This window comes from Vibrio sp. Vb1574 (assembly GCF_033338675.1).
On record NZ_JAWOTC010000034.1, the window covers coordinates 1 to 50,718 of the forward strand.

Here is a 50,718-nt window from a genome sequence, read left to right on the forward strand (position 1 = left end):
CTTGATATGGTTTACTACCTACCAATCTCTGGTCCGGCTAACTACTCAGTGATTTCTGGTGGTAAAGAGTTTGCGTTTAAGTTTGAACAGCCAGATCTACCAATTGGTGATCTCAATGCGGGCACGGGTGGTGGTACCACTGAACCAGGTACGTGTGATACGACAGGTTTAGTGACATACCCAGCTCTGCCACAAACGGATTGGGCAGGTAATCCAAGCCACGCTAACCAAGGCGATAAGATCATCCACAACGGTGTGGTTTACCAAGCGAACTGGTGGACAGCGGTTGAACCGGGTACAGATGGTAGCTGGTCAACGGTATGTAACATCTAATTATTATGGATTATTTGTTATAGCCTAATGTTTACAGGCATTTAAACAAAAGCGCACGATGATTATCGTGCGCTTTTTTGTTGTGATAGTTTGTCGTTTAATCGAATTGGTAACTTTCAGGTATGACGACAATACCTTTGTCTGAGATTTTAAATCGCTTCGCATCTTCAAGTTTGTTGATGCCAATTTGAGTATGTGGCGGAATACGAACATGTTTATCAACTATGCAGTTGACCAACTGACTTCCTTCACCGACTTCTACGTCATCAAAAATGATGGAATCGACTACCGTTGCACTATCTTGAATGCGTACATTAGAGGAAATAATGGAGTGCTGTACCGAGCCTCCGGAATTGATGACACCGGTAGCAATGATGGAGTTAATAAAAATGCCTTCATTACCCGTGGCCGACGATACAGTACGAGCTGGTGGAAACTGCGGCTCGTAAGTACGAATCGCCCAATTAGACTGATAAAGGTTCATTGGCGGCACAGGTTCTAGTAGATCCATATTCGCTTCATAGAAGGAATCAATGGTACCCACGTCGCGCCAATAGCAATCTTTATCGACGCGCCCTTTACTGCCACAGAATTGATAAGCGTAAACGGATTCGGTATCAATTAGCTTAGGTATGATGTCTTTTCCGAAGTCATGGCTTGATGAATCGAGTTTTGAGTCGTCTTCGAGTGCTTCTTTTAAAACATCCATATCAAAGATATATATTCCCATAGAAACAAGGCTTCTGGTCGCGCTTCCAGGAAGAGTAGGTGGGGTTTCAGGTTTCTCTATAAACGAAGTAACGAGCCCGTTTTCTGCGGTGCCCATTACACCGAATGCTGAAGCATCCTCTACGGGAACATCCATACAGGCAACGGTGAGCTTAGCACCTTTCTCTTTATGCTCTTCAAGCATTGCGGCGTAGTCCATTCGATAGATATGATCGCCGGATAACACAACCACATACTTTGCATCATTTCGCGATAGCAACCACATGTTGTGATAAATCGCATCGGCGGTTCCTTCATACCATGCACCACCTTTGCGCATTTGTGGTGGAACAGCAGTAATGTAATCGCCTAGCTCTGGATTGAATATCGACCAGCCGTCTCGTAAGTGTTTTTGAAGTGAATGAGATTTATATTGGGTTAAAACAAGGATCTTGCGTAAACCCGAATGTAAACAATTGGTTAGTGTGAAATCTATAATTCTATATTTTCCGCCAAAAGGTACGGCTGGCTTGGTTCTGTCATCGGTGAGTGGGCTGAGTCTAGACCCCATCCCTCCTGCTAAAATTACGGCGAGTGCGTCTTCCATAGTATTCCCTTTCCCTTTTCTGACATGCATCAAAACGGTGCTAACCTGAAGGAGGTGGTATGCAACGCAGAGGTTTTGAAAAGCATGTGCTAATGTGCTTATTAGTGAAAAGTCTACTACAAGAATCGAGCCATAGAATATCTCCTTAAAAATCAAGGAGGTTAAAATTTCACTGTAAGACAACTGCACCATATTAGTGAAGCGCTAAATAGCCCGTGCATCAAATTGGCGCAAAATTGTAGAAAGGAGAGGTCAACAAGTATGGATTTACAATGTAAAGTGGCTACAAAACAAGAAGATAAATAGGGTTTTCTAGCTTAATAACTATGGCTAAACAAGGCTTAGGGTTAGCGTCTTAACTCTAAAGGTCTAAAACAGGCGCGTTGATGTAAGGCAAGAGAGCTTTGTATCAACAATTCAAGAGTAGAAGGCCTGAGACAACTCTTTTCACAGTTGTTGAGAGTGAGTGGATAGGTAAGTAGACCACTCACTCAATGAATATGTTCACTATCACTGATAGTGATACGTTATCACTGCACTAAGAGAGACCGACGATATTTCCTTCATCATCAAGATCTAAATTCATAAATGCGGGTTTATCAGGTAAGCCTGGCATCGTCATCACGGATCCAGATAATGCATAAATGAATCCTGCGCCCGCACACAAGCGCAGCTCGCGGATTGGGACGGTAAAACCAGTTGGTGCGCCTTTGACTGCGGAGTCTGTGGTTATCGATAGTGGTGTCTTCGCGATGCAAACCGCTAAGTTGTTAAAGCCTAATTGCTCAAAATGTTTGAGCTGTTCAGTCGCGATAGGAGTCATTTCTATATTGGTTGCTCCATAGCCCGCTTCACATACTGTCATGAGCTTTTCGAGTAATGATTGCTCTTTGTTGTATAACGGACAAAACTCTACAGGCGTGGTACACGCATCAATAACATGTTGAGCTAGTTCCGTTGCGCCTTGTCCGCCTTGCGAAAAAGCGGTGCTGATGGCTACTTTAACTTCGGGATTGAATTGGTGAATCAGCTCTTCAAGAGCTTTAAGCTCTTTCACACAATCTTGTGGAAACTGGTTAATGGCAACGACAGCAGGTAAACCGTATTTATGAACGTTATTTATGTGCCATTTTAAATTTTCAAACCCAGCCTCCAATGCTGCTTGGTCCGGATTAAAAATGGAATCTGGAATAGCCATACCTGGCCGTAAATCGTAGTGTCCAGAATTCGCTTTGAGGCCGCGTAATGTTGCTACGATCACTACACAGTCAGGAGCTTTGTTGGCGGCAGCAGCTTTAATGTTACACGCTTTCTCAAATCCCATATCCGAACCAAAACCGGCTTCAGTTACCGTGTAACCTGACAGTTTTAGCGCAATATCGTCCGCGATAATGGATGAATTTCCATGGGCGATGTTTGCAAATGGACCTGCATGGATCAACGTAGGAACACCTTCTAGAGTTTGCATCAGTGTTGGTGCAATCGCCTCTTTTAGTGTTACTGCCATTGCTCCTGCAACTTGTAGATCTTCCGTAGTGACGGGGGTTCCGTTCAAATCGTACGCTACGACAATTTTCCCGATACGTTGACGTAAATCTTTTAAATCTTTGGCTAGTGCAATTATAGCCATTAACTCGGAAGCGGCTGAAATATCGAACCCTTCGTCACGCTCGAAACCATTGATGGTTTTTCCTGCATCATTGAGGCCAATTTTGACTTTACGTAGTGCACGATCATTATGGTCCATCACTCGTTTCCAAGTAATACTTGCCGTGTCGATTTTAAGTGCTCTTAACCCGGTGCGTGATTCAAAGGCATCATAACCCTCGCGTTGCTCATGGAACAAGCGAGCGTCAAGAGCGGCTGAAGCAAGGTTGTGCGCCGCTGTCACTGCGTGAATGTCACCAGTAAGGTGTAAGTTTAACTCTTCCATTGGAGCTACTTGAGAATAACCGCCGCCCGCTGCGCCACCTTTAATACCGAAGACGGGTCCCATCGAAGGTTGCCTTATACATGCAATAACAGATTGATTAAGCTTTGCTAAACCTTGCGCCAGGCCTATCGTCGTAACGGTTTTTCCTTCGCCAAGAGGAGTCGGCGTGATCGCAGTGACGAGTACAAGTTTACCGTCATCATTTGCTTTGAGTCGTTCCAAACATTTTGGGTGGACTTTGGCTTTGTGCTTCCCGTGAGTGTCATACTCTTCGGGCAATAGTCCTACTTTTTCCGCGATAACATCAATAGAAAAAAGTGGTGTGTTTCGGCAAATTTCGATATCTGACTGCATGGAGAATCCCCAAAGTGGCACACGGGTAGCGTTGAAAAACTACCTGAGTTATAACGAGTATTATTGTGAGGCAAAGGTCTGCTTGGTGATGGTACTGTTTCGGTTAGGCTTGTAAAGAGTTTACTGCTTCGTATTGTGCGACATACTAACGAAATCTACTCGTTATAGTGCTAGATAAAAACAAAAAGGCCACCAAATGGTGACCTTGATATATTTTTAGCTTTAAAGTTGTCGTTTTAACGATCCCAATAAGTCTCTTCTAAGCTATCTTCTCGTTCAGGAAGCGCTCGCGATAGGCGAGGAGAGTGCTGCGTCAACACTTCATAGCTTACTCGGTTTGCGTATTTACAAATCTGAGAAAGTGAGGAGTAGGTTAAGCATCGTACTTCGTGCTTTTCTGAGTTAGGCACTTCTTTTTGGTGAAAAGAGTTTGCTGCCATGTCATGCAGTAAGGCTGAAAGGGCTGCATCACCTGCACCGTTAGTGTTCTTAATCTCTAGTGGTCCACCAAGGTAAGGGCCGATGTGAGAGTAGACCTTCATTGGGTTTTGACAGTCTTCTTTACGCATCGCACGACTAAACTCGTACTGGTTAAAGGCTTCGAGGGAGCTTTCAAGGATGTCGTGTGTGGTTTCTCGTTTTACTTTCTCGTCGGTGTAACCAGCCATGTACAGACCATTTGGTCCTGCTGTACAAAGTACGAGATCAACCCACTCAAGTGCTTTATCAGCAGCAGCTAGCGGCTCTGTTTCACCTGTTAGCGCCGCACCTTCTTCTTCATTCATAGCGACAACAGAAATGTTTTCGCGAATGTATTCTTGCCACCACTGTGCGTTACCTTCGATAACGTACTTTGTCCCTAGCGTAAGTACAACAGGGACATCGTGCTTCTTAGCAAAGTCGATCGCTCTTTGTACCGCTTTAGGCATTGGATCTTCTTCTTTACCACGCATTAGGTAAGAAGAAACAACCAGGGCTGATGCTTTCTCAAAGATCTCTTCAGGAATGCTTTCCGGAAGTAGTTGATTCATATGACCTTCGTTGATAGCAAATGTACGCTCACCGTCTTGAGAAATTAGGGTGTAGCAGCGACCAATAGGGCCATCTACCGTTTGTAAATGGTTAAGGTTCATGCGTGAAGACGTACGGCAAAGGTAGCGGTAAGCAAAAGAACCGACTTGAATGTTCTTAGACATCACACCGAGCAAAACGGATTTGCTATCGGCTAAAACCGAGTAGTTGTGAAGAGTATTGCCAATCGTGTCACCTGGGTATTGGTGTGTGATCAGGCCTTGCTCAACCAGTTCTTCGTAAAGTGCATCTGCTTTGCTTTCTTCAAGAACGAGCGAATGTCCTTTACTCAGGTTGTATTTCTCTAAAAACGCGTCATCTACACGTGCTTCGATATCTACAATGGTTTGACCGACACCAACAATAGTTGGGCGATATAGCTTAGGTGCCTGTCGGATTTGGTTTACTAATGGATCTCGAGCGTGAGTTGGGAAGTAGTGTTTAGATTTACGCTGACCAGGAAACTTCATGCTTGTTCTTGAGTGAGAAAAAAAAGAGGCGGGATTGTATCACAAAAAAATGAAAATCGTGGCGATTTATTACAAAGAAGTCTGCTCGCTGAAAAAATCAGCGAGCTGAGTAAATAGCAACCAAAGCAGCTGCAATTTATGACGCTTGTCGTATTGCAATGGGTTGTTTTTTAAACTTGTTGCTCAGCAGCGCCCGGAAAGAGCCTGCTCCGCGCTAACTAAATTTACCCGCGTTACTTTTTCACTTCAGTTGGCTCAACGTAAGCCTTGGTACCCCAAAGTGGGACTGTCGAAAGGCTATGCTTAAAACTACCATCGGTCTCTTTTGTTGTATAAGACAAGTAGAGTAAGGTTTGGTTATCGGCATCATAAATACGGCGAACCTTCATTGTTTTGAAGAAAATGCTTTTTGACTTCTTAAATACAATTTCACCGGACTTACTCTTATCTATTTTTGCAATCATTTCCGGTGTGATTTCGCCAGTCTGACGACATGATATTGAGCTATCACTTGGATCTGCTAAGCTGAAATCCGCTTCGATAGAGGCGATGTGACATGTGACACCTGTTACCACCTCGTCTTTCAACTCACCGACTTTGATGTCTTTCAAAGTAAACCAACCGAGCCCCACGTCAGCAACATCGTTATCTGAACAACCAACTAGAGTAGTAGCAAGCAATGCACTTAACAGCATCTTTTTCATTATTTTTGTCCTTAACTAGGAAAGATATTGATGAAATCTATCAGAGGTTTGCACCTAAAACAAAATTTAGCCACGGAAAGGTCTATGTGCGCTAGGTTTGTTGCGGGCTTCATGCTAATGTACTGCTCTAAACGAAGGTATCAAGATGAATGAACAACAGTTAGCCAGTATCGAGCGTAAAAATACATGGCTGTATGATCTGGTCGAAGTTGAATTTCCGACACCAGAGAGTTTGAAAGGGCGCGATGTCTATTTCAAAACGCTAGAAAAAGCAACGTATCAAGTAGTCGACAAAGACACACTACTGGAAAGTGACTCTGAATTTAACCCCGACGATATTTTTCTGGTCGATTTTCATCGACTGACCATTATGTTCTCTATCTTGCAATCTCAGCGCTGGGAACAGCAGTATGATAAAGATATGATCATTGAATATCTGACACAGATTATCCTCACGCCAGATTTTGAATTATATGTTGGTTTTAAATCTGGAGTCCCAATTGGTGCTGCTATTGTTAGCCATCTCGAAGGAAATACACTCATCTCTGATGTTGCTGTTTCTGAATCAAAATACAAAAGCTCGTTTGTGGCTGATCTGGCTAAAAGACTAAGCACCGAGCAAAAACTGTTAGACTCAGTGGTTATCGAAAACTAACTTACACATCAATGTGCATAAAAAGTAAAGCAAGATGACGTTGGGTGATCTTGCTTAGAAAAACTGTAATTGCTCCCTTCTATTTCCATGAAATGCCAAGCTCGTCGTTTCAACAATCCCAAACTCAAATAAGATTAATCCAAACATTCTTAAAATCAGCTTGGGCTTGAGCCTTTAAGACGTCTGGAGATGGCTATGGCAATTACCAATATTAAGTGCGTGATATTTGACTGTGATGGTACGTTGGTCGACAGCGAAAGACTGTGTTGCCAAGCGCTCGTCAATGTATTTAACCAGCATGGGGCTGAGTTAACGATGGAAGAGTGCGTTTCTCACTTTAAAGGAGGAAAGCTCGCTGACATCCTTTTAGATACTAAAGAATTGAAAGATATCAAAGTCCCAATTGATGTTTTAGAGCCGCAATACCGAGAAGAAGTCCAGTCTCTTTTTGTGCGTCACTTACAGCCGATGGATGGCGCAAAACGATTAATTCAGTTTTTGGATTCGCATAATATCGAATATTGTGTGGCGTCTAATGGACCTAAAGATAAAATTGAATACGCTTTGGAGTTAACCGGTTTACTCGATGCTTTCCGAGGGAAAGTGTTCTCGGCATTCGATGCGAATAGTTGGAAGCCTGAGCCCGATTTAATCATGTACAGTGCTATGAGCATGGGCTTTTTACCAAGTGACTGTCTTTATATTGATGACACGCCTAAAGGAGTTGAGGCGGGACTAAACGCCGGTATAAAAACGATACAGTTATTTAATGGTGAAGCTATCAATCTTGTTGATGACGAGCGTGTAATTCGCATCCATCATTTAGATGAATTAAAAGAGCAGCTGTGTGGCTGCTCTGTTTGACCTACTAATGGCAAACCGGACTCAAGCTGTGGATGTGCTTAAGTTTAGACTGTAGGTAAGGCGTTTGATGTAGACATTGGATAGATGAGAAGTTTTTTGTATGAAATCCGCAAGCAGCGCATGTGAATTTCTCGCCATCCGATGAAATGAGATATTCATCTCCTTGGCAGAGTGGGCAATTCAGGTTCTCTATGTCTTTTGTGTCTTTGTAATTATTCATATTGTTTTCCAGCAGCAAATTGGAATTGGCAAGATCAAGCATAGCGGAACGCTTTGTTTAAGAACATTATTTCATCCGGTACAGCGAGAACTTGAGATTCACTTCAAATATCCACTTGGATGTCGTAGAAAATATCGAAGGTAATAGTTGAACACGGTTTAAAGAAAAGGGTTCCTTAAGGAGCCCTTGTTGATCATAAGTTCCACAATGTTATGCGGTGCGGTAGCGTTGTAATATCTCACCAAGAGAAACGGAGGCTTGCGTGAGATTAGCGACGCCAGCGGTAGATTGCTCCGCCACTTCTCTGATTGTGCTTGATTGACTACGAATTTCTGAAAGTTCCGATGCAATATCGTTAGCCACTGCGCTTTGTTCTTCAGCAGATGTGGAAATCTGAATGCTCATGTCCATTAATGAGCGTGCTGACTCGGCAATAGAGGTAACATCATGGCCGATTTCATCAATAAGCTGGCTGCTGGTTTGAGCTTGCTGAACGGTTCGGTTGGTGATTGAAGCAATGTTCTGGCTCTCAATTTGAAGCTTCTCAATCATGGCTTGGATCTCTACTGTTGCCTGTTGAGTTCTGCTTGCTAATGTACGTACTTCATCGGCAACCACTGCAAATCCACGACCTTGTTCACCAGCACGGGCTGCTTCGATTGCTGCGTTTAGTGCCAACAGATTAGTTTGTTCTGAAATGGCGTTAATCGTTGTGATCACGTCATTAATCTGCGTCGTATTCTCGTTTAAATTGGTTACTGACGTAGAGGCTTGTTCAATATAGCTAGATAACGTCTCTATCTCGCCAATCACGTTTTGTACACGGCTTCTGCTTAGTTCGATCTTCTGGGCATCTTGGTCTGACTGCGTCGTTGCTTGTTGAGAAATACTTGATACCTCCTTTGCAGAGGCTGTCATTTCTTCCATTGCCGTCGCGACTGAATCAAGCGTTTGATATTGATGAGATATCTGGGTTTCACTCAACTGCATATCTTTTTCGAATGCAGAAGATGTCTCGCTCAACATCGTTGCATTATTTTTAACACTATTAACCAGTTCACTTAAGGTATCCATAGACTTGTCTAGCGCACAGCCGATGGTACCGAATTCATCTCGACCTGGATGGAAACCAAGACGAGAGGTTAAGTCACCGTCACCAATTTTTTCGGTTGTTGTATATAAAACCCACAGAGCTCCTCCGATAAACGTTGCCACCCAGTAAGAGAATAGGGCAAAAGGAATAACCCATAAGAAGCTGAGTAATAGTGACGATAGAGCTGATGATTTTAACGATTCGTATTGTGTGGACACATTTTGAGTCAGCTTAATCACTTCTCCAGAATGCAACTTGGCATAAGCGGTCACAGACCCATCGACAAAAGAACTCTCGCTTACGCGGTTCGATTTCGATACGCCGTCAATTTCTGTAGCGCGGTTTGATTGAGCATCAACGATACCAGAAAGCTTCGCTTCGCTCGCCGAGATGGCTTGCTGCTCAAATTGTTGTATTTCATTGAAGTAGCGGCTTCCAGCCACTGAAGTGAGGGCTACTAAAAATAGTAGGAATATAACCCACATTTTGTCGTTGATAGACATCTTGATAAACAGCCTGTCTATCGTTCTAAACTCAACTTCTCTCATTTAAAGCTCCATTAGAGATAAAAGATATTGACCAAATCTATTGCTATATCGAAACAAAATATGCGAAGTTAATCAGCAAAATATGTAACGAATACTAAATTTAGTTTAAGAAATGAGATCTAAGGACGCCTATAACAGTATGTTATATCTTTAAATTGACATGAATGTTGATAAAAGAGTCATTTCTCTAAAGTGTTAAGCGGATATGAAATCTAATTGCAATCGTTTACTTTTGATTATGCTCATAGGTTTTTAAATCTTTACTTCTCGCTGTCATGAATGTGTCATATAAAGACTATAAAAAGGAGTTGCTGATGTGGATATGGCAAGAGCCAGGCCGTCAGCAAGTAAAAGCAAGAGAGCTTAAAATAAAGGAGGTCACAATGAGCGACCAATACCAAAACGATGAGAGCCTAGAGCTGCTAGATGCGCTTGAAATTGGCATTATCTTGTCGGAATACGTTGGCTCAGACAACGAAGCCGAATAGTGGAACACTCTCATCTCGTCGTAATTGACGTTATACTAGGTTCATGTCACACCAAGCCCTAGAGGCCAAAACTGGCGTCGAATGAACTTTCTAGCCCACCTGCATATCGCAGATCACAGTAACAGCCATTTATTGGGAAACTTGCTTGGAGACTTCGTAAAAGGAGATCCAAGCAAGCTGTATGATCGCGATATCTCAAATGGCATCAGATTACATAGATTTGTTGACCGTATTACTGACCATCATCCAATCGTCAACGAATGTAAGCCTCATTTCACTGGTATTGCGAGACGTTTTGCACCTATCGCTTTGGATATGTTTTGGGATCATTGCCTCGCAAAACACTGGAACGACTTTCATTCCGTGCCTCTCGAACACTTTGTCCAAACGGCATACGAGCGAGTAAACCGAGAGGTTCATGAACATTTGCCGCCACGTTTTTTGGTGCTCCACAGCAGAATGTGGCATGGCCGATGGCTTCAATCCTATCAAGATCTAGACAATATAGAATTTGCACTACATCGGATGTCGCAAAGAAGCCCTAGAATGGCAGACTTAACCACAACATTTAAAGTGATTGAAAGTGATTACACCGAATTAGAAGAGAAGTTCTCGTCACTTTATCGAGATGTTTTGCGCCAGTCGTATGATTTTCAGCAACAGCTTAATGACTCAACTCAATGAGATAGAAAAGTAGTATGGCTTTAGGGGCTCTGGTAAACTCTGCGCTCCAAAAATAATGAGGTTACACATGTCTGTTAATTTTGCTGATTTAGGCATCGAACAAAAGCTAATCGAGACGCTAGGCAATCTAAATATCGTGACGCCAACACCAGTGCAAGAAAAGTCAATTCCACACGTCCTTGCAGGAAAAAACTTACTTGCTGCTGCACAAACTGGTACGGGAAAAACGGCTGCGTTTGGTTTACCTATCATACAAACCGTTCAGCAAAAGAAACTTAACGGCACACCTCAAGCATTGATTTTGGTTCCAACACGCGAGCTTGCACAGCAGGTATTTGATAATTTGAATCAGTACTCGGCAGAAACAGAACTTCGCATTGTGTGTGTTTATGGTGGTACAAGCATTGGCGTACAAAAGAGAAAGTTAGAAGAGGGCGCTGATATTTTGATTGCCACGCCAGGCCGCCTTTTGGATCACCTGTTTAATGGTAACGTAAACATCTCTAAAACCGGTATGCTCGTGTTAGACGAAGCCGACCGTATGTTAGATATGGGATTTTGGCCTGACTTGCAGCGCATCTTCCGACGTTTGCCTGCTGAGAAACAGATCCTATTGTTCTCTGCGACATTTGAGAAGCGAATCAAAACTATTGCGTATAAACTCATGGAATCGCCAGTTGAAGTCGAAGTTTCACCAGCAAATACGACTGCTGAAACGGTAACACAAATGGTTTATCCAGTGGATAAAAAACGGAAACGTGAATTGCTAGCGTACTTAATTGGCTCGCGGAATTGGCAGCAAGTGCTTGTATTTACAAAAACGAAGCAAGGCAGTGATGAGTTAGCGAAAGAGCTCAAGTTAGATGGCATCAAAGCGGTTTCTATCAACGGTGATAAATCACAGGGTGCCCGCCAAAGAGCTTTGGATGAATTTAAACAAGGTAAGGTACGTGCTTTGATTGCAACCGATGTGGCAGCACGAGGGTTAGATATTCAAGAGCTAGAACAAGTCGTGAACTTTGATATGCCATTCAAAGCAGAAGATTATGTCCATCGAATTGGCCGCACTGGAAGAGCTGGAAAGTCAGGTTTGGCGGTTTCTCTGATGAGTAGAGATGAGGAGTACTTGTTGCAAGCTATCGAGAATCTGCTTGATCAACGCTTACCCCAAGAATGGCTGGCAGGTTTCGAACCAAGTCTTGTAGAAGAAGTTGAGCCTGAACAAAATGGGCGTCGTCGTAGTCGTTCATCTGAGAAGCGTAAGCTAAAAGCAAAATTGGCGATTCATAAGAATCGTGGTAAATCACGTAGCTCTCGCTAAACCGCGCAAACTTTTGTTCTTACATAGTCAGGCTGTTTTTGCCTCTTCATAGACGTCTAACGTTTGGGGGATAGCAAGTAGGTACCCTTGATACATATCGAAACCGAGCTTTTTCATTAAGCGAAGTTGATGCTCGGTTTCAATTCCTTCGATAACGGTTTTAGAGCATAACGCTTTTGCGAGTGATAATGCATCGTTAAGCGCTTTAAAATCACCGTTTTCATACCTTAGCAATAAAGAGCGATCCATCTTGATTATATCTGGGCAAACGCTTCTCACTCGCTCAGTTGTCGATGCATTGACGCCATAATCGTCAATCGCTAATTTAAATCCTTCAAGACTTAACTCCCGAGCAGCTTGAGACAAAGAGAGTTCATCCTCCACCTTCAATTCAAGTAACTCCATGACGATTTGTTCATTCATCAAATGCGATTCATAAATGGTTTGTTTTAGCAGTCGGTTATAAGTGATGTCTTTGACTAGTATCTCTGCCGCTACCGGTAATACATTGAGAAACAATTGTTTTGTGTGAAAGCGAGACTGAGAGAAATTTTTGATATGGATTAGGCGACTTAAGCGTTCAACATTGAGCAAATCTTGAGTGGGAGTCGCTTTGGATTGGAAAAACTGATCTGGCCTAACCATGGTGCCATTGGCATTGCTAATTCTTACCAGTGCTTCAAGGCCAACGATGGAAATATCGTTCTTATATATGGGTTGAAAGACACTGCGGAGAGTGAAGTTCGCGTATTTCGCAATATACTGCCCGTCGGCTTCTTTCCGGATGCAACTAAGTAGTTGCGAGATGCTCATCATTGTTACCACAACCTAAATCAATGTCTCAACATCAGCGTTATCGCGCTAATTTTTCTATTTCATTGGCAATGAATCTAAGTGTGCTCATTAACTCAAGCAAGAACGATGGTAATGGATGGGTAGTTTTGTCGAGTGATATCAAACAAATTGATGAAATAATTGATAATCTCAGCACTTCAATTTGATGCTACCATTGCAGTACGGCATACAACTGCAAATATTTTCTGACTAACTGCTGTTTGTTCGAACGCCGTAAAGGATGCCCAAACTTAATGTAACAAGGGCTAATACCGAATCGAGTGTCCAACGATTGCGTGAGTTGCGACTCGCTGGTGTACAGTGTGATTCCTTGTTCTGTGTATTCGTTGATCTGATCGGGTAGTTCCCCCATCCACCAATGAAGCAATTCTCGGCTCGTTTTGCTGCGACTTATCCAATGATCACAAACTAAAAAGAGTAGGTCATTAGGCTGTAAGGCATAGCCATATTCACTCTGCCATTCCGTAATTGATGAGAGTAAGTTTTCCCGGCAAGATTTTCCGGCACTGACCATATGGTGACTCAGAACCCAGACAGTGCCGATGTCGGATGAAATTCGATAGTGATGGGGAAGGTCTGGAGAATCCAACACTTCGATTGGCTTTATCACGCAGTTGTATCCAAAGTGACGAAAAGTATGTTCCATCCTTCTTGAAAACGCGAGACCAAGATGATGCTCACTCATGCCTTGGTTATGCACCGCAGGGTAATGCTTTTCACACAGCTTAAGACAGTCGTCTTGAAAATCATTAACACTTTGAATAACTAGGTCGAGTAGCAAAGAATATCCCTTAATAATTACAAAACGAACTGCAAAAGGTTAGCATAGTCTTTTGAGAATAGACTAATTTACTTCGGCAACTTCTTGATCTAAACACCAAATTTCTCACAAATGACCGTGTCTAATCTTTAATAGAGCAACACGAAAGAAGCAGAAGTTGAACAAAAATTTGAAAGGGAAAAAATGATAAAGCTAGAACGCGCACAAAAAGAGGCGCTGGCCACCGCCATTCAAGATTACATGCAAGACGAGCTAGATGTTGAAATTGGCCAGTTCGATAGTGAGTTTCTAATTGATTTTATTACAGAAAAACTAGGGCCAATTTACTATAACAAGGGTGTTGAAGATGCTAAGTTACTGGTTGAACGCAGAATGTTAGAAGTTTCCGAAGAGCTGTATGAGATAGAACAAGAAGTTAAGCTGTAAGTTTCAGTTTTGCAAACGATTTAAAGTTCCTTCAAAAAATTCGAACAACTTGATAGATACGGTACCATTGGCTGGATGTAAATGATGGTAAATAATCTGTTTCATATGACGTAAATAGGTTAATGTAGTGTTTCTTGCTCAGCATTAACTTAGGAATATATCTAGGAACTTGAGATGGATACACTGGTAAAGAATTACAACCTTACTGCACGCGTGATGCATTGGTTATCAGCGCTGTGCATTATTGGTCTATTTGCAGTGGGTTTGTGGATGGTCGACCTTAGCTATTACAGCGAATGGTATCGAACTGCGCCGCATTACCATCGCTCTGTCGGTATTTTACTCGCTATTTTAACTTTGGCACGCATCGTATGGAAACATGTGACGGCGTCACCAAAGGTAGAAGGCAAACGTTACGAAGTGCTTGCTGCTAAAGCGGCGCATGGTGTCATGTATCTACTATTGGTCACCATCTTTGTTTCAGGATACCTCATTTCAACGTCTGATGGACGCGGCATCGAAGTGTTTAATTGGTTCACCGTGCCAGGAGCGGGAGAGTTATTCCCAGGCCAATCAGATATTGCAGGTGAGATTCACTTCTATGCAGCTTGGGCAGTCATCCTGATTGCAGGTTTACATGCTATTGCTGCACTAAAACACCACTTTATCGATAAAGACAACACATTAAGAAAAATGTTAGGAGCTTCAAAATGAAAAAGTCACTTTTCGCTACAGGATTAGCTATCGCTATGGCACTGCCATTTGGTGCGCAAGCTGCAGATTATGTCATCGATACCAAAGGTGCTCACGCTTCAATCAACTTTAAAGTTAGCCACTTGGGTTACAGTTTCATCAAAGGTCGTTTCAATACATTTTCTGGTGACTTTTCTTTTGATGAAAACAACATTGCTGACTCAAAAGTAAATGTTGTTGTTGATACAACCAGCCTAGATTCAAACCATGCTGAACGTGACAAACACATTCGTAGTGGTGACTTCATCGATGCTGGTAAATACAGTGAAGCAACCTTTACGAGCACAAAAGTGGTTGATAAAGGCAATGGCAAACTAGATGTAACTGGTGATCTAACGCTACACGGTGTTACTAAGCCTATTACTATTGAGGCTGAATTCGTTGGTGCTGGCAGTGACCCATGGGGCGGCGAGCGCGCTGGCTTTGTTGGCAACACTCGCCTAGAGCTTGCTGACTTTGACATCCCAGTAATGGGTGCTTCAAGCTACGTCGATATGGAACTTCATATCGAAGGTATTAAGAAGTAATTAGTTCCTTTTAGATACACTAAAAGCGCTCTTCACTTGAAGAGCGCTTTTTTATTATCTTAATCACATCACTAACATCGATAAACCAGTCAGTGATAGCGATTGAAAGCCAATAGACGTTGTAAATGTTTAGCGAATTACGCTGTTTCTAACTCGCTTTTTTCCACTAGGTTTAAACGCTCACCAAAAATCGGGCGTAGTGCTTTTAATACTTCAGTACGAGCAACCACCCCGACCATCTGCCCATTTTCAAGCACAGGAAGCACTTGTGGCTTACTTACTTTGATACTTTTAGCGCGTTCTTCGAGAGACAAAGACGTCAAGCGAGTGGCAATACCCATACTGCTCGCTGGGTACAACTGCTCTTTATCGATACATAGGAATTCCACAACATCAACGAGGCGATCACCAGCGTCAATTGCGACCACATCTCGGCTCATGATGTCGACGACTTTTTGGTCTTTCACCGGAATGTAGTCCTCACACCATAGTTCTACCATCACATCGTGAGCAGAGAAGAAGCCAACTAATCGATTTTGTACGTCTACAACAGGTGCGCTAGTTACGTTGTTATCAAGTAACACATCCAGAGCGGCTGCAATTGGAGTTTCTGCACGAACGGTGACTGGTTTTGGGTTCATAATGTCTTTAACAAAAGAGGCATTTTTCATGGTGAAATCCTTAACTGACGACAGTGTTGTAGTTGTAGTTGTAGTGATAGAAGAAATATTCGCTGCTTTTAGTTCTGGTCGGCGAAAAATACACCAGTTTGAAAGGCCAACTAATACCGCTCCGCCGACGATGTTGCCAAGCGTGACAGGAATCAAGTTAGCGGTGATAAAGTGGCTAATGTTTAGGTCTGTGTATTGTGACGCGGGCACACCGACAGATGCCCAAAAAGATTCAGGTGCAAAATTCGCGATAACAATACCAAGTGGAACCATAAACATGTTCGCAACACAGTGCTCAAAACCGCTGCTGACAAACATTGCCACAGGCAAAATTGTCATTGCTGCTTTTGTCATTGCATTTGCAGAACTAAATGTCAGCCAAATCGCTAGGCAGACCAACAGGTTACAGAGAATACCGAGTGCAAACGCTTGAATGAGAGTGTGGTGAAGTTTGTGTTGTGCGATGTTAAGCGCATTTAATCCCCATTGACCACCATCCATCTGATAAAGACCAGCAGCAGTAACCAGCGCAAGTAGGAACATCGCACCAATAAAGTTACCAACGTAAACTTTGCCCCAGATCGAAAGCATCTTACCGAACGAGATTTGCTTATTGGCCCAAGAAATACTGGATAGGACGGAGCTGGTAAATAATTCACCACCGCAGATCACTATGAGGATCAATCCCATGCTAAATGCGAGTCCACCAGCTAGGCGGCTCAAGCCCCAACCCGCGCCCGTACTGCCGGTGGTCACCGTGATGTAAAACAAGAATGCTAACCCGATGAACGCGCCGGCCATAATGGCGAGGCTTAATGTCATACTGCTGGTTTTGTTTGCCTTACTTAACGCAAATTTTTCCGCTTCAACCATCATCTCTTTTGGAGAAAAATACTGGTGATTTTGAGAACTGGTCACCGCCATATTGACTCCTTAATTTGTAATCGCATAAAAAATCCTTGGTTATTAACTCAAAAATGAAATTGTTGTTTTTATTAAGAGCCTCAATGACTTCGGTTTCAAAACCATTGAGGCTTGCGGTGTTCCCGAACCGCGTACTCAGAATAGGGAGAACGGTTAGTAAGGTAAAATTGATAATATTTAGAAACCTCATCAAATTAATTGATAACTTTACGGGGCCAGGTAAAATGAACTCTATTGCTTATTGGGGCATGCTTTAACAATTGTGGGGATTGGGAAATACCCACTAATAATGGAGGACACTTTGCGCTACTCACTTAAGCAATTAGCGGTTTTTGACGCAGTTGCAGATACCGGCAGTGTAAGCCAAGCCGCAGAAAAATTGGCTTTGACACAATCAGCGACGAGTATGTCGCTTGCGCAATTAGAGAAGATGCTTGGCAGGCCGTTGTTTGAGAGGCAAGGCAAGCAAATGGCGTTAACCCATTGGGGGATGTGGTTACGACCAAAAGCAAAACGCTTGCTACAAGATGCATTGCAGATTGAAATGGGCTTCTATGAGCAACATTTATTGAGTGGTGAGATTCGTATGGGAGCGAGTCAAACCCCAGCAGAGCACTTAGTTCCCGACCTTATCAGTATCATTGATAATGACTTTCCAGAAATGCGTATTTCTCTCGGTGTACAAAGTACGAAAGGAGTGATTGATGGGGTATTAGATTACAAGTATGACTTAGGGATTATTGAAGGGCGCTGTGATGATAACCGTTTACACCAAGAAGTATGGTGTCGTGATCATCTTACTGTTGTCGCAGCTTCTCATCATCCTTTTGCGCGTAATCAGTCTGTTAGCCTTGCGCAGTTAGAGCAAGCGAAGTGGGTACTAAGAGAGCATGGCTCTGGCACACGAAAAACATTTGATAGTTCTATTCACCACCTTATTGAAGATTTGGATGTGTGGCGCGAGTACGAACACGTTCCGGTGTTACGTAGTTTAGTTGCTAATGGCCAGTACCTTACTTGCTTACCGTATTTAGATGTAGAGCGATATATAGAAGCAGGTCACCTTGTGGCATTAAATGTACCTGAGTTAAAAATGGAAAGGACACTTTCATTTATATGGCGTTCAGATATGGCAGAAAACCCATTAGTCGACTGCATTAAAAGAGAGGGACTGCGAATGATGAAAGGGAAGCCTTCAGTTCTTTAAAGGTTGATTAAATATGCCTACGAGATGAGTTGGTTTATTCCCTAAATCTGTTGATTTATCGGTTGCGTCAAACTTTTAATGTAAATTGTGAAAATAATAATATCTTATTGTGATCGATATCACCGATAAGCTGAGCTGATGTATCTAACATGTGTCCTTGATTTCAATGTATGAAGGCAGTTATTGAACCATATAGGTACGATAATAGCCGAGTAGGTATGACTACCATGACGACACTTTTAGCTATTTCTATCACTACTGGAATTTTATCTGGCGTATGGGGTTGGATCGCCATCTCTTTAGGTTTGCTTTCTTGGGCTGGTTTTTTAGGTTGCACGAGCTACTTTGCAGCGCCAACGAGCGGATTGAAAGGACTAGGCATCAGCTTAATCACCAATATGACAGGCGTATTCTGGGCAATGGTAATTATTCACGGTTCCACTTACGTGGGGTTGGAAATTATTGGCTATGTGATTACCGCTATTGTGGCATTCTTCATGTGTATTCAAGCTAAACAGGCTTGGCTCGCGTACATCCCTGGTACTTTTATTGGTTCATGCGCAACATTTGCGGCTGACGGAAACTGGCAACTTGTCATTCCATCGTTGTTGCTAGGTGGTGTGTTTGGCTATCTAATGAAAGCGACAGGGCTATGGTTGCATACGAAATCAACCGCTACTTCTTCTTCGCTTGCTGAGCAAGCACAGTAGTGAACCCCCGATCTTATTGGTATCCACTGTGTATTGAGTTTTATCCCTCTCAATACCCTTAATCAAAATTAATGATGTTTGATACAAGCACACCAAATTGGTGTGCTTTTTTTGTATTACAAGACAATACGCTGAGTGTAAAATACGCCTAACTCATGTATTGCCGTTGGCCATGGTAACAACGCGTTTAAGTGTCCAGCGCAGAAGAACAGGAATACACTCCATGCCTTTCTCTTCACAATGAGAAACAATAGCCAAAGCTAAGTCCGGTTTTGCATGTTTTTTCAAAACACGATTTACGACTTTTTTAGCAGGGATAGGGTGGTCATGAGGAACTTTGATGATGTCCTTAAAGAAAAGTTCAAACCCATTGTTGTACAGAAAGTGCTCGATGTCTCGGTCGGGTAATTCCGTAAGTCGATGCCTTTCCTGATCATGGTCGAGCTGTGCTCGTACTGCATGCGCGTACTTTTTCCCTGCTGGGTCGCCATCGGTAACGACATGCCAATCAATACCAAACTCTTTTGCTACTTTGATGAGTGATTTTAGACCTGATTGAGCAAACTCAACGATTTGAACCCCTTCGGCAGCCAAGTCATACCCGCATTGACGAGCCAGTTCATGAAAAAGCCAAACTTCGGTTTCGCCCTCAACAAGTAACCAGCACCGCGCAAATAATGCTCCTGAACGATGAAAACGAATATGGAAACCAATTCGGCGCAACTCATCTCGACCAAACTTTGTTGAGTTTAAACTCTTAGCGATGGTTCTGTCTGATAGCCGAATTAAACGTCGAATTGAATACAGTGGAACAGAACCGAGTAACGTGCCACTGTTGGTGGTTAATATCTTTTGCATTGGCAACAATTGCAATAAGGACCACGCTCTCGCTAGATGAGTTGGATGCAGTCGACCTTCTGGATCTTCAATGATCAGTATTGGTCTCGCACAGCGCCTTAAATCGGTGGGACCCTTAGCTTGAAGATAGGCATTGAGTAACCCCATTAAAAGCAAGCGGCTTTGTTTGTCATTGGTTTCTTTCAAGAACTGACTCAAGCCTTTATCAGAGGAAGGGCTTGTATAGAAAAGACCATCACGAGGTTTGCGTGGGTTGCCTTTCCTGACACTTCTGAACGCGAAATAGTGTTCAACAAGCGTTTGCATTGAGTCGAGGCTACTACGAATCTCACCTTTATTCACATGGCCAGGCATAGCCAATAAGCGTCGACAGGTGTTGTTGATTCGTTTTTCAATCCGAGCATTTTTACCATCGCCGTTGACATGGTTTAAATCTGGGAAGCGTCGGGAGTCACGTAGTCGGATTACAGGATGAAGTGTCATTAACTCAATAGCGAGTTTCTCTGAGTGGTGAAGTTTTTTGGGTTTGCCGTTATGATCCAAAAACGCGTACTTTGTATTAATGCCGTGCTCATCGCGAGACGCACTAATACGATAGTAAATGACTTGCTCACCATCTTCGTTGGTGCACCATGTAGGCTTTATGCGTCTGTAGCGTCCCGCTTTTACTTCGTTTTTATCCTGTGCTTTAAAACAAACAATGATCTGTAAGTGTTGTGTTTGTGGATGAGAAATTGAGTAGTCAACGTGAAAATCTTTCAGTTTGAATTGATACAATGAGCCATTGGCAGGTAATGCGATGGAAAGGGCATCGAGTAATGATGATTTGCCCCACGTGTTTTCACCGATAAGCGTGGTGAGTTCGTCAAAAGAGAGTGAAAGGCGTTTGATGCCTCTAAACCCGGAGATTTCGATGCGTTCTAGTCTCATCTCAATCCTCCTTGCAATTATTTGAATTATCGAGAGTTATTTTGCTACTCCTAAGCATATATGAATTCGGAATTTTTGAGTTAAGCTCAGTTCACAAAATTACGAGAGCCTCTTACTGAATAGAGACCGTTATAAGCGAGGCTTGCTTTCAAAGCCAGGGGACAGCATCGTGATCACTTAAACATGAAATCCTAAATCGCAGTTTCATAAAATTCATGATTCTGTCATGATTCACTTCTTATTATTATAAGGAATGAAAAAAGAGAAGATGAAGATGAATAACAATCATAAGCCAGTGAGAATCAAACTGGCACACATCAATGACACACATTCCTACTTTGAACCAACGTCATTACAGTTAAAGCTTAAGATAAACAATGAACTCACGCTAGAGCCCTATGTCAGCGCCGGCGGCTTTTCTCGTATCGCAACCAGAGTCGAGCAGTTAAGAGATGATGCTCAGCGCCAAGGTCATGGGATGTTGTTCCTCCACGCCGGAGATTGCTTCCAAGGCACGCTGTATTTCTCACTATTTAAAGGCAAAGCCAATGCCGACTTATTGAACGCATTAAAGATTGATGCAATGGCGTTAGGCAATCATGAATTAGATATGGGGAATGAGCCAGTTGCATTGTTTTGCCAACGTACTCAGTTCCCATTGCTTGCTGGCAACTGGGATTTATCCAATGAGTCACTTAAAAAACCTCACCGTATCAGTGATTGCAAGGATGTATATAGTTACCAACCGGATACACAGAGCGCTCAATACATTGTTAAAGAATTCCATGGTGAGCGGGTCGCGATTTTCGGATTATCCATAGATAAAATGAGCGACATCGCAAACCCTGATGCAGACACGCCTTTTCACTCAGCAATTGAAACCGCCAAGGCGACCGTAAAACAAATCCATTCATCAGGTATAAAAAATATTATTCTTCTGAGCCACTTAGGTTATGAAGGTGATTTAGAGTTAGCTGAGCAAGTCACAGGTATTGGTATAATTGTTGGTGGACACAGCCACCGGTTGCAAGGTGATTTTTCATCAATAGGGTTAGGACAAGACGATCCCTACGGTATCAAAATTAATGATACCTATGTGGTGCAAGCGGGTTTCCATGCTTTGACAATGGGGCACTGCGTCATTGAGTTTGATGAACACGGTAAAGCAACGATGTTGAGTGGACAAAATGAACTGTTGCTTGGTCGACGTATTTTTTGGGACTCGACGCTAAACCAACAGCTCGACCAAGGTGTATTCGAAACCGCGTGCGACTTCATCCATGGTCAACCGAATGTCGTGGTTTGTAAGAAACACCCGGAAACTCAAGCGATCCTGAGCGATAAGTATATTCCTCAGGTCAGGCAGTTACAGTCACAAGTCATTGCTAGTGTTGACACCAAAAAGCGTCATGTGAGAATTCCCGATGAATTTGGTGAGAGTGAGTTGGCTTCCTCCGTTGCCCGAGCATTTCTGCACTGTTTAAACAAACGTGGATATGACGTTCAATTTGCAATTCATAATGCGGGTGGCGTGCGAACCTCTTTGAACCCTGGCAACATCACAGTGGCAGACATTGCCGGACGGCTGTTGCCTTTTGCCGTTCCTATCGGCTTTTACGATGTAAAAGGCAGCGCTATTCGCCGTGCACTTGAAGGAGCGATAAATAATGCACTCAACAATGGCGTAGAAGGCACTGGATCTGGCAGTTATCCGTACACTTACAATTTAAACTTCGAGTACCACGCAGATGCCCCAAAAGGTGAAAGAGTTCAATCATTAGTGATTTTTGATGGTAAACAATGGGTAGATGTTCAAGATGATGTTTGGTATCGAGGGACTTCTTCTGCCTATACGATGAAAGGGAAAGAGGGGTACGACGCATTGCAGGAGATGAAAGGAGAAGGGCGTGTGACCAGTTTGTCCATGGCTGATTGTTTTATTGAACTCCTGACCGATGAGCCAAACTGTTTGAATCAAAGTCACAAACTTTACACAAAGCGACGTCGATAATAGATACTGGTATTGATTTTGCTGCTCTCCACTTACTACATGGGTTGATGAGGATGGCAGTATGTGGAATAAAGATTGGGCAGATACGGCAGTCGTGGTTGCCTGGATCGCAATTTGGTCAACACTGGTCTACTTTGTGCCTCTAAGCGGCTTTTGAATTGCTAAGAATGTGGATGCTACAAAAGGGAGCAGTAATGCTCCTTTTTTGTATCTATCTTCCCCGTTAGGCCTCTAACCAATGAAGAGTTTGTCTTGAGCCATTTGCTGCTTTTTGTCTGTTTACTATAGTTGCGGTGGTTGAATCCATTTCTTTCTTTTTATAGTGCTTCCTGATTTTTGATAAGAATTTTATTTCGATAAGACAAGGTTTTTTTTGTTGGAAAGCCTGACGCTCGGCGTTATTATGTCGACGTTTGGGGAGTAGTTAGCGCAAGTTTACTTATCGTCATCTCGTTAAGCATCAGCTTATCCGGTAAGTAAAGGTGTTACGTGGTTTATTCACGTCAACACTTCAACGAGACCAACGCATTCATTGACTAGCAGCACATAATCGTTATGTGGCTGTTGGTTGTTATTGTCTGCGGAAGGTCACCAAACGAAGTCCTTCCGCCATGGGAGGAAATATGTCTCTTATCGAAAATACCACCCAATTGAGCCAATCGGTGCCTCTTCAAGAATCATTAGCGATGTATGGTGCTTTTGGTTTATTTACCCTTGTTCTTGTTACGCTTGATATCTATCAAACACGTGGTGGCGTTATCACGATGAAAAAAGCCATCGTTTGGAGTGTTTTTTGGTTCTTGCTTGCCTTTGTTTTTGCAGGTTCTATTTATTTATTCTGGGACTTTTACGCGCCACATAGCGCTTATACGAACGACAAAGCAACGATTTCATTCTTAACTGGTTACTTACTAGAGAAGTCGTTAAGCGTGGATAACTTGTTTGTGTTTGCCATCATCTTTGCACAATACAGTGTGCCGGAGCATTTGCGTCCGAGAGCATTGCTTTGGGGGGTGATAGGTGCGCTAGTTTTACGCGCTGTCATGATTGCGGTTGGTGCTCAGTTACTTGCACAGTATCACTGGGTATTGTACTTATTTGCTGCTTTCCTTATTTGGACAGGTGTTAAGCTAGCTCGCGACAAAGGCGAAGCAGAAGAGGTTAATCCATATCCGGAGCAGTTGATTCGAAAGGTATTGCCAGTTACAGATGACTACCAAGGAAATCACTTAATCTTAAAGCAAGCTGGTAAGTGGGTGGCAACACCGATGCTGATCGTTGTTGGTGTCATTGCAGTAATGGACGTTATGTTTGCGTTGGATTCTATACCAGCTATATTCGCGGTAACGCGAGAGCCATTTTTAGTCTTAGCCGCGAACGTATTTGCATTATTGGGTTTGCGATCGCTGTACTTTGTTCTTCAAGCAATGTTAGACAAGTTTGTATACTTAAAACCAGCATTATCAGTAATCATGATGTTTATCGGGGTAAAAATGCTATTGGTTGGAACAGAATATGAGATTCCTACAACATGGTCTCTCACATTTTTAGTTGTTGTGATGACATCGGCAGTGGTGGCATCACTCCTAAAAAATAAAGCGAAGCGTCAAACTAGCGTTAATATTACTAATCAAAAAATATAAAGTAAGCACAAAAATCAAAAGAAATAACGAAAAATATTGTTAAATATATGTTGTGAGTTAAGGGGCGATTATGCAGGTAATGTTCAGTTATTCAATGTGATTACAGCAATTGTGATTATTTATGCCGTTATTATTCATTTGTATTTTTGAGTTTTGTAATGAGTTTGTTTTATTAGAAATTCTAATTTGAATGGGTAAAATTTGTCATTTCTTAAACAATAAGAAACTGACTAATATACAACCAACTAAACAGACTACTGCTTTTAAAGAGAGGCAATCATGGCACAAGCAATGCAAATGACAAATGTAGCTTTACCAACCTCTATGGATAAGAAAACCTACGCGGTTAACTTCAAAGGACTGATTGCTCACTTACTGGACATTCTATTTGTAGATAACACTGCGCCACGCAGTTACTACGCAGAAGACTTGTCAGCACATATTCAAAAAGACATCGGTATGTACCGTTAATATTGAAATAATGTAAGAAATACCGGCCTATGAGCCGGTATTTTTTATTTGTAAAACATGCCTACTCAACCTACGCCCTAGAAAAGAAACACTCTAGAGGAGGTAGACATGAGAGTAGATTAAGTGTTGTATAGAAAAACGGGGCACCATTGGTGCCCCGTTTTGACATGACTGAAGTGCGATATTACTTCTTGCGGCAGTATTCTGCGATCACGTACATCGACTGACCACCATTTGCCTTACCCGAAACTAGCTTTGGATCATCGCCAAGGCTAATACCACGAATCACGGTACCTTGCTTGATTACTTGATTAGTGCCTTTTACTGGTAGGTCTTTAATTACTGTTACATCGTCACCTTTCTTAAGTTCAGTGCCGTTACAGTCAACCGTTTTATCGTCAGCAGACATCCCTTTCATTGCCCAGTTCATTTGCTCTTCTTCCATGTACATCATGTCAAGAGCATCTTGAGCCCAGCTTTCTGTGTTTAGGCGAGTGAGTTGGCGCCATGCGGTCACTTGTACAGCAGGAACCTGGCTCCACATGCTTTCGTTTAGACAACGCCAGTGGTTAATGTCTTTTGGCTCATCGATCTCACCCAGACACTTATCACAAACCATGATGGCAGTATCAACCGTCACATTACCGTGAGGTGGGACAGCGTATGCAGTTAGTTGAGATTCAGAAGAACACAGTTCACATTTTGACTCGCAGCGCGCAAGCAGAGTAGCTTCAATAGACATAAGGACTCACCTTAGTAATGTTATTTTGTGGCGGTATTATCCACTTTATCCTGAGAAATAAAAGGGTGTTAGCGAATTAAAGACTAGATTTTACAATACTTCAACCTGATTAAGGTGAAGATGTAAAATATTCGCTAAATAAATAATACGGAAGTATAAAAGACACTATTAATTGTTTTGGCTTATGAATTAGTTGTGTCAATTCTACAACGATTACAAGCCTAAAAGAGGTAAATTTAGAGAGAGGGTGGCTAGAACATAGCCCTCTAATTTACAGAGGGCCTGTCGTTAACGTTCGACAATCTGGACAATTTGCTCTTTTGAAATACTCATTTCTTTACCATCCATGTCTTCATATTCGTACATACCCGTTTCCTCGTTCAGGTCTGGTTTACCGTAAGAGGTAATAATTTTCCCTTCATTTGTCGACATCAGATATTGGCTACTTCCGCATGCAGAAAGAAGTAATACAGTGGCAATAACAGTCAATACGCGCATAGAGTTTTCCTTTTAAACAAGTGAGTTAGGCAAAGACATCGATTTAACTATAGCAGAGGAAATATGAGTGGGTTTGAATAGAATTGAAATGAAAAAGCCCAGTAGAAACTGGGCTTTGGTAGGAAGGGTGTTGCGATTACTTCAAAACAGAAGTGTTAGTGACACCTGTTAGTGCGTCATCCATTAAGAAGTCAGTGTTTTCCATCTGCATCTCTACATGATGATCAATATCAGACAGAGTGCCATTTGGCGAAGCAAAAGTACTGTGCGATGCAGTAGCATTAAACTGTACAAAGCTCGCAGTTGCATTCACATCAGTGTCCGTACTGTTCACAGTCTTCAACCCTAGCTTATTAGCAAGCGGTTCAGTACCCGCGAATGGTGCACTTGGAACGCTGTTTGGTACTGTGCTATCGCCATCCACTTCTGTCATAAAGAATGGTGTCGTTAGCGAACCAGATGCCACTAAATCTGAAGCGTTTGTGAACGGATCGACAGTGTCTAGTGTAGTCTGTGCTGCATAGATAAATTGTGAGAAACCTGCTTCTAGCGCTGCTACTTGAGCTTCCGTTGCCGCAGCCTCAAATGCTTCGTAACATGTTTTATCTTCTAGATCCGCACATGATGCATCAGCGTAATTCGCATAGTCTTTTGATGCTGCATAAGCGAGGTTATGTTTGATCTGAGGGCCGTAATTGTCTGAACCCAGTAACAAATTACCAATTTGTCCACCAGAGTTCTGTACTGATGCAGAACTAAAGGTGTACAGCGCATCCGCAGTAGGGCTGCCCAATGTATTGTTTGCTGCTGCGACGGCAGATGTAGCTACAATACCGCCAAGTGAATGACCTAGCATTTTGACTTTTGAACCCGTCATTGGGTTGAAGCCTTGCAGAGGACCTCCAGCTAAAAGACCGCCTTGAGCAGATACTACCAAGCTAGCGCGCAAACCTAACACATCCAGAACACTCTGACGTAGGTTGTCACGCGCAACGGCTAAGTTGGAAAGATTTAGATAAGCCAGTACATTCGCATTTGCGGAACGTTGTTCATCTAAGCTGCGCGTACCATGAATAGGTAAGTCAATAGCGATAACTGCCACACCTGCTTTTACCATATTGAACGCGAACGCGTACGCATTCTCTTTCGCTGAAGTGATGCCGTGTTGATAAATCACAACGTCTGTCGCGACGCCAGATTTAGGTGTGAAGACCAGTACTTCGACATCTTCAACCGATTTCACTACGGGAACAGGCGAGTAGCGAGTAATGATACGCTCACTATCAAGCTGGGTACCATCGGTAAGAGTAAGCTTAGCTCCAACAAGTTTTAGCTGCTCTGTAGGATCTGTAGCAAGCTTTGTCACATCAACAGGATCATTTGCAAAAACGCCTGTTGATAGCTGCTGAACCATGTTTGCTTGCTCGTTCGGATCCGCTAATGCTGCGCTTAGCTTCGCTAGGCTTGGCATCGCAGATACCATTGGTTGCATGTTCCAGCTTGTGCCTTTTTCCAGATAATGAGGCAGTCTTACCACACCTTGTGTTACGCTTACATCGGCACCTGATTGCATGTAAAGGCCTTTAATTGCCGTTTTAGCTGCGTCTAGATCGCTAATGTATTTACTAAAGTCATCGTCAGAGTCTAGCGCAGTGCTAAAGTCTTGGGTTTCACCGAGCGTTATTGTGTAGGCCGTTGATAAGTCAACTGAACCTTCGTTTGAGTCATTTTTGTAAACGGTATTTAGTGTGTTTGCGCCGGTAGAAAAACCAGTAGCGGTTACTCCTTTGACTGCCGCTAACGTATCACCTACAGACTGGGTACTGAACCATGAGGAGTAAACGATGTCGTTAGGGTTAACTTGAGCTAAACCAAAAATGCCTTCAACCGCCTGAGTGACTGCTTGAACAGAAGCAAGGTCGCCAGTTTCATAAACGATTTCTTTCGATTTACCAGTCGCATAACTTGCTGATGTACCAATTGGCTCACCATTCACGTCAGTAACATCTTGTGTAACCGCAAAAATGTACTCGCTTGACTCATCAAGTGCAGCCAAGAACTGGACGTATAGAGAGTTACCTTTTGCTTGAACTACGTAGTCCTGATTCTGAACGAGTACCTCTTCGATTGGGTTAGATTTACCGTCCCACTCGGTTAAGCGTTGGTTAATCTTGATGACTTTAACACCAGACGGCAACATGCCCGTTGCAAAACCATCGCCTTTAAAGTTCAGAACGATTGGCATAGACGTTGACCATCCATCCATCGTATTCATCGAGGCTCTAGGGTTGGTTAAAGCATCATCGCCATCAGTTGGCAGACCAAGCGTACCATCGCTTGTGTCCATTAATAAGTAAGACGGTGCCGGTACATCTGCGTTCGCTCCTTGAAGCGTAAAACTGATGGATGTTTCGCGATCAAGCAATGCTTGGACTTCATCTTCAAATTGAACTTTGTCGGAAGTACCAGAGCTGGAGGTATCATCACCACAACCAGCAAGAAGGATTGCAGAACAAAGCATTGATAATTTAAACGTGTGTTTCATTGGTTTACTCCGTAATCCCATTATTTGAAGGTGTAGTTCATCTGTACCGCGCTGATGTAAGCAGTACCTTCTGAGTCAAACTTAATCTCTTCACCCAGAGCATTTGTCTCAGTGAAAGAGCCTGATTTACTCTTAACAAGTGCAAAGCCTGCATCGAAAGTTAAATTCTCACTCATTGCGTAAGTTAGGCCCGCGCTGTACCAAAAACGGTCACTGTCAGGGATACTCAATGTCGCTTCACCTGCTTGTTCGTCGTACGCAAAGCCTGCACGGAATGTCCAGTCTGTATTAAGTATGTAAGTTGCACCAATGGAGTAGCGATTGTTGTCTTCATATTTCTCAGGTTTAAAGAAACATACTCCGTCATTACATTCGTTACTGGTCGCTTTTAGTTCTTTAAATGTGCTCCAGTCGGTTTGTTGCCAGCCGTAATGTACAGCCCATTGTTCATTCAATTGATGGAAAGCCGATAATTCGATAATTGAAGGAAGAGAGATTTTTAAACGGCCATCCACTTTTGGTGATGAAGCTCGACCAGAGTCGTAACTACTAAACTCACCGTCATCAAAATCTAGATCAACCTTAGAGCGGTAGCCAAAGCCAAAACGGTTGTTTTCATTTAGCTCAAATAAAGCGCCGACATTCCAACCCCAAGCGAAAGTTTCGCCTTCCATGCCGACAAGGTTATCGGACTTATTACCACCTAAAATACCGGCGAGTGCGCCTTTGTGACGAGTCAGCTCTGCTTCAGCGTATACGAGGTTGATACCACCACCGACACTGAAAGACTCGTTGATACGGTAAGCGACATTAGGGTTGATGTTTACTGAAAGTAGGGAAGTGTCACCCGCCATATCACCTGCGGAAATATCATTTGGATAGTCGGTAGCAACACCGTATGTTGTGAACATACCGATACCCCAAGCCCAGTTATCATTGATAGGGCTGATGTAATAACCTGCTGGCACGATCTGTAAAGGAGCGACATCTTTCGCGTGTTCATTGTTTACAGTGTCGTACACATCGACTTCAGGGTCGATGATAGATAACGCGCCCGAAAATTGAGCTTCTTTGAAAAGTGTCATTGCTGCAGGGTTACGAGCAAGGACGCTGGCATTATCTGCGACAGCCCCTTCACCTGAAAATGCTCGACCAAGACCAGATGCCGAATGTTCAGCTACCTGGAAGCCCGCTGAGTGGGCATTACACGCAAACAATATTGAAATTGTAAGCAGAGAGCAGTGCTTCTTGTTCATCCTTGACCCTCCTAGGGTGTCATAATGCTGGACCGAAGTCCTTGTAATTGTTGTGTGGTACTTACACCAATTGTTAATACGCGAAATACAACGATGATGTAAATGTAATGTTAATTGTATGTTTAATAACTTGTCAAAGTTTGAGCGTATTTTGCGTTTTAAATATGATGCATAGGTCAAACGATGGCTTGTAAGGGCATGTATTATCTTTATATTTTTGAAGAGAATGGTACGACCAGAATTGTTTTGTGAGCTTTATAGTTAAATAACGATCAAATCAAGAGATAGCTCGCTTTGCTGTTTCTTCACTTCACAGGCATAATTCGCGCTCGCTATGTAGTTATTCAATAGACGCAATAGGAACCGCATTGGAATTACTGAATGTTGAATTTTTAGGTCGTTCGCTAAGGCTCGAAGGATCGATGGCTGGGTGGCAGCAGTTATATTGGGATAATACGTTGGTGTCTCAAATCGATGCCAGTGACAATACCGCAGAGACTTGTCTACACCAGTTTAGGCTCTCTGCGGGTGAGGAAATCCTGAACTGTCATTTAGAGTGTTCTTTAACATGGCAACCGTTTGAATTGAGTTACAAGGTCACAATTAACGGTGAGCTCGTCAATGAAGGTTGTCGAAATGAAAAAGACATCGAGCGCCAAGTGCCAGAAGTTACGCCACCATCCGAAAAGCGTTTAAGTGTAATAGGCCTCGTATCTCTTGGGATGAAAGCACTTAAAAGTGCGAAAGTTATTAAAGTGGCGTTAGCGTCTGCAAGTCTCGCTGCATATTCTTGGCTATTTTCCATCGAGTTCGCGCTAGCGTTGATCGCTTGTTTGGTTTTTCATGAATATGGTCACATTAGAGCGATGAAGTATTTTGGAATGAAGACCAAAGGAATCTATTTGATTCCATTCCTAGGTGGTTTGGCGCTAAGTGACGAAAAGATAAACACGCGCTGGCAGGATGTGGTTATCTCAATCATGGGACCATTTTTCGGTTTAGTACTTAGTATTGTTTTTACTTTGCTTTATTGGATGACTGGTGAGGTGATCTTCGCTGGGCTTGCTGTGTTTAACGCCTTGCTAAACCTATTTAATCTGCTGCCTATTTTACCATTAGATGGTGGCCATGTGCTCAAAAGTATTACCTTCTCAATGAATACTTGGGTCGGGTTAGTTGGCAGTATTGCGACCGCTTTATTAGGCATTTTTATCAGTTACTATTTCGGTCTGACGTTGCTAGGGTTTTTATTGTTAATGGGAATGTTGGAAGTGGTGATGGAATGGAGAGCTCGACATCAAAGCCATTTATTGCCATTAACCCGTTATGGGCAGCTATTCTCACTGGCTTGGTACTTGGTCTCTGTCGGAGGTTTTGTTTCTATCATCTGGTATTTTGCCACTCTCGGAGATAGTTTGTTAAGTTTGCCGCTACAGATATTGGGCACTTGATTAGAATCATTAAAAGCTCCCTAGGGAGCTTTTTTATTTGGCAAGCTTAAGTAGTAGACGATAGTAGCAATGAATTAGCCACATCTTGGTGCTTTCGCGTTATACGCAGGCAGCTTATTTATGGTTGCTTGTAAATCTTTAATGCGCGTACTGTGCGATGGGTGGGTTGAGAAGAATTCAGGTGGTTGAGAACCACCTGATGCAGCACTCATATTTTTCCATAAATCGACACTTTGACGTGGGTCGAAACCTGCTTTTGCCATGAATTCCAGCCCGACAATATCAGCCTCAGATTCCTGAGTACGACCGTATGGCAAAATAACACCGTATTGGACACCGACACCAAGTGCCGCCATCGTCATTTGTTGATACTGTTTGTACTCGGAAGCTCCAATGGCAACGTTTGCTAGAGACAACCCGGCATTTGCTAACTGACTTTGTGAAAGACGTTCATTACTGTGGTCAGCGAGGACGTGAGCGACTTCGTGACCAATAACTGTTGCCAACTGATCTTGGTTTTTCGCGACATCTAAAAGCCCGGTATACACGCCGATCTTCCCACCTGGTAGAGCAAACGCATTGACTTGTTCACTATCAAAAACAACGACTTCCCAGTCTTTAAATCCAGATTGAGCGGGAATGGTGTCAGTGATGTGTTTGGCAACGCATTGAACGTAGGCATTCGTTTTGCGATCTTTGCTGATTGGGATATCTTTCTTCATTTGTTCGAAAGATTTAGCGCCAAGCGATGACATTTCCTGATCTGAAAACATCAGGATCTGGTTGCGACCCGTCGGTGATGCGCTACACGCTGTTAAACCCGCGATAGTTAAAAGAGCAGAGGCTTTCATCCATACCTTCATAACAGGCTCCATTTAATTTTTTGTTTTGAAGCAATAGTATATACCCAAATAGTAACATGATGCATGGATCAAGTTATTCATCTGATTAATAAAGAAGGTGAGATGTTACGTCTTGAAGTTATGCCCAAGTAGCGTCTATGCTAGCTTCCTAGCACATCGTTACAACCTAACAAACCAGTTTGTGAAACTAAGAGTAAAACAATGAGTATATGGAAAAAGCCCGTAAGCATAGAGATTCTGAATGCCACGTCAAAAAATACCCTGATCGAGCACCTACAAATTAAATATACAGATTTCACTGACGACTCCCTTACAGCAACCATGCCCGTATGCAGCTTTACTCATCAACCTTTAGGAATGCTTCACGGTGGTGCATCAGTCGTGCTCGCAGAAACATTAGGCTCATTAGCTGCAAACTTCTCTGTCGATGAGGGCAGCTACTGCGTCGGTTTAGATATTAACGCGAACCATGTGCGAGCCATGCGAAGTGGTCATGTGATTGGTACGGCAAAACCGCTTCATCTGGGTATTTCAACGCAAGTGTGGCAAATCGATATCACTGATGAGCGAGGCCGTTTAGTGTGTACCAGTCGCTTGACCATCGCTGTGAAACAACACAAAACAAAGTCGGTATAAACTAAGGTGGTGATTGAGTTTTCATTAGGAAAAATCATTGCAACCCAGCGTGAAATAGTGATTAAGCTCTCCGGCAGTGCAATGGTAACCTTGCAAGCACAAACCGATGCAATTCAGCTGCTGGGTAGAGGAGCGAACGTTGTTTTATCTCATGGTGCAGAGTGCAAATGGTCTATCAAGCTGGACAACGAGGAACAACTGGCTGAACTTTCGCGAGAAATTGGTATCGATATTCAATAATTTATAGTGTGATGTTTGCACTTTTTGGAAAAAATGAGGAAACTTAGCTTATCGACAACAAGATAAGAATTTCCTCTTTATGAGTAGCCCTCGTTTACGTGTTCAGTTCGAAACACTGTTTGAAAAATTTTCCGGTCACGATACGGACGTTCAGCTCGAAGACATCACCGAAGCGTTGTTTTGTACACGTCGTAATGCTCGTATTGTTCTAAATAAACTTGAAGAAGAGGGCTGGATTGAATGGCATCCGGCAGCGGGTCGAGGAAAACTTTCGAAACTCGTTTTTAAACGTAATCGAAGCGACGTCAGCGAAAACCTCGCCAGGCGTTATCTCGATGAAGGGAAAATCGGTCAGGCTCTAGATGCGCTTGATAACGATGCGGCACGATTGACGCAGGTTATCCAAGGTTATTTAGGGCTTCAACATCGACAGGGCGAGCAGGTCGTGCGTTTGCCTTATTATCGACCATTGTCGATGTTAAACCCACAGAAACCGATGCGGCGTTCTGAACAGCACATCGCCAGACAAATTTTTAGCGGACTCACTCGCCTTGATGAAAATGAACAACTTCAACCAGATTTAGCCCACACGTGGGAAGCAATTTCTGATACACATTGGCGTTTTTATCTTCGTCGTGGAGTACGCTTTCATAACGGTGAACCGTTAACAACCAGTTGTGTTCTTGAAAGTGTGCTTGCGTTAAATAGCTTGAACTTGTTTTCTCACATAAAGCGGGTGTCTTCGCCACAAGAATGGACCGTTGATATTGAGCTCGTCCGTCCTGATCGCTACCTGCCTCTGGCTCTGAGTGAGTCGCAAGCAAAAATTTTGCTACCGAGTGCTTTGCGTTCTGAAAGCTTCGATAGACAACCGATAGGGACAGGGCCGTTCCAAGTTAAAATGAATGATGATAAGCGTCTTATTTTGACTGCTTTTGATGGCTATTTTGGTTTTCGCCCTTTACTTGACCAAGTGGAGGTGTGGGTAATCGATGAAGCCTATTCTTCAATGGTTTATCCAAGCCTGTCAAAGCCGAAGATGGATAAACAAGGTTCATCCGATGAAGTCGAGCTGGACCCTGGCTGTACATTCCTATTACTAAACAAAAACACCGGAATTGCAAAAGATCCACGTTGGGCAGAGTTCCTCTCGCAAACCCTCAACAGTCACCAGATTTACGCGCATGTTCCACAAGATAAAGTGATGGAACTGGGAGTATTGCAAGCCTTTGGCCTTAAGCCCGGTTGGATTGACCTCAGGCCAGCGGAAGCGGGCAGCGTACCACAGGCTAATAAGGTAATTTCCGTAGCGTATCAGAAAAAGCATCCGATGTTTCCAGTAGTTGCCAAGGCCATCAAGACACTCTTAAAACCGCACGGTATAGAGGTTGAGTTTATTCGTTATGATTCTCAACCGCCCGCGCCTGAGGAAGTGGATATCTGGGTGAAAGCTATGGGCATTGCAACGAACCGAAATGACGCGTTGGCGGGCTGGCTCCTGGATTACAGTGATATTGAGAAGTTCAGTTCAGGTTACGATTTTAGTGAATGGGCTAAACTTGTCGATCAATGGCGTGCCGGCATGCACACAGACTTTCCTGCGCGTGAGCTAGGACGACAGTTAGTAAAAAGCTGTCAGGTGATTCCTATGTTTCACTGCTGGCTAGGCGTGAATAAAGACCACAGCGGTGCGTTACAAAATGCAAAGTGTAATGCCTTAGGTTGGTTTGATTTTAATAATGTATGGGTCAAACCGGATATAGAAAGTAACCATGGCGAAACCGAATAAAAAACAACCGACGAAAACCGTCGATATCTTTTGCTCTAAATGTAAAACTCAACTATTTAAGTACCGTAAAGGCGGGAAAGGCGCACTGGTTAAATGCTTCAAAGAGCGCATTGTTGACGATTTCACACAAACCCCATGTATTTGCCCCGCTTGCGGACAAGAGTTTGCAAGAGATACTTTAGTAAGAGGAACCCCCGCTTACAAAATGATTGGCGGCAAAGTGACGATGAAATAATAAAGGGCTAGAAAATGAGTATGAAACATGACTATTGCATGGTTTTAAGTACAACCAGTAATGAAAAAAATCGAGATCAGATCATTAAAGGTTTGCTAGATGCTCAATTAGCCGCGTGTATTCAAACGATGCCTATTGAAAGTCACTATGTGTGGAAAGGGGAGATTTGTACTGACAACGAATGGTTGCTGGTGATCAAAACTCGTCGAGAACTTTATGAATTGGTGGAAGAGAAAATAGAAAACCTGCACGAATACGAGGTAGCTCAAATCGTACAGGTTCCAATTGTTGATGGGTTTAACCCTTATTTAGAATGGTTGAGAGAATCGACGTTGAGCCGACATTAAGAATAACGACAACACTGCACCAACGGTATCGCACAACATATCTTTCTGGGCGTCCCATATGTCACCTTGCGAGCCCAGAAAGGCAATTCCCTCATCGCCACCAGCCAACTCCGCATACCACCATTCGATAATCTCATAGCCAGCAGCAAGTGACATGATAGCAAACAAAGCAAACCAGCAAGAGAACGCTTTGTTGAACCGTTTTTTGTTTATCAAGTATTCAGCGATCGGATATGCGTAAAGGCCAATTGAAAAGTGCGCAACGCGATCAAAATTATTTCGCTCTGAACCAATCATGTCGTTAAACCAGTCAAACGGCACTTCGGAGAACGTATATTTCGCACCGATAGTGTGCAAACAGAGCCAGATGAACATTAAAAAGTAAGCCGTATTACTGAACTGATAGCGAATCGAAATCGCCCAAATAGCAACAAGAATACCAATCGCAGGGATAATCTCCGCAAACCAAACTGCGCGTGAGTTAGGTTCCAACGCAGAAAATAAAAACACGATGGCATAAAAAATCGTTAATCCTAAGAGTGTCGAGGTGCTTTTCATAGAGTTACTTGATCCTTCAATTTATCTTACAGTGGGACTCCATAGATTGTGTTAATGATTGCACTTAATTGAACGGTGTGCAATTGATATTTTAATGGGTTTTTTGATCACTGAAAATGTTGATTTATTGGCAAACTGCTCAACATTAAAACGTTTGCGCGTGCACTTTTCATTAAAGTTTGATTTACAACATGCCCATCCATAGAATCCATGATTCAGTCTAATAAAAAAGAAGTAAAGCCATGAAACTGGAAACTGTCGATTATCTTGCTGACGATGCTGCTCAACAGTTCGTTACCTCTCTACGCGAAACGGGGTTCGGTGTGTTGAAAAACCACCCGATTCCACAAGAGCTTGTAGAGTCAATTTACAAAAACTGGCATGAGTTTTTCTGTTCAGATCAAAAGAATGATTTTCACTTTAACGCAGACACCCAAGATGGCTATTTCCCACCTTCAGTGTCTGAAGTAGCGAAAGGGCACAAAGTGAAAGACATCAAAGAGTACTTTCATGTTTACCCTTGGGGGCAGATCCCAGAGCAGCTTAAAGCTGAAATCTTAGAGTACTACGAGCGTGCCAATGCATTTGCTCAAGAGCTATTAGGTTGGGTTGAAGCGTACGCACCTAAGGACGTTCAAGAGAAGTTCTCTATCGCGTTGTCAGAAATGATCAATAACAGCGACAAAACATTACTACGCGTGCTTCACTACCCACCGATGACAGGCGAAGAAGAGCCCGGCGCTATTCGCGCTGCTGCGCATGAAGACATTAACCTGCTAACGGTTTTGCCTGCTGCCAATGAGCCTGGACTGCAAGTAAAGAGTAAAGAGGGTGATTGGATCGATGTACCATGTGACTTCGGAAACTTAATCATCAACATTGGTGATATGCTTCAAGAAGCGTCAGGTGGTTATTTCCCTTCAACGACTCACCGTGTAATCAACCCTACGGGTGGCCGTCAAGAAAAGTCACGTATCTCATTACCGTTGTTCCTGCATCCAAAGCCGGAAGTGGTGTTATCTGAGCGCTACACTGCACATAGCTACCTTATGGAACGTTTACGTGAGCTAGGGGTTATTTAACCTTTACGTGATCTCCTTACAAAGGCCGATGGTGAATGACTATCGGCCTTTTTGCATTTATGCTACAAAGTGGAAATTATGTTTTTTGTGCCGTGAATGGGGCCCTAAACTCGTGTCAGAGAGGATGAATGGAAGGACAACGTACTGTCAATAGTATTGAGCCTCATGCAATAGAAAATCCGCTGCTTTGGCCAATGTTAGAAATTCTGAGAAAACAGCCCTCTAATTGGAAAGTGCACACCTTGGCAAGCTCGTTGGGTGAACAAGGTTATATTTCAAAGCTGGACGACTCTCCCGATAAGGATTTATTCAAAAGAAATTTCCTGATCATGAATGCATTATATCAACTGCAAGACACTCTGTATCCGGATAGCTGGCTTCAAGTCGAAGCCATGGATATTCAGCTCATGTCTTCGATGGAAGCTTTGAGGCATAAGATCGATATTCATGATCCTTTGCGTGAGTATTACTTAGATTGGCGCAATTACGAAGCGGACGAAGATGAAGTGCGTCGACTGTTGAATGAATTTTGGACAACTTATCAAAAGTTCATCGGTGGTTCGTCAGTAGCCAGCGTAGATAAGACAAAGGCACTGTCACTATTTGAACTTAACACTGACGCTACGCCTGCGGAAATTAGAAAACAATGGCGAAAACTCGCGCTTCGTTGGCATCCTGATCGAGAAAATGGCGATGCAGAAAGATTTAGAGTTCTTTGTGAAGCGTGGAATGTACTGAGAAACGAATGATTCGCTAAGAATAAAGATAAAGGAAGGCAGCTAACTATAGCTGCCTTTTGATTGAACTGTCTCTGTCAGCGTATCAAAACTAGCATGATGACTTAAACTGAGATTTTCGCATGCGGTTGAGGGCAGCCATAACGTCTAGTGTGCGTGGTTTGGCTAAGTCGCCTTGCTTAGGAAGAGCGGCATGCCACTCACCAGACAGCATTTCTTCAATCTCCTTCGCCGGATGATTACACCAACCTGGAAGTTGAGCAATTTGGAACCATAACCAGCCAATTGTGTTGACTTCATCGGCTGACTCTATCTGTTCCAAAGCGCTAAGATCAGTAAACTCTTTACCAAATCGAAGTGACTCTTTGCCTTTCGCATTCACACGGAACTTGCCGTCAGTAAGAATATTCATCAACGCAACGCGGTTCAGTGCTCGAGGTGGGAAGGTCTGTAAACGTTCTTCTGACTCGTTATGGCGTTGAGTAGGGTGCTGAGCGATAACTTCTTTCGCTTTTTCAGTCACATCAACGGCTTGGTAGTCGTGCATTTGAATGACGGTATCGGCAACGTCTAAGTAGTCGCCCGACCCACCCATAACGATAATGGTAGAGGTATCAAGATCATCTCGTAATTGACCAATGCGGTCGACGAGAGGAGTAATTGGCTCATCACCTTTTGCCACCAATGCCTGCATACGCTCATCTCTAATCATGAAGTTGGTAGCAGAAGTATCTTCATCAATCAATAATGTGCTTGCACCCGCTTCAATAGACTCTTGAAGCCAAGCGGCTTGCGACGTTGAGCCTGATGCGTCTTGAGTAGAAAAGTCCGCCGTATCTTTACCCATCGGTAAATGGTTGATGTAGTTTGACAGGTTCAAGTGGTGTACGCATCGGCCATCTTCGGCACGAATCTTCATAGCCTTGTTATCGGCAACAATGTATTCGCGACCATCTCCTGGAATATGATCGTAAATTGAACGCTCTATTGCATTTAATAAGGTAGATTTACCGTGGAAGCCACCACCTACAATCAGTGTGATACCTTTTGGAATTCCTAATCCTGTGACATGGCCCTTGTTTGGCGCATGTAAAGTGACTTGTAGAGATTCAGGGGCTTTAAACTCAACGGCTTCTTTCATTGGAAGGTCGCAATTACCTGCAATTCGAGGAAGAATACTGCCGTTTGCGACAAACGCGACTAAGTTATTGGCCTCTAACTGTTCTCGTAGGGCATCTTGGTCTTCAACAACTTGGCAGTGCTTAATTAAAGCGGCTTTGTCGAGTTCACGCTCTAAAGTTGCTCGACGGATAAACTTAGGCAGGTGGAAAGTCAGTATGTTGTTGGCTTTTTTCCCCAATACTGAACGACCTTCGGCTGGTAAGTTAACTCGAAAACGCAGTTCAATACCTTCTTCAGTAAACAACACCGCGGTGCTATCCAGTACAGTTTGGCCTGTCAGTGAAATTGATACTGAGTTTTCTTGTTTAGCAAACTGTTCAAAACTACGCGCAATAAAATCACGTGCAGCTCTTTGAAATGCAGGAGACTCGTCTCTTAGCCACTCAAGACCAGTCAAAGACCATGCGCGAGTCGCACGAAAACGTGACGCCGATGCATAAGGGTCACCCTGTACATGATCGATAAACAAAGTGAAATCAGTGAAGTCGTATTGACCTTTGATTTGCTGATAAGCTCGGTAGTTCTGCTTTTCAATTTTCTTAAGCGTGGCAGTCAACTGATCCATGAAGATATTGGCCTTTTAATAGAAGCGGGCGGCGATTATAGAAACCACCGCCCTCATAGTAAAGAGAATGCTTAGGAAGAGTAGGCGTATTGCCCGCCAGAAAGGCGCTGATTAAACAAACTTTGCTCAAATTCATTACAAGGCATAGGTTTACCATAAAGAAAACCTTGTCCGATATCACAACCCTCACCAATAAGAAACTGCTCTTGTTGGTGGGATTCAATGCCCTCGATCACTACTTGGAGTTCCAGTTTTTTTGCAATGTGTATGATTGAACAAATGATCTCGCGATCATCATCTGACTTTTCCATTTGCTGGACGAAGCTTTTATCAATTTTGATGGCATCAAACGGATATTTCTTTAAATAGCTGAACGAAGCATATCCTGTACCAAAATCATCAAGTGACAATGTCACACCTAGTTTGTGCAACTTATTTAACGTTGTGCGTGCTACTATTTCATCAGCAATTAGAGCGCTCTCGGTTACTTCGAGTTCGAGAAAGTGTGCTGGCAAATGGAAAGTGTCGAGTAGGTGTTGCACTTGTTCTGCAAAATTTACGTTTTGTAATTGAATGGGAGAAACGTTGACGGCAATTTTGAAGTTATCGATTAACTCAGACCATTGTTTCGCTTTGTCTATCGCGGTACGCAGAACAAAAGAGCCAACTTCAAAGATAAGCCCGTTTTGTTCGGCCATATGTATCAATGCTTCGTTGGAAACGTCGCCAAGTATTGGATGTCTCCAACGAAGCAAGGCTTCTGCGCCAATCCATTTACGTGTTTTGGAGTCTACTTGAGGTTGAAAGTACAACACTAAATCGTCGTTACGCACTGCTTGTAAAAGGTAACTTTCCAGTTCATTGTGACTATTGAGATCCGCCGAATGATTTTCTCTAAAATAACTAAAAGGTTCGCCGGATTCTTTACATAGAAGCATCGCGTAACATGCATGTTGAAGGATACGCTTAGCATTGCTGCAATCTTTGTAAGCTTGAACTATACCGATATACGTGTGCAAATGTATTTCTGTTTTGTTGAAGACAAATCCATCTACGCTAATTTTAGTGATATCATCTAATAGTTGATTTAACCGAGCTTCAATATCCTCTCCCCAAATCAATAAAACCATGTCATTCGAACTTGGTCTACCAGTGATAAATCCGCTAGCACCGTGTCTGGTTAATCTGGAGTGAAATTCTTTTAAAATGTTGTCAAAGACCTCGAACCCGTGCCTGGTCTGAATACTGCGAGCGTTACTAAAACCAATGTTGATGACCACAAGCGATTGCTGATCACTATCAAGCGACTGTAAGGTGTATTGGACAATGTTCTCAAGTGCAGAACGATTTAGAAATCCAGTCCCCTGATCATGTGTTTTTTGGTAGCTCACTTGTTTTTCCGCGGCTTTACGGCGATCAATTTCTTGTGTTAAGGAGTAACTTAACTGGGCTAAATCCGTGGTACGATTTTCAATTCGACTCTTTAGCTCGGTGTTAAGTCGCTGAAGCTTATGTTGTTGGTACACAACTGAAAGCTGTGCTTCGATTGAATCTTTGAAAGTTTCAAGCAACTGACGGTAACTATCGCTGTACTCGTTTCTCTCAGAGTCAAGCATACAGATTGTTCCAAATGTCTCCCCATTTGGCCAGAATAGCGGTAAACCGCAATAAGAAATCATGCCTAGTTTGATGTCTGGGTTATTTTGCCATTCTTCATCTTCAAGCGCATTGGGGATTACAAGCTCGCCTCTCTGTTCTATAACTTGCTCGCAATACAAACCGTTACCAAGCTGCTCTGCATCGCCAGTACGATAAGGATTACCTAGAGTTTCGCTAGATGTATTTACTTCTATGCGATCCGGATGGATACGCATAATTAATGTGGTGGGTACGTGTGTTATTTGAGCCAGTAAGTTGACGATTTCCTGCCAACTTCTTCGCATAGACTCAGGGATTTCGTAGTCTAATGTTTGCAATCTCCCCATATAGGTCATCCTTTACGTGGTTTCACTTCCTGTGAATTAAAAATGCAGACTGCTCTATTTTGTTCTCGCTTTTTAATTAAGTATAGGGTGGCTAGGGCTCGAAACAAAAAAAAGTCCTGAAAAGTGTTCAGGACTAGGAATAGTTGCCACATATCTCATCCTTGAAACAGATAACAAGCATCAAGGCTTAAGCGACATTAACGATTCAATAGAAATATCTTGCGAATAGTCGACATCTTTAAAGTTAAAGCCATTGAGCTTCATAAATTCATCTTTGAAACCTTGGTAATCACCAATCTCTTTAAAGTTATCAGCATTCATTTGTTCTAAAAGAGCGTGGACTTCTTGTTGAACTTGCGGTTCAAGTTCCAAGTCATCTATTCGAATCAAGCGTTCACCGTCAACTGGCACTTTCTCTTGATCGTATAACTTCGTAGTAAACAGCCGCTGCATTTGTTCAATACAGCGTTCGTGAGTACCTTTTTCCTTCGTCACTCGATAAAGCGCTAACAGGTAAGGGCTTAGAGCAGGGATGAATACACTGGCTTTCGTCACCAACGCCTTACACACGGTTGCGTAAGCACCGCCGTCAAAGTTGGCGAGTTTGAGGTTTAATGAATGACTGGTTTGGTGTAAATCGATTTTCGCTCGACCTAACGTACCATCGAGATAAATTGGGTGCGTAATGTCAGGGCCCATGTAAGAAAAGGCGATGGTTTTGCAGCCGTTTGCAATAGAGTCGTTATTGATGAGTGTGTCAATCCAGCTTTCCCAGTCTTCGCCGCCCATTACTTTAATGGTGGCGTTGGCTTCTTCTTCTGTTGCTGGCGTTAAGGTGGTTTCTATCCACTTATCGTTCTCCAGCATGATAGAAGCGCCAGTGACAGACTCACCAATAGGTTTAATGACACTGCGCCAAAACTCATCAGATTCAGGTTTAGGTCGAACACCGGTTGCCAAGCTATAGATGACTAAGTCAACTTCACCCTCAAAGTACGTTTCAATGGCTTCAATCACTTGATTGCGCACCGAACCAGAGAATGCATCACCAACAATATTTATTGCGGTATGCCCGGTTTGATTTGCTTCTTGCTTAAAAAAGACGTTGTTATACCAACCCGCACTCCCAACCCCTTTCTCTGAAGGGCCACGCTCAAATGAGACGCCAATGGTATCGGCGTTAGCGCCACCGAACGTTAGGGCTATTCGGGCCGCTAGGCCGAAACCAGAGGAGGCACCAATAATTAAAACCCGTTTTGGGCCTTTTTTGATCTGTGGGGCGCGTTTTACGTATTCAATTTGCTCTTTAATAGATGCATGACACCCTTTGGGGTGCGCAGAGCGAGCAACAACACCTTGAATTAACGGTTCTATTCGCATGTTGTTATCTATCCTCGATGAGTGGAATTGAAAATAGATTAACGTAAAGTTACGTAAAACTTATTGAGCTAGACCATTAAAATTAGAGATGTTTAATTAATTCTTGAGCAACGAAATCAGCGATCCAAGGTTGTGCATCTGGTTTTGGGTGAAGGCCATCATCCATCATCCATTCTGGTTTGGTGACAACATGCTCTAAGAAGAATGGCATCAAGGCAACTTGTTGATGCTGTGCAAGCTTAGGGTAGATATCGTAAAACATATCGCTATAGCGCTTACCATAATTAGGTGGAACCCGAATTTGCATCATGACAACGTCCGCACCAGAATCTTTTATCATGGTAATCATTTTTGAAAGATTTGACGTAATAAGTTTAGGAGGGAAACCTCTCAGTCCATCGTTGGCACCTAACTCAATAAGTACCATGTCCGGGCTATGCTGAGTTAGCAACTGAGGTAACCGTGCTAAGCCATTGCCAGTGGTATCGCCAGAAATGCTGGCATTAATAACTGTTACATCTTGACCATGTTCTGACAACGCATCAGGGAGTAAGCTAGGCCAACTCTCTTCGATCGGCATCTGATAGCCTGCACTCAAGCTATCACCCAAGACAAGTAGCTTTTCGCTCGCATGTGCAGTAGCGGAAAAACAAAAAAATAGAACTAAGGAAAGTATACGAATCATGCAAACACCTGTACTTAATGCACCTATTGTTCAAGCCAATTTGGTTTCTAAACAAGTCTCTACTAATCAAGAACAATTAACAATCCTCAAAGACGTAAATGTTGACATCCGAAAAGGAGAAAAAATCGCCATCGTCGGAACTTCCGGTGCAGGTAAGTCAACATTGATGACGTTGCTAGCTGGTCTTGATACGCCGACATCAGGCGAAATTACTTTATTAGGTCATGAATTATCAAAACTGGACGATGAAGCACGTGCGAAAATTCGGGCTGACTCTTTAGGTTTCGTTTTCCAAAGTTTCTTGTTAATCCCGAGTTTGAGTGCATTACGTAATGTCACGCTTCCTTGTCTTTTACGTGGTGAAGCCGAAGATGAAGCAAGAGCAGCGGAATTATTAGCTGCTGTTGGATTGGAAAAACGTGTCGATCATCTACCAAGCCAGTTATCTGGTGGTGAACAACAGCGAGTTGCGCTAGCGCGTGCATTTATGACACAGCCTGAGCTGTTGTTCGCAGACGAGCCTACCGGCAATCTTGACCATCAAACCGCAGACAAAGTGATTGAGCTGCTATTCGATCTTAATGAACAGCACGGGACAACTCTGATTTTAGTAACACACGATGGTCATCTAGCAAGCCGATGTGACCGTATTTATCGTATGGAGGCGGGTGAGCTTAAGGAGGAGATGTAATGTCTGCAGTATCATCAAGTGAAGCAACATCCACAGAGCAAAACAGTACAACACAGCACTCGCCGAATAAAAGTTTGATACGTTGGAGTTTCGGCGAAATAAGGCAGGGGAACCTTTGGCCTATTAGCGTTGCTCTTATTCTCGTGATTGCGAGTATCTTTGCGCTTTCTGCATTAGCAGAACGAATGGAGCAGGTGATCGTCAAGCAAGGGAAGGACGCATTAACGGCAGATGCGGTGTTTGTGTCAGCTAATCCCATTCCGGACACGTTGTTAACCTCGACTGAAAACCTTGAACGTTCGATGATGACGCGATTTGCCACTATGGCATTTAGCGATAATGGTATGCAGCTTATTTCTGTAAGGGCGGTGGATGATAATTACCCTTTAATGGGAGAGCTCGTTCTTGAAAATAATCCGGCCGGTCGCGTTAAAGAGAACCAACTCTGGCTTGATGAGCGGATTATGACTCAACTAAACGTAAATTCAGGTGACAGCGTCACGATAGGCGATGCCGAGTTTACTGTATCAGGCGCAGTATTGATGGAACCAGGCTTGAGCTTTAATCCATTTCAGCAAATGCCTTCTGCATACATTCATCAAAGTGACGTAGATAAAACAGGAGCAATTCAAGTTGGGAGTCGAGTTCAATACCGTCTATTTTTACAAGCCGATGATAAAACACTAAAGAGCTTACAAGATGATACGCAGCTTTCTCCGAGCGATCGCTGGCGCACGCAAGATACTGCCAGTCGTAGTAATGAGGTTTTTGAACGCACGACGCAGTATCTGTCTTTGACCGTAGCGATTGTCATCATTATGGCAGCGACAACATTGGTTCTTACTTGTCAAAATTACGTGAACAGCCGGACACAAACTATCGCGATGTTGAAAAGTCTTGGTGCGAGCCGCCGATGGATTGAAAAGTGGTTATTTATTCAAGTCACAATCCTTCTCATTAGTGCCAGTGTCGTCGGTCTATTGTTAGGGAGCGGGCTGGAATATTTATTACGTATTCCACTCAAAGACTTATTACCCGACCCACTCCCTAGTTACGGCGTCACACCATTTTTGGTGGCATTTATCTCAGCAGTCTTGATTACGGTGCCTGCTCTCGGTATACCACTTTTAGGCTTGATTAAAACTCCCGCGTTAGAAGTGCTACAGCAGGGTAAAGCGCAACGTTCTTGGAAGCGAATGTTACTTGTTCTAGTGCCCGTTATTCCATTACTTTTACTGTATGCTGATAACACCTTAGTTTGGATCGTGCTCACTGGTATAGCGGTACTGTTTGTGGTACTCGCAGCAGTTAGCGTCACACTCACAAAGCTGTTTGCACGTATGTCAACCCATTCTGCAATGAAGCTTGCGTTGAGTCGTATCAACCGGACGCCAGTAACCAGCGGTCTACAGTTTGGTGCTTTGGCATTATCTTTGATGTTGCTGTCTATCATTTGGCTTGTGCGCAGCGATATTCTCGCTGATTGGGAGAGAACCTTACCTGCAGACGCGCCAAATGTGTTCGCTTTAAACATTGGTGATTATGAGCTCGATAACTACCTAGAAACCCTAGATAAAAATGGAGTTACGCGGTCCCAAGCTTATCCAATAATTCGTGGACGACTAACAGAGATCAACGGTCAAAACGTCAAAGAGGTTGAGTACGAAGGAGAAGGTTCTGACGCGATACGTCGAGAGCTAAACCTGACATGGGGAGACAGCCTACCAGAATATAATGATGTGCTTTCGGGTGAATGGACAAACAAAGGGAGTGTATCTGTAGAAGCGGATGTAGCAAATGATTTAGGCATCAAACTCGGTGATACGCTGCGCTTTGTAATAAACAGTCAGAATTACGATGCAGTAGTAGATACCATCCGTTATGTCGAATGGCGTGACATGAAGCCTAACTTTTATTTTATTTTCTCATCTGACGTGATGGCTAATTTACCTGGTTCTTACCTCATCAGTTATAGGATTGAAGAAGGAAATGAAGCGTTGTTGACGTCAATGTCACGTGCTCACCCAACGGTCTCTGTTTTAGATATCCGAACTATGGGCGAGAAAATTCAGGCTTTGATTCAGCAAATCGTATCAGCAATCACCATCCTTGCTCTTTTAGGCGTTGTTGCTGGTCTGCTGCTCATCTTTACTCTACTGAGGTTAAGCTTGTCCCAACGTCAACAAGAGATTCGTTTGTATCGCACATTAGGTTCAAGTAAGAAACGGATCAACACAACCCTGTGGGCCGAGTACGGAATTATGGCGTTGATTGCTAGTGGTGTTGCGGTATTCGCTGCGGAAGTTTGTGTGGCCGCAGTCATGACATATGGATTCGATCTCAATGTACAAATTCACCCCGAATTGTGGATAGCTTTACCGCTTGCAACATTTGTTACGTTGGCACTTGTAGTGATGAGTTTGTTGAAAAGATTGTTAACGCCAGTAAACACTTAATCGCAGCGAGTGTTATCAAGTTTGGAACACTCCATGACACTTTTATTTTAGTTATCCACAAAAACAGTGGGACTCTCAGCCCATTAAATCAGTGGCTTACATGATAATGCTTGAATTTGTATACCACTGATATCATCAGCGTATGACAATTTTAATGAGTCTGTCAAATCTTCAAAGTTGGTTTACGTGTAGTTCTAGACATAAAAACCCCACCGATAAGGTGGGGTTTTTTCATAATGTTTTAGGTCTTTTATAGAAGTCTATCAATTGCTAGGGCTTAGATTCTGATAGAACGCAACCATACGATCTTCTTCAGCGTTGTCTATCTCTGTTCTGATGATTGGTAAAATGTTTCCACTACCGTCAACATCGGTACGTACATGAACGTTAACGTCTACTTTCTGTTGGTTAGAACTAATCTCTTTTCCTGCTCTGCGTAGATGATCAAGTACAGGAGTGTCCCACCATTTAGCAGTCTTAGAATCGCCGAACAATGATGTAAAGCTCATACTGCCGCCCGGTCTTGCTTCCCAAACTGCAAGCAATCCGGTTAGGTACACATTCAAACGTGAGAAGAGTGATAATGTTCCACGAAGACCAGTGTTAATACCACCAACACCTTTAGCCATTGATGAAGCAGCTTGGCTACCACCAGTGAAGAATCCAACCGCCTTACTACCAATATTCCAAAGCATCTTGAATCCTTTAATGAGCTTAGCTAATCCAAATGATAAACCTAATACTTTTGCGCCAAAGGTTGCAAACTTGGTAATTCCTTCGTCAGTAGCTCCTGTTAGGTCTTTGAATGCATTATATAAATCAATACATAGGGCACCTAACATAGCAAATGGAAAGGATGCGGCTTTGATAGCTGAGCCAAGTCCTGTACCAATCACTTTAGCTAAACCTTTACCTTCACCTGCTAACAGGTTGAAACTCTTGGTAATTGCCATTAGAGCGGGTTTTAGACCAGAAAAGAATGAGTTAGTAATCTCTTTGATATTCGTCTGAGCAATCGACAATTGGGGTTGTAATCCTGTGCGCAAGCTCCATGCTAATTGATCGTTAGCATTAGCAATTTTACTTAACTCTTTACCAAACTGAGGCATGATTTCGTGGGCGAGGATTTCTCCACGTTCCATTAACTTCCTAAGTTGTTGTTCTTGCTCTGCTGGGGTTAAGTTTCTGCTTATCTTGCCAATTTCTACGGCTGCTGAAGTCATCGCCCTTGTACTGATACCAAGACTTTCACTTAATTGACCTACCAACTCCTCACTTTGGACGCGACCTTTTGAAATTATTTGCGTGGCGGCGGTGAAAACACGTTGTTGCTTTTCTTGTGATAAACCGAGGGCAGTGCTTGCCTCAGATATACCTACGAAAACTTGACGTAAATCAGCTTGTGAGAGCTTATTACCTGCTGCTGCCTGAAATTGGACGTATGCACTAGTTAAGTTTTGAATATCTAAACCGAGCCGTAAAGCTTCCTCTCTGACAAACTTGAAGTTCTCTTTCGCCTTCACAGCACTACCCGAAGTCACCAACATAGATCGTTCTAAGCTCTCAAATGTGAGTCCTGTTTGAACCACTGCATGACTACTAGCTGCTACAGCATAAACACCAGCAAGGTTAGCGGCTAAATTCTTAGAAATGCCTTGTTGCTTTTGAAGTTCACGAGTTCGAGTGCGTTCACGTCGATTCCGGTCTGTTATTTCATGCTTAAGTCGTTTTTCCAAAGCAAGTAAAGATTCAACGGTTTTAGCATCACGCAATTTATCGATGAGTATCTTCTTTTGAACCCCAGACATTTCACGTAATTCTCTATTTGAACTGACGAAACGACGGATCACCTCTCGTTGCTTCTTCTCAAAGCTTTCCTGATTTCTAAGCTTCTTCTTAGCTAAGGCATCCTCCTGTCTCATCTTTTCTGCGAAAACTGTCTGTGAAGCTTTCAAGCCTGATGTTTCTGTCAAACCTGCAATACTTGATTGAAAACCAGTTTTACTATCTTTTGCAGCTTGACGTTTGTTCTGTTCACGTATCTTTGCATCTTCTCTGCGTAGTTTGTCTGCCAGTTTAGTTCTTGATGCAATCAGTTCTTTCTCTTGTCGTCTACTGGCTTTTACCATTGAAGCTGTTGGAGCATCACCTAACTCTTTACCAAGTTTTTGTGCATCCTTTTTTAGTTTTCTCCATGAAGGTAAGTGATTACGCCAACTCACTTCATTTACAAATTTGTGGAGTTTTCTAGCCATTTGCACCTCTATTATTGAATTCTTTAATCACTTGTTCGTTTGATTTCTGCTTTTGGAGGTCAGTTATTCCGTTGTCGTTGTAGAACTCCCACACTTGTTCGCTCATCGATTTCTTTGTTTCGCTCTGTGATTTTGCACTAGAGTCGCTTTGAGAAGTTTTAGACTGTGCATCAATAGATTTAGAGGTGTCTGCAAACTGCAAAAGTGTTGAACGGGTATAACTGACGTTTCTTATGTGTTCGAGAGTTAACTTATATTCATACGAATCTGTGGTGCCAACCGAACGAGATGAGTAGCTTGTAATCACGTAATTTGAGAAATTGTACAGTTCATTCACTATTGTGAGCTTTGAACTGTTGTTAAACCAAGAAAGCAGAACGTCGTGAGTGATAGAGGGGCGCTGATTTACATTTTCATACCCGACTAAGCCATCGTATTGTTTAAGTGGGTTACGGCCCACATAGAAGGTCAAATTTAAGATAGGGTTTTGTTTAATAACATGATTTGAGATTACGCTCTTATCTGAAATTGGATATTTACTCACGTTAGCATTCCAAGTTGGGGTGAGTTCTGAGAATGCATCGGCGTATAGTCTGCCGTTGGTGGAGTCCATTAGATACGTTGGGACAATCATTTTTATTTATCCTTATTATTATTTTCTCAGTTCCTTATCGATTAAGTCTCTGATTTTCTGCAATAACTTGCGATACTCATCTTCTTTCATTTCTGGTTGTTTAGATCCGAACCAAGTGTGAATTACAGCGATAATCAAGAGGGGGATAAGGAACATGAGGACAGGGGGGAAGTCTTGTAATAGTTGTTCCATATGATGCTTTTTAACCACCCCTTAGTTAAAAGGGGATGTTATATTTTTATTTGTTATATTGGATACTCTTATAGTCTAGATTTTCAGCTTCATTTTCTTTCACCCAAAGTTTATGCTGTTTATCATCAGCGAGATATTTACGAAGAGGGGTGAAATTTAAATGGGTAAGAACTTCTTCGATATCTTTGTTTGAGGCGTTTCCACACATATCTTTTAACTCATCAAAGAACCAATAATCTCTAGACTCAATGCTATCAAAGTATTGTGAGAAATTAACATACATATCATTTAGGCTATTAGCTTCACTAGCGGCTAATTCAGCAATAGCTTTATCATAAGCTGCTTTCTGTTCAGAATGCTTGTTTTGAGCCCAATTCGTTGCTTTTACAACATCCATTTTTTCTTTACGTTCAATCTCATAAAGTTCATTAATAAGAGATACAACTTGTTCTTTGATAGTTTTAATATCTTCCTCAATCAAGCAATCAGGCTTCTTCATGATAAGCTTATTAACACTCAATTGATGGAATAAATTGTGTTCTTGACTAGAGACTGTTTTATATCCTTCTTTCAACAATTCATCATGAGTCACTAGAAGCTGTTGTAATCCTTCTCGGATAAATTCGTGGTGATATGCACACAGTTTATTGTCTTTTACAAGGTTGCTACCGCTTAAAAGGTATGTAATTTCATCTTTACGTGAACTAAATGCTTTAGGTGCGGACGTGTTGATAAAAGGTAATCTATAAGAAGCTAAATTGAAATTGATCACCTTATCAACACGTTCCTGATCAAGTTCTGGTTTAGTCACTTGAGTGGGCTTTGTTGCGTAATTCGGACAGAAAACCAAGTCGTCCGAAATTGAATAATTATCAAACAATATACTGAGTTTCA

The 50,718-nt window shown here is 42.8% G+C and carries 46 protein-coding genes; 24 read left to right on the forward strand and 22 right to left on the reverse strand.

The features are described 5' to 3' along the window. The coding region (locus R7O12_RS17700) for a cellulose-binding domain-containing protein (RefSeq protein WP_318126172.1) at positions 1–333 on the forward strand (333 nt) is incomplete at its 5' end. A gap of 97 nt (positions 334–430) precedes the next feature. On the opposite strand, the gene glgC is transcribed toward R7O12_RS17700, so the two are convergent. The 4 genes from glgC to R7O12_RS17720 all read right to left on the reverse strand — a co-directional run bounded on the left by glgC (position 431) and on the right by R7O12_RS17720 (position 6,180). Next, a complete protein-coding gene (gene glgC / locus R7O12_RS17705; protein WP_318126174.1) occupies positions 431–1,648 on the reverse strand; it encodes a glucose-1-phosphate adenylyltransferase in 1,218 nt (405 codons plus the stop codon). Between the two features lie 538 nt (positions 1,649–2,186). Further along, positions 2,187–3,935, reverse strand: a complete 1,749-nt coding sequence (locus R7O12_RS17710) for a formate--tetrahydrofolate ligase (RefSeq protein WP_318126176.1) — start codon at positions 3,933–3,935, stop codon at positions 2,187–2,189. A 236-nt stretch (positions 3,936–4,171) separates the two neighbouring features. Further along, positions 4,172–5,476, reverse strand: a complete 1,305-nt coding sequence (locus R7O12_RS17715) for an inosine/guanosine kinase (protein WP_005376376.1) — start codon at positions 5,474–5,476, stop codon at positions 4,172–4,174. A gap of 233 nt (positions 5,477–5,709) precedes the next feature. After that, a complete protein-coding gene (locus tag R7O12_RS17720) occupies positions 5,710–6,180 on the reverse strand; it encodes a CreA family protein (RefSeq protein WP_005397614.1) in 471 nt (156 codons plus the stop codon). 145 nt (positions 6,181–6,325) lie between these two features. On the opposite strand from R7O12_RS17720, the gene R7O12_RS17725 reads away from it, so the two are divergent. Both R7O12_RS17725 and R7O12_RS17730 read left to right on the forward strand, forming a co-directional pair. Beyond that, the gene (locus tag R7O12_RS17725) at positions 6,326–6,835 is read left to right on the forward strand and encodes a hypothetical protein (protein ID WP_005376378.1); all 510 of its coding nucleotides are present in this window, start codon (positions 6,326–6,328) and stop codon (positions 6,833–6,835) included. Positions 6,836–7,030: 195 nt separating this feature from the next. Next, entirely contained in the window at positions 7,031–7,699 is a 669-nt protein-coding gene (locus R7O12_RS17730) for an HAD-IA family hydrolase (protein WP_017820949.1), read from the forward strand. Between the two features lie 430 nt (positions 7,700–8,129). Here the strand turns inward: R7O12_RS17730 and R7O12_RS17735 are convergent, their stop codons facing one another. Continuing rightward, positions 8,130–9,560 (reverse strand): methyl-accepting chemotaxis protein, encoded by a 1,431-nt coding sequence (locus tag R7O12_RS17735; protein ID WP_005376380.1) that lies wholly within the window; start codon positions 9,558–9,560, stop codon positions 8,130–8,132. Positions 9,561–9,874: 314 nt separating this feature from the next. Between R7O12_RS17735 and R7O12_RS17740 the strand changes: the two genes are divergently transcribed. From R7O12_RS17740 to R7O12_RS17750, 3 genes are all read left to right on the forward strand, one after another. Further along, entirely contained in the window at positions 9,875–10,048 is a 174-nt protein-coding gene (locus R7O12_RS17740; protein WP_017820948.1) for a hypothetical protein, read from the forward strand. Between the two features lie 81 nt (positions 10,049–10,129). Continuing rightward, positions 10,130–10,732: an ACP phosphodiesterase gene (locus tag R7O12_RS17745; protein WP_085569047.1), complete on the forward strand. Its 603-nt coding sequence runs from the start codon at positions 10,130–10,132 to the stop codon at positions 10,730–10,732. A 67-nt stretch (positions 10,733–10,799) separates the two neighbouring features. Then, positions 10,800–12,053 (forward strand): DEAD/DEAH box helicase, encoded by a 1,254-nt coding sequence (locus tag R7O12_RS17750; RefSeq protein ID WP_031781393.1) that lies wholly within the window; start codon positions 10,800–10,802, stop codon positions 12,051–12,053. Between the two features lie 27 nt (positions 12,054–12,080). On the opposite strand, the gene R7O12_RS17755 is transcribed toward R7O12_RS17750, so the two are convergent. Both R7O12_RS17755 and R7O12_RS17760 read right to left on the reverse strand, forming a co-directional pair. Continuing rightward, positions 12,081–12,869 (reverse strand): EAL domain-containing protein, encoded by a 789-nt coding sequence (locus tag R7O12_RS17755; RefSeq protein ID WP_042520834.1) that lies wholly within the window; start codon positions 12,867–12,869, stop codon positions 12,081–12,083. 187 nt (positions 12,870–13,056) lie between these two features. Then, a complete protein-coding gene (locus tag R7O12_RS17760) occupies positions 13,057–13,689 on the reverse strand; it encodes a hypothetical protein (RefSeq protein WP_005376385.1) in 633 nt (210 codons plus the stop codon). 183 nt (positions 13,690–13,872) lie between these two features. On the opposite strand from R7O12_RS17760, the gene R7O12_RS17765 reads away from it, so the two are divergent. From R7O12_RS17765 to R7O12_RS17775, 3 genes are all read left to right on the forward strand, one after another. Next, positions 13,873–14,115, forward strand: a complete 243-nt coding sequence (locus R7O12_RS17765; protein WP_005390155.1) for a DUF2164 domain-containing protein — start codon at positions 13,873–13,875, stop codon at positions 14,113–14,115. A 174-nt stretch (positions 14,116–14,289) separates the two neighbouring features. Beyond that, a complete protein-coding gene (locus tag R7O12_RS17770; protein ID WP_005390157.1) occupies positions 14,290–14,829 on the forward strand; it encodes a cytochrome b in 540 nt (179 codons plus the stop codon). Further along, positions 14,826–15,395, forward strand: a complete 570-nt coding sequence (locus R7O12_RS17775; protein ID WP_017634178.1) for a YceI family protein — start codon at positions 14,826–14,828, stop codon at positions 15,393–15,395. The genes R7O12_RS17770 and R7O12_RS17775 overlap by 4 nt, the downstream gene beginning before the upstream one ends. Before the next feature lie 137 nt (positions 15,396–15,532). On the opposite strand, the gene focA is transcribed toward R7O12_RS17775, so the two are convergent. After that, the gene (gene focA / locus R7O12_RS17780; RefSeq protein WP_318126178.1) at positions 15,533–16,990 is read right to left on the reverse strand and encodes a formate transporter FocA; all 1,458 of its coding nucleotides are present in this window, start codon (positions 16,988–16,990) and stop codon (positions 15,533–15,535) included. A 301-nt stretch (positions 16,991–17,291) separates the two neighbouring features. Here focA and R7O12_RS17785 point away from each other — a divergent pair, with 301 nt between their 5' ends. Together R7O12_RS17785 and R7O12_RS17790 are read left to right on the forward strand one after the other, a co-directional pair. Then, the gene (locus R7O12_RS17785) at positions 17,292–18,197 is read left to right on the forward strand and encodes a LysR substrate-binding domain-containing protein (protein ID WP_005376369.1); all 906 of its coding nucleotides are present in this window, start codon (positions 17,292–17,294) and stop codon (positions 18,195–18,197) included. 227 nt (positions 18,198–18,424) lie between these two features. Next, entirely contained in the window at positions 18,425–18,907 is a 483-nt protein-coding gene (locus R7O12_RS17790) for a DUF1097 domain-containing protein (RefSeq protein ID WP_017634175.1), read from the forward strand. Between the two features lie 153 nt (positions 18,908–19,060). On the opposite strand, the gene R7O12_RS17795 is transcribed toward R7O12_RS17790, so the two are convergent. After that, a complete protein-coding gene (locus tag R7O12_RS17795; protein WP_318126180.1) occupies positions 19,061–20,695 on the reverse strand; it encodes an ATP-dependent endonuclease in 1,635 nt (544 codons plus the stop codon). A gap of 268 nt (positions 20,696–20,963) precedes the next feature. Between R7O12_RS17795 and R7O12_RS17800 the strand changes: the two genes are divergently transcribed. From R7O12_RS17800 to R7O12_RS17810, 3 genes are all read left to right on the forward strand, one after another. Next, positions 20,964–22,706 carry a bifunctional UDP-sugar hydrolase/5'-nucleotidase gene (locus R7O12_RS17800; RefSeq protein WP_318126182.1) on the forward strand — a complete coding sequence of 581 codons (1,743 nt, stop codon included), beginning with the start codon at positions 20,964–20,966 and terminating at the stop codon, positions 22,704–22,706. A 623-nt stretch (positions 22,707–23,329) separates the two neighbouring features. Further along, entirely contained in the window at positions 23,330–24,349 is a 1,020-nt protein-coding gene (locus R7O12_RS17805) for a TerC/Alx family metal homeostasis membrane protein (protein WP_064354768.1), read from the forward strand. A 279-nt stretch (positions 24,350–24,628) separates the two neighbouring features. Then, complete coding sequence (locus R7O12_RS17810; RefSeq protein WP_005376351.1) at positions 24,629–24,820, forward strand: hypothetical protein; 192 nt, start codon at positions 24,629–24,631, stop codon at positions 24,818–24,820. Positions 24,821–25,004: 184 nt separating this feature from the next. Here R7O12_RS17810 and R7O12_RS17815 read toward each other — a convergent pair whose 3' ends face one another. The 4 genes from R7O12_RS17815 to R7O12_RS17830 all read right to left on the reverse strand — a co-directional run bounded on the left by R7O12_RS17815 (position 25,005) and on the right by R7O12_RS17830 (position 29,861). Next, positions 25,005–25,562, reverse strand: coding sequence for a PhnA domain-containing protein (locus R7O12_RS17815; protein ID WP_005376350.1), 558 nt, complete (start codon positions 25,560–25,562; stop codon positions 25,005–25,007). A 288-nt stretch (positions 25,563–25,850) separates the two neighbouring features. Further along, entirely contained in the window at positions 25,851–26,060 is a 210-nt protein-coding gene (locus R7O12_RS17820) for a YgdI/YgdR family lipoprotein (RefSeq protein ID WP_017634171.1), read from the reverse strand. Positions 26,061–26,196: 136 nt separating this feature from the next. After that, positions 26,197–28,605, reverse strand: coding sequence for a VolA/Pla-1 family phospholipase (locus tag R7O12_RS17825; RefSeq protein ID WP_318126184.1), 2,409 nt, complete (start codon positions 28,603–28,605; stop codon positions 26,197–26,199). 20 nt (positions 28,606–28,625) lie between these two features. After that, entirely contained in the window at positions 28,626–29,861 is a 1,236-nt protein-coding gene (locus tag R7O12_RS17830; protein WP_005376347.1) for an outer membrane protein transport protein, read from the reverse strand. A 422-nt stretch (positions 29,862–30,283) separates the two neighbouring features. On the opposite strand from R7O12_RS17830, the gene R7O12_RS17835 reads away from it, so the two are divergent. Beyond that, complete coding sequence (locus R7O12_RS17835; protein WP_225452562.1) at positions 30,284–31,312, forward strand: site-2 protease family protein; 1,029 nt, start codon at positions 30,284–30,286, stop codon at positions 31,310–31,312. A gap of 74 nt (positions 31,313–31,386) precedes the next feature. Here R7O12_RS17835 and R7O12_RS17840 read toward each other — a convergent pair whose 3' ends face one another. Further along, the gene (locus R7O12_RS17840; protein ID WP_017634168.1) at positions 31,387–32,175 is read right to left on the reverse strand and encodes a M48 family metallopeptidase; all 789 of its coding nucleotides are present in this window, start codon (positions 32,173–32,175) and stop codon (positions 31,387–31,389) included. A gap of 201 nt (positions 32,176–32,376) precedes the next feature. Here R7O12_RS17840 and R7O12_RS17845 point away from each other — a divergent pair, with 201 nt between their 5' ends. From R7O12_RS17845 to cutA, 5 genes are all read left to right on the forward strand, one after another. After that, the gene (locus R7O12_RS17845; RefSeq protein WP_005376340.1) at positions 32,377–32,811 is read left to right on the forward strand and encodes a hotdog fold thioesterase; all 435 of its coding nucleotides are present in this window, start codon (positions 32,377–32,379) and stop codon (positions 32,809–32,811) included. A gap of 6 nt (positions 32,812–32,817) precedes the next feature. Next, the gene (locus tag R7O12_RS17850; RefSeq protein WP_005376338.1) at positions 32,818–33,051 is read left to right on the forward strand and encodes a DUF3389 domain-containing protein; all 234 of its coding nucleotides are present in this window, start codon (positions 32,818–32,820) and stop codon (positions 33,049–33,051) included. Between the two features lie 79 nt (positions 33,052–33,130). Beyond that, the gene (locus R7O12_RS17855) at positions 33,131–34,840 is read left to right on the forward strand and encodes an SgrR family transcriptional regulator (RefSeq protein WP_053307684.1); all 1,710 of its coding nucleotides are present in this window, start codon (positions 33,131–33,133) and stop codon (positions 34,838–34,840) included. Continuing rightward, positions 34,824–35,075 carry a hypothetical protein gene (locus R7O12_RS17860; RefSeq protein ID WP_005376334.1) on the forward strand — a complete coding sequence of 84 codons (252 nt, stop codon included), beginning with the start codon at positions 34,824–34,826 and terminating at the stop codon, positions 35,073–35,075. The genes R7O12_RS17855 and R7O12_RS17860 overlap by 17 nt, the downstream gene beginning before the upstream one ends. A gap of 14 nt (positions 35,076–35,089) precedes the next feature. After that, positions 35,090–35,422: a divalent-cation tolerance protein CutA gene (gene cutA / locus R7O12_RS17865; protein ID WP_005376332.1), complete on the forward strand. Its 333-nt coding sequence runs from the start codon at positions 35,090–35,092 to the stop codon at positions 35,420–35,422. Here the strand turns inward: cutA and R7O12_RS17870 are convergent. Further along, positions 35,384–35,980, reverse strand: a complete 597-nt coding sequence (locus tag R7O12_RS17870) for a DUF2238 domain-containing protein (RefSeq protein WP_005376330.1) — start codon at positions 35,978–35,980, stop codon at positions 35,384–35,386. The genes cutA and R7O12_RS17870 overlap by 39 nt on opposite strands. Positions 35,981–36,222: 242 nt before the next feature. Between R7O12_RS17870 and R7O12_RS17875 the strand changes: the two genes are divergently transcribed. Both R7O12_RS17875 and R7O12_RS17880 read left to right on the forward strand, forming a co-directional pair. Continuing rightward, a complete protein-coding gene (locus R7O12_RS17875; RefSeq protein ID WP_318103875.1) occupies positions 36,223–37,062 on the forward strand; it encodes an isopenicillin N synthase family dioxygenase in 840 nt (279 codons plus the stop codon). Between the two features lie 128 nt (positions 37,063–37,190). Next, the gene (locus R7O12_RS17880; RefSeq protein ID WP_005376328.1) at positions 37,191–37,811 is read left to right on the forward strand and encodes a DNA-J related domain-containing protein; all 621 of its coding nucleotides are present in this window, start codon (positions 37,191–37,193) and stop codon (positions 37,809–37,811) included. Positions 37,812–37,890: 79 nt separating this feature from the next. Here R7O12_RS17880 and R7O12_RS17885 read toward each other — a convergent pair whose 3' ends face one another. From R7O12_RS17885 to tesA, 4 genes are all read right to left on the reverse strand, one after another. Then, the gene (locus tag R7O12_RS17885; RefSeq protein WP_318126186.1) at positions 37,891–39,546 is read right to left on the reverse strand and encodes an ABC-ATPase domain-containing protein; all 1,656 of its coding nucleotides are present in this window, start codon (positions 39,544–39,546) and stop codon (positions 37,891–37,893) included. A gap of 71 nt (positions 39,547–39,617) precedes the next feature. Beyond that, the gene (locus R7O12_RS17890) at positions 39,618–41,531 is read right to left on the reverse strand and encodes a sensor domain-containing phosphodiesterase (RefSeq protein WP_318126187.1); all 1,914 of its coding nucleotides are present in this window, start codon (positions 41,529–41,531) and stop codon (positions 39,618–39,620) included. A gap of 180 nt (positions 41,532–41,711) precedes the next feature. Then, positions 41,712–42,911, reverse strand: a complete 1,200-nt coding sequence (gene fabV / locus R7O12_RS17895) for an enoyl-ACP reductase FabV (protein ID WP_318126189.1) — start codon at positions 42,909–42,911, stop codon at positions 41,712–41,714. A gap of 82 nt (positions 42,912–42,993) precedes the next feature. Next, positions 42,994–43,596 carry a multifunctional acyl-CoA thioesterase I/protease I/lysophospholipase L1 gene (tesA, locus tag R7O12_RS17900; RefSeq protein WP_005376324.1) on the reverse strand — a complete coding sequence of 201 codons (603 nt, stop codon included), beginning with the start codon at positions 43,594–43,596 and terminating at the stop codon, positions 42,994–42,996. On the opposite strand from tesA, the gene R7O12_RS17905 reads away from it, so the two are divergent. Further along, the gene (locus R7O12_RS17905) at positions 43,595–44,287 is read left to right on the forward strand and encodes an ABC transporter ATP-binding protein (protein ID WP_047101137.1); all 693 of its coding nucleotides are present in this window, start codon (positions 43,595–43,597) and stop codon (positions 44,285–44,287) included. The two genes, tesA and R7O12_RS17905, sit on opposite strands and share 2 nt — an antisense overlap. Then, complete coding sequence (locus R7O12_RS17910; RefSeq protein WP_165935323.1) at positions 44,287–46,743, forward strand: ABC transporter permease; 2,457 nt, start codon at positions 44,287–44,289, stop codon at positions 46,741–46,743. The genes R7O12_RS17905 and R7O12_RS17910 overlap by 1 nt, the downstream gene beginning before the upstream one ends. 263 nt (positions 46,744–47,006) lie before the next feature. On the opposite strand, the gene R7O12_RS17915 is transcribed toward R7O12_RS17910, so the two are convergent. From R7O12_RS17915 to R7O12_RS17925, 3 genes are all read right to left on the reverse strand, one after another. Then, positions 47,007–48,998 carry a tape measure protein gene (locus R7O12_RS17915; protein WP_318126190.1) on the reverse strand — a complete coding sequence of 664 codons (1,992 nt, stop codon included), beginning with the start codon at positions 48,996–48,998 and terminating at the stop codon, positions 47,007–47,009. Next, entirely contained in the window at positions 48,991–49,632 is a 642-nt protein-coding gene (locus R7O12_RS17920; RefSeq protein WP_213965940.1) for a phage baseplate protein, read from the reverse strand. The genes R7O12_RS17915 and R7O12_RS17920 overlap by 8 nt, the downstream gene beginning before the upstream one ends. A gap of 238 nt (positions 49,633–49,870) precedes the next feature. Next, positions 49,871–50,718: hypothetical protein (locus tag R7O12_RS17925; protein ID WP_318126192.1), on the reverse strand; the 848-nt coding region annotated here is incomplete at its 5' end.

Coding starts and splice junctions, on each gene's coding strand:
- R7O12_RS17770 (WP_005390157.1), top strand. CDS start 14,290: ATGGATACACTGGTAAAGAATTACAACCTTACTGCACGCGTGATGCAT.
- R7O12_RS17740 (WP_017820948.1), top strand. CDS start 9,875: ATGTGGATATGGCAAGAGCCAGGCCGTCAGCAAGTAAAAGCAAGAGAG.
- R7O12_RS17890 (WP_318126187.1), bottom strand. CDS start 41,531: ATGGGGAGATTGCAAACATTAGACTACGAAATCCCTGAGTCTATGCGA.
- R7O12_RS17910 (WP_165935323.1), top strand. CDS start 44,287: ATGTCTGCAGTATCATCAAGTGAAGCAACATCCACAGAGCAAAACAGT.
- glgC (WP_318126174.1), bottom strand. CDS start 1,648: ATGGAAGACGCACTCGCCGTAATTTTAGCAGGAGGGATGGGGTCTAGA.
- R7O12_RS17810 (WP_005376351.1), top strand. CDS start 24,629: ATGGCACAAGCAATGCAAATGACAAATGTAGCTTTACCAACCTCTATG.
- R7O12_RS17870 (WP_005376330.1), bottom strand. CDS start 35,980: ATGAAAAGCACCTCGACACTCTTAGGATTAACGATTTTTTATGCCATC.
- R7O12_RS17805 (WP_064354768.1), top strand. CDS start 23,330: ATGTCTCTTATCGAAAATACCACCCAATTGAGCCAATCGGTGCCTCTT.
- R7O12_RS17725 (WP_005376378.1), top strand. CDS start 6,326: ATGAATGAACAACAGTTAGCCAGTATCGAGCGTAAAAATACATGGCTG.
- cutA (WP_005376332.1), top strand. CDS start 35,090: ATGAGTATGAAACATGACTATTGCATGGTTTTAAGTACAACCAGTAAT.
- R7O12_RS17765 (WP_005390155.1), top strand. CDS start 13,873: ATGATAAAGCTAGAACGCGCACAAAAAGAGGCGCTGGCCACCGCCATT.
- R7O12_RS17710 (WP_318126176.1), bottom strand. CDS start 3,935: ATGCAGTCAGATATCGAAATTTGCCGAAACACACCACTTTTTTCTATT.
- R7O12_RS17735 (WP_005376380.1), bottom strand. CDS start 9,560: ATGAGAGAAGTTGAGTTTAGAACGATAGACAGGCTGTTTATCAAGATG.
- R7O12_RS17720 (WP_005397614.1), bottom strand. CDS start 6,180: ATGAAAAAGATGCTGTTAAGTGCATTGCTTGCTACTACTCTAGTTGGT.
- focA (WP_318126178.1), bottom strand. CDS start 16,990: ATGGCGGTGACCAGTTCTCAAAATCACCAGTATTTTTCTCCAAAAGAG.
- R7O12_RS17835 (WP_225452562.1), top strand. CDS start 30,284: ATGGCTGGGTGGCAGCAGTTATATTGGGATAATACGTTGGTGTCTCAA.
- R7O12_RS17840 (WP_017634168.1), bottom strand. CDS start 32,175: ATGAAGGTATGGATGAAAGCCTCTGCTCTTTTAACTATCGCGGGTTTA.
- R7O12_RS17820 (WP_017634171.1), bottom strand. CDS start 26,060: ATGCGCGTATTGACTGTTATTGCCACTGTATTACTTCTTTCTGCATGC.
- R7O12_RS17875 (WP_318103875.1), top strand. CDS start 36,223: ATGAAACTGGAAACTGTCGATTATCTTGCTGACGATGCTGCTCAACAG.
- R7O12_RS17825 (WP_318126184.1), bottom strand. CDS start 28,605: ATGAAACACACGTTTAAATTATCAATGCTTTGTTCTGCAATCCTTCTT.
- R7O12_RS17730 (WP_017820949.1), top strand. CDS start 7,031: ATGGCAATTACCAATATTAAGTGCGTGATATTTGACTGTGATGGTACG.
- R7O12_RS17860 (WP_005376334.1), top strand. CDS start 34,824: ATGGCGAAACCGAATAAAAAACAACCGACGAAAACCGTCGATATCTTT.
- R7O12_RS17830 (WP_005376347.1), bottom strand. CDS start 29,861: ATGAACAAGAAGCACTGCTCTCTGCTTACAATTTCAATATTGTTTGCG.
- R7O12_RS17775 (WP_017634178.1), top strand. CDS start 14,826: ATGAAAAAGTCACTTTTCGCTACAGGATTAGCTATCGCTATGGCACTG.
- R7O12_RS17790 (WP_017634175.1), top strand. CDS start 18,425: ATGACGACACTTTTAGCTATTTCTATCACTACTGGAATTTTATCTGGC.
- R7O12_RS17750 (WP_031781393.1), top strand. CDS start 10,800: ATGTCTGTTAATTTTGCTGATTTAGGCATCGAACAAAAGCTAATCGAG.
- fabV (WP_318126189.1), bottom strand. CDS start 42,911: ATGCGAATAGAACCGTTAATTCAAGGTGTTGTTGCTCGCTCTGCGCAC.
- R7O12_RS17920 (WP_213965940.1), bottom strand. CDS start 49,632: ATGATTGTCCCAACGTATCTAATGGACTCCACCAACGGCAGACTATAC.
- R7O12_RS17815 (WP_005376350.1), bottom strand. CDS start 25,562: ATGTCTATTGAAGCTACTCTGCTTGCGCGCTGCGAGTCAAAATGTGAA.
- R7O12_RS17880 (WP_005376328.1), top strand. CDS start 37,191: ATGGAAGGACAACGTACTGTCAATAGTATTGAGCCTCATGCAATAGAA.
- R7O12_RS17795 (WP_318126180.1), bottom strand. CDS start 20,695: ATGAGACTAGAACGCATCGAAATCTCCGGGTTTAGAGGCATCAAACGC.
- R7O12_RS17885 (WP_318126186.1), bottom strand. CDS start 39,546: ATGGATCAGTTGACTGCCACGCTTAAGAAAATTGAAAAGCAGAACTAC.
- R7O12_RS17715 (WP_005376376.1), bottom strand. CDS start 5,476: ATGAAGTTTCCTGGTCAGCGTAAATCTAAACACTACTTCCCAACTCAC.
- R7O12_RS17855 (WP_053307684.1), top strand. CDS start 33,131: ATGAGTAGCCCTCGTTTACGTGTTCAGTTCGAAACACTGTTTGAAAAA.
- R7O12_RS17755 (WP_042520834.1), bottom strand. CDS start 12,869: ATGATGAGCATCTCGCAACTACTTAGTTGCATCCGGAAAGAAGCCGAC.
- R7O12_RS17745 (WP_085569047.1), top strand. CDS start 10,130: ATGAACTTTCTAGCCCACCTGCATATCGCAGATCACAGTAACAGCCAT.
- tesA (WP_005376324.1), bottom strand. CDS start 43,596: ATGATTCGTATACTTTCCTTAGTTCTATTTTTTTGTTTTTCCGCTACT.
- R7O12_RS17915 (WP_318126190.1), bottom strand. CDS start 48,998: ATGGCTAGAAAACTCCACAAATTTGTAAATGAAGTGAGTTGGCGTAAT.
- R7O12_RS17845 (WP_005376340.1), top strand. CDS start 32,377: ATGAGTATATGGAAAAAGCCCGTAAGCATAGAGATTCTGAATGCCACG.
- R7O12_RS17800 (WP_318126182.1), top strand. CDS start 20,964: ATGAAGATGAATAACAATCATAAGCCAGTGAGAATCAAACTGGCACAC.
- R7O12_RS17905 (WP_047101137.1), top strand. CDS start 43,595: ATGCAAACACCTGTACTTAATGCACCTATTGTTCAAGCCAATTTGGTT.